The organism is Herpetosiphon llansteffanensis, assembly GCF_003205875.1.
Taxonomy (GTDB): Bacteria; Chloroflexota; Chloroflexia; order Chloroflexales; family Herpetosiphonaceae; genus Herpetosiphon; species Herpetosiphon llansteffanensis.
On record NZ_PUBZ01000109.1, the window covers coordinates 1 to 42,307 of the forward strand.

General features: G+C 51.8%; 32 protein-coding genes. 15 read left to right on the forward strand and 17 right to left on the reverse strand.

What is annotated here, in order from left to right:
- Positions 1–225 precede the first annotated feature (225 nt).
- The gene (locus C5S61_RS16790; protein ID WP_110516675.1) at positions 226–1,281 is read right to left on the reverse strand and encodes an NAD(P)-dependent alcohol dehydrogenase; all 1,056 of its coding nucleotides are present in this window, start codon (positions 1,279–1,281) and stop codon (positions 226–228) included.
- A gap of 156 nt (positions 1,282–1,437) precedes the next feature.
- Here C5S61_RS16790 and C5S61_RS16795 point away from each other — a divergent pair, with 156 nt between their 5' ends.
- Positions 1,438–2,352 (forward strand): AraC family transcriptional regulator, encoded by a 915-nt coding sequence (locus tag C5S61_RS16795; protein ID WP_110516677.1) that lies wholly within the window; start codon positions 1,438–1,440, stop codon positions 2,350–2,352.
- A 441-nt stretch (positions 2,353–2,793) separates the two neighbouring features.
- Here C5S61_RS16795 and C5S61_RS16800 read toward each other — a convergent pair whose 3' ends face one another.
- The 4 genes from C5S61_RS16800 to C5S61_RS16815 form a co-directional block, all read right to left on the reverse strand.
- Positions 2,794–3,240, reverse strand: a complete 447-nt coding sequence (locus C5S61_RS16800; RefSeq protein ID WP_110516679.1) for a tetratricopeptide repeat protein — start codon at positions 3,238–3,240, stop codon at positions 2,794–2,796.
- Between the two features lie 62 nt (positions 3,241–3,302).
- Entirely contained in the window at positions 3,303–4,247 is a 945-nt protein-coding gene (gene mdh / locus C5S61_RS16805; protein ID WP_110516681.1) for a malate dehydrogenase, read from the reverse strand.
- Positions 4,248–4,483: 236 nt separating this feature from the next.
- Positions 4,484–6,247, reverse strand: coding sequence for an acetyl-CoA carboxylase biotin carboxylase subunit (gene accC, locus C5S61_RS16810; RefSeq protein ID WP_110516683.1), 1,764 nt, complete (start codon positions 6,245–6,247; stop codon positions 4,484–4,486).
- A 57-nt stretch (positions 6,248–6,304) separates the two neighbouring features.
- A complete protein-coding gene (locus tag C5S61_RS16815; RefSeq protein WP_124033450.1) occupies positions 6,305–6,550 on the reverse strand; it encodes a hypothetical protein in 246 nt (81 codons plus the stop codon).
- 121 nt (positions 6,551–6,671) lie between these two features.
- Between C5S61_RS16815 and C5S61_RS16820 the strand changes: the two genes are divergently transcribed.
- Complete coding sequence (locus C5S61_RS16820) at positions 6,672–7,445, forward strand: TspO-related membrane protein (RefSeq protein WP_110516687.1); 774 nt, start codon at positions 6,672–6,674, stop codon at positions 7,443–7,445.
- Positions 7,446–7,524: 79 nt separating this feature from the next.
- On the opposite strand, the gene C5S61_RS16825 is transcribed toward C5S61_RS16820, so the two are convergent.
- The 7 genes from C5S61_RS16825 to C5S61_RS16855 all read right to left on the reverse strand — a co-directional run bounded on the left by C5S61_RS16825 (position 7,525) and on the right by C5S61_RS16855 (position 16,976).
- Positions 7,525–8,790, reverse strand: a complete 1,266-nt coding sequence (locus C5S61_RS16825; protein WP_110516689.1) for a vWA domain-containing protein — start codon at positions 8,788–8,790, stop codon at positions 7,525–7,527.
- A gap of 86 nt (positions 8,791–8,876) precedes the next feature.
- A complete protein-coding gene (locus C5S61_RS16830) occupies positions 8,877–10,124 on the reverse strand; it encodes a vWA domain-containing protein (protein ID WP_110516691.1) in 1,248 nt (415 codons plus the stop codon).
- Positions 10,125–10,140: 16 nt separating this feature from the next.
- Positions 10,141–11,787, reverse strand: coding sequence for a protein phosphatase 2C domain-containing protein (locus tag C5S61_RS16835; RefSeq protein WP_110516693.1), 1,647 nt, complete (start codon positions 11,785–11,787; stop codon positions 10,141–10,143).
- A gap of 80 nt (positions 11,788–11,867) precedes the next feature.
- Complete coding sequence (locus tag C5S61_RS16840) at positions 11,868–13,235, reverse strand: VWA domain-containing protein (protein ID WP_110516695.1); 1,368 nt, start codon at positions 13,233–13,235, stop codon at positions 11,868–11,870.
- 4 nt (positions 13,236–13,239) lie between these two features.
- Positions 13,240–14,004, reverse strand: coding sequence for a glutamate racemase (murI, locus tag C5S61_RS16845; protein ID WP_110516696.1), 765 nt, complete (start codon positions 14,002–14,004; stop codon positions 13,240–13,242).
- Complete coding sequence (locus C5S61_RS16850) at positions 14,001–14,762, reverse strand: gamma-glutamyl-gamma-aminobutyrate hydrolase family protein (RefSeq protein ID WP_110516698.1); 762 nt, start codon at positions 14,760–14,762, stop codon at positions 14,001–14,003. Before C5S61_RS16850 ends, murI begins: the two co-directional genes overlap by 4 nt.
- 60 nt (positions 14,763–14,822) lie before the next feature.
- Positions 14,823–16,976 carry a diguanylate cyclase gene (locus C5S61_RS16855; protein ID WP_110516700.1) on the reverse strand — a complete coding sequence of 718 codons (2,154 nt, stop codon included), beginning with the start codon at positions 16,974–16,976 and terminating at the stop codon, positions 14,823–14,825.
- Between the two features lie 515 nt (positions 16,977–17,491).
- Between C5S61_RS16855 and mgtE the strand changes: the two genes are divergently transcribed.
- Positions 17,492–18,850: a magnesium transporter gene (mgtE, locus tag C5S61_RS16860; protein ID WP_110516702.1), complete on the forward strand. Its 1,359-nt coding sequence runs from the start codon at positions 17,492–17,494 to the stop codon at positions 18,848–18,850.
- A gap of 93 nt (positions 18,851–18,943) precedes the next feature.
- On the opposite strand, the gene C5S61_RS16865 is transcribed toward mgtE, so the two are convergent.
- Entirely contained in the window at positions 18,944–19,588 is a 645-nt protein-coding gene (locus tag C5S61_RS16865) for an SH3 domain-containing protein (protein WP_164689568.1), read from the reverse strand.
- Positions 19,589–19,728: 140 nt separating this feature from the next.
- The gene (locus C5S61_RS26630) at positions 19,729–20,112 is read right to left on the reverse strand and encodes a hypothetical protein (RefSeq protein ID WP_124033451.1); all 384 of its coding nucleotides are present in this window, start codon (positions 20,110–20,112) and stop codon (positions 19,729–19,731) included.
- A 476-nt stretch (positions 20,113–20,588) separates the two neighbouring features.
- Between C5S61_RS26630 and C5S61_RS16875 the strand changes: the two genes are divergently transcribed.
- The 6 genes from C5S61_RS16875 (at position 20,589) to ndk (ending at position 29,284) form a co-directional block, all read left to right on the forward strand.
- A complete protein-coding gene (locus C5S61_RS16875) occupies positions 20,589–21,566 on the forward strand; it encodes an aldo/keto reductase (RefSeq protein WP_110516708.1) in 978 nt (325 codons plus the stop codon).
- Positions 21,567–21,701: 135 nt separating this feature from the next.
- Positions 21,702–22,235, forward strand: coding sequence for an HNH endonuclease (locus C5S61_RS16880; RefSeq protein ID WP_054534795.1), 534 nt, complete (start codon positions 21,702–21,704; stop codon positions 22,233–22,235).
- Between the two features lie 11 nt (positions 22,236–22,246).
- On the forward strand, positions 22,247–22,639 hold the full coding sequence (locus tag C5S61_RS16885; RefSeq protein WP_110516710.1) for a response regulator: 393 nt from the start codon (positions 22,247–22,249) through the stop codon (positions 22,637–22,639).
- Positions 22,640–22,847: 208 nt separating this feature from the next.
- Positions 22,848–28,307 (forward strand): tetratricopeptide repeat protein, encoded by a 5,460-nt coding sequence (locus C5S61_RS16890; RefSeq protein ID WP_164689570.1) that lies wholly within the window; start codon positions 22,848–22,850, stop codon positions 28,305–28,307.
- A 32-nt stretch (positions 28,308–28,339) separates the two neighbouring features.
- On the forward strand, positions 28,340–28,687 hold the full coding sequence (locus C5S61_RS16895) for a roadblock/LC7 domain-containing protein (RefSeq protein WP_054534792.1): 348 nt from the start codon (positions 28,340–28,342) through the stop codon (positions 28,685–28,687).
- 147 nt (positions 28,688–28,834) lie between these two features.
- On the forward strand, positions 28,835–29,284 hold the full coding sequence (gene ndk / locus C5S61_RS16900) for a nucleoside-diphosphate kinase (RefSeq protein ID WP_054534791.1): 450 nt from the start codon (positions 28,835–28,837) through the stop codon (positions 29,282–29,284).
- Positions 29,285–29,853: 569 nt separating this feature from the next.
- Here ndk and C5S61_RS16905 read toward each other — a convergent pair.
- Positions 29,854–32,055, reverse strand: a complete 2,202-nt coding sequence (locus C5S61_RS16905) for an ArnT family glycosyltransferase (protein ID WP_110516714.1) — start codon at positions 32,053–32,055, stop codon at positions 29,854–29,856.
- A 363-nt stretch (positions 32,056–32,418) separates the two neighbouring features.
- Here C5S61_RS16905 and C5S61_RS16910 point away from each other — a divergent pair, with 363 nt between their 5' ends.
- From C5S61_RS16910 to C5S61_RS16935, 6 genes are all read left to right on the forward strand, one after another.
- Positions 32,419–32,997, forward strand: a complete 579-nt coding sequence (locus C5S61_RS16910; protein ID WP_110516716.1) for a hypothetical protein — start codon at positions 32,419–32,421, stop codon at positions 32,995–32,997.
- Positions 32,998–33,049: 52 nt separating this feature from the next.
- On the forward strand, positions 33,050–33,634 hold the full coding sequence (locus C5S61_RS16915) for a single-stranded DNA-binding protein (protein ID WP_110516718.1): 585 nt from the start codon (positions 33,050–33,052) through the stop codon (positions 33,632–33,634).
- A 223-nt stretch (positions 33,635–33,857) separates the two neighbouring features.
- Positions 33,858–35,291 carry a helix-turn-helix domain-containing protein gene (locus C5S61_RS16920; protein ID WP_110516720.1) on the forward strand — a complete coding sequence of 478 codons (1,434 nt, stop codon included), beginning with the start codon at positions 33,858–33,860 and terminating at the stop codon, positions 35,289–35,291.
- 87 nt (positions 35,292–35,378) lie between these two features.
- Positions 35,379–35,810, forward strand: a complete 432-nt coding sequence (locus C5S61_RS16925; protein WP_110516722.1) for a hypothetical protein — start codon at positions 35,379–35,381, stop codon at positions 35,808–35,810.
- Between the two features lie 111 nt (positions 35,811–35,921).
- Positions 35,922–36,608 carry a dual OB domain-containing protein gene (locus C5S61_RS16930; protein ID WP_110516724.1) on the forward strand — a complete coding sequence of 229 codons (687 nt, stop codon included), beginning with the start codon at positions 35,922–35,924 and terminating at the stop codon, positions 36,606–36,608.
- A gap of 12 nt (positions 36,609–36,620) precedes the next feature.
- Complete coding sequence (locus C5S61_RS16935) at positions 36,621–38,441, forward strand: adenylate/guanylate cyclase domain-containing protein (RefSeq protein WP_164689571.1); 1,821 nt, start codon at positions 36,621–36,623, stop codon at positions 38,439–38,441.
- A 302-nt stretch (positions 38,442–38,743) separates the two neighbouring features.
- Here the strand turns inward: C5S61_RS16935 and C5S61_RS16940 are convergent, their stop codons facing one another.
- Together C5S61_RS16940 and C5S61_RS16945 are read right to left on the reverse strand one after the other, a co-directional pair.
- The gene (locus C5S61_RS16940; RefSeq protein ID WP_110516729.1) at positions 38,744–40,615 is read right to left on the reverse strand and encodes a serine/threonine-protein kinase; all 1,872 of its coding nucleotides are present in this window, start codon (positions 40,613–40,615) and stop codon (positions 38,744–38,746) included.
- 21 nt (positions 40,616–40,636) lie between these two features.
- A complete protein-coding gene (locus C5S61_RS16945) occupies positions 40,637–41,752 on the reverse strand; it encodes a glycosyltransferase family 4 protein (RefSeq protein ID WP_110516731.1) in 1,116 nt (371 codons plus the stop codon).
- Positions 41,753–42,307 lie beyond the last annotated feature (555 nt).

A 42,307-nucleotide genomic window follows, 5' to 3' on the forward strand; every position in this document is an offset into this window, starting at 1 on the left:
GGGGTCAGGGGCTGGGAATCAGGGGTCAGGTGAAATGGTTTATTGGATTGGTAATGAGGAGCATGCCCTCACCCCCCAACCCCCTCGCCCACTGGACGCGGGCGAGGGGGAGCACCCGTTTTTACCCACGTGTGGCAGAACCACAGCGTTAAAGCCCCTCGCCCGCTCCGTGGGAGAGGGGTTGGGGTGAGGGAACATGGTTGTCAATTCAATGAACCAGTATCCTTAGGATTTCAACGAAGCCATATCAATCACAAAGCGATATTTAACATCACTTTTGAGCATGCGCTCGTAGGCTTCGTTAATCGCTTGAATATCGATTACTTCTACATCGCAGCTAATCTGATGTTCGGCGCTGAAATCAAGCATAGCTTGGGTTTCGGCAATACCGCCAATTGCCGAGCCGCTAATCGATTTGCGACCCATCATCAAATCCCAGCCATTGATGCCTGGCTCAATTGGCTCGGGCTGCCCAACCACAACATAATTGCGATCGCGCTTGAGCGTTGCAATGTAGGGGTTGAAGTCATGCTTGTTAGGCACAGTATCGACAATCAGATCAAAATAATTGCGCACACTGCGCATTTGCTCAGCATCGGTTGAGAGCACCACTGCATCGGCACCCATGGCTTTGGCTTCTTCGATTTTACTGGTCGAGCGAGTAAAGAGAGTTACTTCTGCGCCCATAGCTGTGGCAAATTTAATTCCCATATGCCCCAAACCGCCTAAGCCCACGATCGCGACTTTATCGCCTTCTTTTACGTTCCAGTGGCGCAATGGCGAATACATCGTGATGCCAGCGCAAAGCAATGGTGCTGCTGATTGCAAATCAAGCCCTGCCGGAATTCGCACCACAAATTTATCCGAAACTACAATTTGCTGTGAATAGCCACCAAATGTTGGCGATTGATCAAGGCGATCCTTGCCGTTGTAGGTGAAGGTACAGCCTGCTTCGCAATATTGCTCTAGCCCAGCTTGGCAGGCCTCGCAGGTTTGGCACGAATCAACCATACAGCCAACCCCAACCAGATCGCCAGGCTGAAAGTTACCCACTTCAGCGCCGATTGCGCTAACCCGCCCAATAATTTCGTGGCCAGGCACAAGTGGATAGCTACTCGAATGCCATTCATTGCGCGCTTGATGCAAATCGGAGTGACACACGCCACAATAGAGGATTTCGATTGAAACATCATCGGGCCGCAAATCGCGCCGAGCAAATTCAAATGGGGCAACGGCGCTGGTGGCCGATTGGGCGGCATAACCTAAAACTGCTGTTGGCATTGTGTGATACTCCTCAGAACAAGATTTTGATGGGTTTAGTATGCCCAAATCTGGCTGATCTGCGGTAGACTAAAACTGGTAAATTCTTGCCTAATTCTGCATAGTTAGCTGTTGGCTAGCCTGTGGCTCTGATCATAAACACGCAAGGAGTTTGGTGTGATAGCAACCCAAATAGCAACCCAAAACCCAGTTTTGCAATTGCAACGCCAATTAATTGATTTGATCCAACAAGCTGTCCCTGGTGATGGCGAGTATGCCACGGCGATTGATTCATTGCAGATTTATCAGCGTTCGCAGCCTACCGAGCCGCTGCATTATCTCGATTGCGTGGCTTTTTGTATTATTGTGCAAGGTAGCAAGCAAGTTTTTTTGGCCGATCAAATTTATTATTACAACCCACTTGATTACATTGTGCTCTCGGTTGATTTGCCCATTATGAGCAACGTGACCCATGCTACGCCCGATGAGCCGTTTCTGGGCATGCGAATTTTGCTCCAGCCAGAGTTGATTCGCGATATGCTCTTGGAAGGCGAATTTGATCGGCCTGTTGCTACGCCAAAATCGGGTCTCTTGGTCAACCAATCGCCAAGCGATTTGCTTGATGCGGCGGTTCGGCTGCTGCGGCTTTTGCAAACGCCCGCCGACATCAAAGCCTTAGCTCCGTTGGCCTTGCGCGAAATAACGTATCGTTTGTTGCAGGGCAACGATGGTGCTCGCTTGCGCCAATTGGTTGGCACTTCAGCCAATATGAACGTTGTTTTGCAGGCAATCAATTGGCTAAAACACAACTATAGCCAAGCCATGCAGGTTGATGATTTAGCGCAATATCTGAATGTGAGCACATCGAGTTTGCATCATTTGTTCAAAACCGTTACCGCGATGAGTCCATTGCAATATCAAAAACGTTTGCGTTTGTATGAGGCTCGGCGCTTGATGCTCGAGGGTTTTGATGCTGCCAGCGCGAGTTTCGAAGTTGGCTATCAAAGCCCATCTCAATTTACCCGCGAATATCGGCGCATGTTCAACGCTCCGCCGCTCCGCGATTTGCAACGGCTCAAACCCAAAGTCTGAAAGCAAAAAAGTCAAAATAGGATATAGGGGTCAGGGGCTAGAGATCCTTTCAAGGGTAGGTTTTGAACGATTGGTCGGCTGTGGAGCATTCCCTCACCCCCCAGCCCCCTCTCCCACGAAAACGCGGGCGAGGGGGAGCCGACCGTTTTTTACCAAGGAATTGAGAGAGCACCACGCGGTGAAAGCCCCTCGCCCGCCACGTAGGAGAGGGGTTGGGGTGAGGGAATCAGGCCGTGGCTAACCTGATGAACCATTACACATAGCCCATAGCCAAGAACATTTTTTGCTACGAATGCTAATTTTTTGCCACAGATGAGCACAGATTTTTAGGATTATGTTCCGCTAGCCCATAGCACGATCCCCAATCTCCAACCCCCAATCTCCTTTCCCTCTGTTCTCTGCTCTTTGTTCTTTCATCCTTTGGATTTCTGACTTCTGACTTCATCCCTCATAATTCATTCTTCCGCTAGGTGTAGGCTGAATGAAGCGTTGCTGCACATTATTGCGGGTCAGGCCGATGCCTGCAATCGAGCAAAGTAAGCTGATTAAAACTAAAACGAGCACGAGGCGCAAAGCCCATGGGTTGGGCGGGGTTTTGGCTTCGATTGGCTGGCTGCGGCGTGGGGGAAACAGCACTTTGGGCGGCGCCAGCAAGCGCAATAATTCAGTGCGGGCTGCATCACCAAGCTCGCCATTGGTGTCGGCAAACGATACCTGCTCAAAATGAGCTTTGGCCTGTTCACGATCGTTTAATTCTGCATAAACCCGCCCACGCTCAACCAGCGCCGCCAGATTAGCCTGATCGGCAGCGAGTAATTGATGCAAAATTCGCATTGCGCTGGCATAATCGCCACGCAAACGGGCAGATTGGGCAGTTTCGAGGTTCATTGTGGTTTAAAAAAGCGCGCTGTGGCGAGAAACCACAGCGCTGCTGGTAAGCAAACGAACAATTAGAATTCGATCAAGGTGCGCAAGGTGTCGACCGAGCTGCGAACCAACTCTGCTGATTTGGACATCAAAGCCTTTTCGTCGTCGCTCAATGGCAATTCGAGAATCTTTTCTACGCCACCAGCGCCCAAGACCACAGGCACGCCGAAGTAGAGATCGTTGATGCCATATTCGCCTTCGAGGTAGGCTGCTGCTGGCAACACGCGCTTCTTATCCTTCAAGATTGCTTCAACCATTTGGACGGTTGCAGCGGCTGGCGCATAGTAGGCTGAGCCGGTTTTGAGCAATGAAACGATTTCGCCGCCGCCTTTTTTGGTGCGTTCGACAATTTCGTTCAAGCGTTCGGCGCTGATGAATTCGGTTACTGGAATGCCCGAAACCGTGGTGTAGCGTGGCAATGGAACCATTTCATCGCCGTGGCCGCCCATCAACATGGCTTGAATGTCTTCAACTGAAACATTCAATTCTTGCGCCAAGAAGGTGCGATAACGAGCTGCATCCAACACGCCGCCTTGACCCATCACGCGTTCCTTGGGGAAGCCTGAGGCAACGCGGGCGAGGTAGGTCATCGTGTCCATTGGGTTGTTGACCACAATGATGCAGGCGTTTGGCGAGGTTTTGGCAACTTTTTCGATGTTCGATTTGGTAATTTCGGCGTTGATTTTGAGCAAATCTTCGCGGGTCATGCCAGGCTTGCGGGGTGCACCTGAGGTCAAAATCACCACATCTGAATCGGTGGTTTCTTCATAGCTGTTGGTGCCGATTACGCTTACATCAAAGCCTTCGACTGGCCCTGATTGGAGTAAATCCAAGCCCTTGCCTTGAGGAATGCCCTCAACAATATCGACTAAAACAACATCGGCGAGTTCCTTGCTTGCCAACCAGTGTGCACAGGTTGAGCCAACGAACCCAGCGCCGATGATGGTTACTTTCTTACGATTAGCCACACATGCCTCCAAATATAAAGCTGTGGTTACGATTCAAGTGTCGGAGATGCGTCTACGACCCATCTCTCACGCTTGCTCCTTAACCGATTTTTATTTAACCACGAAGGACACGAAGAGCACGAAAATGTGTTTGTCACAGATTTTCAGCGTGATCATTTGAATTCAAGATCCCGATCCCTAACCCCCGACCCCTGATCCCTATTCGTGTCCTTCGCGCTCTTCGCGGTTATGGGTATTTATGCTTCAAGCGTGGCGAGCACGCTGCCTGCTTCGATGCTCTTACCGACCTCGCCATTCAGTGTAGCAATTGTACCAGCTCGTGGCGTTGCGATTTCGTTCTCCATCTTCATTGCTTCGACGACAAACACCACTTGGCCAGCCTCGACTGCCGCGCCAACGCTGGTTTTAATCGCCACAATTGTACCTTGAATTGGGCAAATGACCGCATTCGGATCGGTCGCAACTTCGCGCTTTTTGTTGGCGCTGCGCCGCGTTGGCGTAGCCGCCTTGGTGTTGGCAACAGGCGTGTTCAAGCCTTCGCCAGCAATCCGCACCGTAAAGCGCCGCCCGTTGACCTCGACCGCCAATTCGCGGCTTGGTTGCTCGGCAACAGGCTCGGCTGCGCTTGGTGTTGCGCTTGGCAATTGCTTGAGTTTTTCTTCCAAATAGCGCGGAATAAAGCTCACCGTCACATCGCCATGCTCAAAGGCTGGCTCGGCCAAGGCCAATTTATGAAACGGGATCACTGTGGTAATGCCTTCGATGGTGTAATCATTGAGGGCGCGGCGCATCCGTTGCAAGGCCTCGCTGCGGGTTGCTCCCCACGTTACCAATTTGGCCAACATCGAATCGTAGTATGGCGGAATGACAGTGCCTTGCTCAACCCCAGCATCAACCCGCACGCCATAGCCTTTTGGCTCGGTGTAGGCGCTGATGGTACCAAGCGCAGGCCGAAAGCCAGCCGCTGCATCCTCGGCATTGATTCGACATTGGATTGAGTGGCCACGCAACTGAATTTCTTCTTGGCTGAACCAGAGCTTTTCGCCTTGCGCAATGCGAATTTGGGCCTGCACCAAATCGATGCCAGTCACCATTTCGGTCACGGTATGCTCAACTTGAATCCGTGTGTTCATTTCGAGGAAATAAAATTGGCCATCGGGAGCAAGCAAAAACTCCAACGTGCCAGCGCCAACATACTTGGTTTCACGGCACAAACGCAAGGCACAGTCGCCCATGGCGCTGCGCAGTTCGGGCGAAACTGCTGGCGAAGGGGTTTCTTCAATCAATTTTTGGTGGCGGCGTTGCACCGAGCAATCACGCTCGCCCAAATACACCACATTGCCATATTGGTCGGCCAGCACTTGAATTTCAATGTGGCGTGGGTCGAGCACATATTTTTCAACAAATAATTCGCCATTTTTGAAGGCTGCTTCGGCCTCGCGGCGGGCACTTTCAAAGGCAAATTCAACTTCTTCGGCGCTATAGGCAACTTTCAAGCCGCGCCCGCCGCCACCTGCACTGGCCTTGATTGCAATCGGATAGCCATATTCTTCGCCAAGGCTTAGCGCTTCAGCGACACTCTCGACCGCTTCGGTTGTGCCTGGCACGAGCGGCACATTGGCGCGCAAAGCCACTTGACGAGCGTGAATCTTGCCACCCATCAAATCCATGGCATCAGCGGTTGGCCCAATAAAGGCAATCCCCGCCGCATCGCAGTTGCGCACAAAATCGGTATTTTCCGAGAGAAAGCCGTAGCCAGGGTGAATCGCGCCAGCACCGCTGCGCCGCGCCACATCGAGGATAGTTTCGGTTTGCAAATAACTTTGAACTGCTGGCGGGGGGCCGATCAAAAACGCATCGTCTGCATAACGAACGTGAAGCGCATCGCGATCCGCTTCTGAATAAACGGCGACGGTGCGTAAACCTAATTCCTTGCATGCCCGCATCACGCGCAGGGCAATCTCGCCACGATTGGCGATCAGCACTGTATCGAAACTCATATGCCGTTGCAACTCCATTGTGCTATGGCAAGTCTTTAATCATTGCCGTATGCGAAATTAGAGCCCCGTAATGCCGTAAAAACCGCCTGCTGCTCGGCGGCGTAGGCGTTCGATGGTGGCCCAGCGTGGTTGGATACCAGTGCGGGCTGGGCGTAGGCCTTGGCGTGAAAGTTTGGCTGAGGCGTGCCAAGTATTGGCCGCGACCGCAATCGCAGGCTCGGCTTCAGCAGCGGCCAAAACGCTCACGACGGCTACACTAAGTGCCGCTAGTTCTTCGTCGCTAGGCATTGTTGCGCTTGTCACAATCATCTTCATAGCGCTATTATACTGCACTCGGCGGACGCTGCCAATATACATCCAATGGCACAGGCTTTGCGTTGAAGTAATCAGAGCAAGTAGAAAATAGCTACATAAGGAGTCTCTAATGAACAGCAAAGTTTTGCGCTTTGCCAATGTTGCGGCAATTATTTCCACAATTATTGTCAACGCTTTGGCCAATATCCTGCCGTTTAATGGCCTTGATACTGGCTCGATCTCCGATGGCTTTCCGGTGCGTTTTGTGCCTGCTGGCTATGTGTTTAGCATTTGGGGCTTGATTTATTTGGGCCTCAGCGCGTTTGCCATCTACCAAGCCTTGCCCAAGCAGGCCAATAATCCTGCCGTAGCCAAAATTGGCTGGTGGTTTGTTGCTTCGTGTGCGTTTAATTGCAGTTGGCTTTTTGCCTGGCACTATTTGCAATTCCCACTTACAATCGTGTTAATCGTTGGCTTGCTGGTGTCGTTGATTATGATTTATCGCCGTTTGAGCAGCCTGCGCGCCAATGCGAGCACTGCTGATCGCTGGCTGATTCATACGCCGTTTTCAATCTATTTGGGTTGGGCAACGGTGGCAACCATTGCCAATGCCACGATTGCGCTCTATGATGCTGGCTGGCGCGGCGGCCCGCTCAGCGATTCAGTTTGGACGGTGATTTTGCTGGTAATTGGGGTCTGTTTGGCGGCCTTCATTACCTTGCGCCAACGCGATATTGCCTACGATGCAGTGCTGTTGTGGGCATTCATCGGGATTGCGGTCAAACAAGCGGCGTTTCCGGTGGTGATGGGTGCTGCAATCGTCGCGGCTGTAGCAATTGCTGTGTTGATTGTGCTGGCTGTGATTCGTAAATTGCCAACGCAAGGTCGTAAAGCGCTGGCGTAATTGAAACCACGAAGAACACGAAGAGCACGAAGAAATCTTTGAATCAAGATCCTTCGTGCTCTTCGCGATCTTAGCGGTTTTAGCTTTTTGGTAGGTCTAAATCGCTGAGCCGCACGGTTTTGCGGGTGCCAAATTTGATTGTTTTTTGGCCTGCTGAGGTCATTTGACCATTCTGTTGCAGATTTTCGATCTCTTGTTGCATGGTTTGGGCGAGGTCGGTTTCGCCTTGGTTGAGCAAGCGGGTAACCGCACCTTGCAGCTTTTGGGTGGCCGCGCCAATGTTGCCCTCGGCCAAATCTTCTAAGGCGCGAGTTTGCAGCTTGTGGGCACTGACTTTTTCGACAATGTTCATCACTTGCGGCACGACGGCGGTTGCTTGGGTTGGGTCAGCCACAAAATTCAACATCACATCGTAACGAGCCTTTTCGCCCACAACTTGCATTTGGGGAATGTCGTAGTTAACCTCAATTTGTCCCAACCGATATTGGCCAGCCTGCTTGGGATCAACCAACATTTCGATTAGCACCATGCGATGTTCGTCTTTGGAAACGTCGCCAAGGCTCACGCCAACCGCACGATCACTAATTGGGCGATAGGCTAATTGCTGAATTAATGGCGTTACTTGCCAGAGTGCCCGTGGCTCAACACCCTGCACGAAGCGCAAGGTCAGGGCTGCGTTTTGCACTACTGCCGATTGGGCTTGCTGCACCGCACCTTGGAAGAACGAAGCAATATCGTTGGGATTGCTGAAATACTCGGCGACCCCGCCAGAACGATTGGCCATTTCAATTAATAAATCTTCGTTCCAATCGTCACCAACCCCAAGCGCGGTTAATGGCACGTTGGCCTTGCCAATTTCCTCGGCCAAGCGCAAACAATCGCGTTCGCCCTCGGTTTGGCCGTCGGTTAGCAAAATGATGCGGCTAATTGTGTTGGCATTTTGGCTGCGGCGCACTTCGTTTAAGGCAGCTTCAAGCGCAGGGGCGATTTTCGTGCCGCCTGCATCCTTGATTTTGCCAACTTCTGCTTGGAGCGCTGCCACGTTATGCACTGGCTGAGCACTGATAATCGTTTCGCGCCGATGATCGAAAATCACGACCGAAACAATATCTTGTGGTCCCATCAGCCCCAAGGCGCGTTGGGTGGCTTCGCGCACACAACGCATTTTATCGCCCTTCATCGAGCCGCTATGGTCGAGTACGAAGCCCACATTGACCGGCATTTGAACGTGGGCAACCGCTGGCGTTGCCGTAATATCCAGCAGCAAATACACAACCTGCTGGGTTGGGAGAGCTGGCAACGCCGGACGAGCCAACGTACCAGTCAATTGAACTTCACCAGCCATGGTGATCTCCTAATTATATAGAACATAGAGCATAGAGCATAGAACATATTCGTGTATGCTCTATGTTCTATGCTCTATGCTCTGCTTTAATCTTCGAGTTTTTGGGTTAGTTTGCGGGTGGCGTAGCGCAGAGCTTTTTGATCGGCGGCATCAATTTGGCCACCAGCCTCAAGCTGCTGGGCGCTTTGTTCCATGGTTTGGGCCAACTCAGTTTCGCCCAAATCGAGTAGGCGCGTTGCAGCAGCCCGTAGTTTTTGGGTTGCGCTGCCAATATTGCCCGCCTCGGCCTCGGAAAGCGCCCGCGTTTGCAATTTGAAGGCGGTCACTTTTTCGACCGTATTCATAATTGGCGGATTAACCACGCTGGCCTTGGGATCAACGCTAAAGCTCAACGGAATGTCGATTTTGAGCTTAGCTTCTTTGATGCCTAGCACTGGCGCGTCGTATTGCAATTCTGCTTGGGCGATGCGAAATGTGCCTGCTTCACGCTCTGGCAGCATCAAATCGACCAAAACACTTGCGCCATCGCCAGCGATTTCGCCAATGCTAACGGTGACTTCGCGCTCGCCAATTGGCTTGTAGCCAAGGTTCGAGATGCTTGGCTGCACGCGATAGACCGCTCGTGGCGTAACTCCGGGCAATAAGCGCAGCAACAAGCGTGCATTGACCACGGTGGTGGTTTGGGCGCTGTGCAAGGTTTGTTGAAAATACTTGCCAATTTGGCTGGGGTCGGCAATATAATCCGATTCGCCGTTGGATGCGGCGGCCAAATCGTCGAGCAAGGCTTCGTTCCATTCGGTGCCCAAGCCCAGCGCCGTGATTGAAACACCAAGGTCGCCAATTTGCTTGGCGAGGTTGCGGCAAGTATCTTCATCGCCCCAAGTTTGGCCGTCGGTCAAGAGCAAAACCCGACCAACTCGATCGGCAGCTTGGAATTTTTGTAATTCGGCGAGGCCTGCTTGCAAACCCAACGACATGGCAGTGCCGCCTTGTTCGCTGATCGATTCGATGGCGTTTTGCAAGGCTGGCACGTCGTCGGCCAAACGGGCTGGCACCAACACTTCGAGCGTATCATCGAACAATACAATGCTGACGGCATCGATTGGCCGCAAATTAGCGACGATTTCGCGTACAGCTTCGCGCAAATGTTGAATTTTATCGCCAGCCATCGAGCCAGAGCGATCGAGCACCAAACAGAAATTGAGTGGCGGAGCCGCTTGGACAGTCGGCACATGCTCGGGCTTGGCCTGAATCAAAACATAATTAACTTGGCTTGTGCCGCTTGGCAATGGTTCGCGGCTCCAAACTGCTGAAAGTGCTACAGGTTCAGTCATTCTGTGATCCTCAAACTTAGTGTTCTACGCTTGGAATGCTATCAAAACGCACCACCACCACGCTAATGTTATCCTCGCCGCCGCCAGCATTGCCCGCTTCAATTAGGGCATCGCAAAGGTCGGCAGGGTTGGTGTGTTCAGCGAATAGCTCGGCCATTTTGGGGTCGCGCACCATCTCCCACATGCCGTCGGAGCAGAGAAACAGCGCATCGTTTGGCTGCAATTGCACCTCAAAGGTGTCGGTGCCAGGGTCGCCGCTATCGCCAAGCGATTTGAGAATCGCGTTGCGTTGCGGGTGATTGTAAATATCATCAGGATCAAGCTGGCCAATATCGATTAAGCGTTGCACCAACGAGTGATCTTTGCTGATGCGCTGCAATTTGCCATCGCGATAGAGATAGGTGCGGCTATCGCCAACATTGCCCACAATCGCCCGATCGCCGACTACGATGGCCATGGTTAGGGTTGTGCCCATATCGTTTTTGCGGCGCACACTTTCTTCATAAACTGCTTGATTGGCTTGAAAAGCAGCTTGTTTGACCAATTCGGCCAAGTGTTTGCTCGAAACTGGGCCATTGTGCAGTTGCGGATCAAGCAAGGTTGGCACAAGCGTTTGCGCGGTGGTTGTGATTGCCAGACCGCTGGCAACCTCGCCGCCTTCGTGGCCGCCCATGCCGTCAGCCACCACATACAAGCCAACATTGACTGGCTTGGCATCCCAGTTCAGGCGCAAATCCCACGTTAGCACGCTATCTTCGTTGTGGTCGCGAATCATGCCAACATCGGTGGCATAGCCAGTGCGCACCCGCAAGCTAATGGGCGTTGCTTGTTCGTTCAACAAGGTTTCGAGGGTTTGGGCCAAAATGCTGGCATCGTTGATCCGTTTGGCCCGCAGATCGCTCAAAATGGTGGCAAAACCACTATCAAGCGGCGAGGGATTGTTGGAATCGTCGAGGCGGCGGGTATGGCGTTGGATGCCAGCCATTTTTTCGAGCACCAAGCCCAATTGTTCAACATCATCAATCTGATCTTCTTTGCCGTGCGAGCGGCGAATTGCGCCAGCATCAGCCAGCTTAATTTCGCGTTTGTTGGTCAGGGCCAGGTCAGCTAAGGTTACTTGGCCGAGTGCCAAGCCATTGCGGTGCAAATAGGCCAACGCGCGCGAAACCTGAATCCCAATCTCAATGGCATCGGTTTGATCAACAAAGGTATTTGGCTCGCTGAGCAAGCTATCGAAGCGCACAAGGCTGGTGCCATCGGGCAGCACCGCGAAGCGTGAATCTTCGCCCACAAAGACCTCGCGCACCGTTGGCAACACCGAGCGCGCAGGATCGTCTGGTAAATCATCGAGTAAGGCTGCGCCTATTGGCTGCGCGGCGGGAGTTTCTTGCAACAGAGCAGTTTGTTCTTCGACCTGCGATCCGCACTCCTCGCAAAACTGATCGTTCGCTTGCAGGGCTGCCCCACAGCGAGCGCAATGATCCCATGGTTCCAGCAGCGCAACCCGATAAACGCGCAGGGTTGGCGTATCGGTCAACAAGGCGGTTACCCGATACACATCCTTCAAAATCGTGCCAATTGCAAAAGGTTCATGCTCCTCAGACAGGTTGGCAGGATTGAGGGGTTGGGTTCCACCAGTCATTGGTTCAGTCGGCTCAGACACAGGTCAACTCCTCTGAATAGGTCTAGAACAACAAAAAATTCCTTGTTCTTGGACGAATAAGCTTATCCGAATGTTTCTGATTATCGTTCTTCTGTCAATCTTCTGGTTGCATAGCGCAAGCTTTTGGTTTGCTCAGGGTCAATTTGGCCAGTTTCTTGGAGTGTTTGTTGGGCTGCTGCTGCTTGTTCGGCCAATTCATGCTCACCCAAATCGACCAAACGCGTTACTGCCGCTTGCAATTGACGTGTTGCTCCCGCTTGATCACCTTGGGCTGCTTGCTCAAGGGCTTTGTTTTGCAAGCGCCATGCCGTCACCCGTTCCAAAATTGCCACAATCTCTGGGTTGAGCGCTTGGTCAGCCCGTGGATGATATTCGATCACAACATCGCGATTGATTGGCTCCAAGCCTTGGCCTTGCGGATCGTCGGCCTGCAACGAAAGCCGCAGCAAGCGATAGATATTTGGCACATGGTCGGGAATGCGCAGTTCGAGCAGCCAAGCTGCTTTGGCTCGTTGTTCGATTGAGCCTAAACTTAAACTCCCCGAACCAGCCTCGAACTCAGGAATTGGCACTTCGCCCAAGGCTGGCCGAATGCGCAAAATCCGTCTGATTTGCACATCGTGAGCCAAACGCAAATCAAGCCGCGCCTTTTGAGCAATAATCGCATGCGCACGGCCAAATTCAAGGTCAAGCAAGTTGGGCAAGTCGCTGGGGTCGGTGATAAAGCTCGATTGACCGCCGCTCTGATCAGCAAAACTCATCAGCAATTGCTCTTGAAACTCAACCCCCAAGCCAATTGTCGAGACTGGAATTGAACGGGCGGCCAGATGGCGGGCATAGGCCAACGCTTGCTCATCATCTTCAACAAAGCCATCGGTGAGCAACACAATCCGTTGTGAAAGGCCAGTGCTTGGCATGCTATCGAGCAGATCAATCGTGTTGCGCAAGCCTGGGGCAAGCCGCGTGCTGCGCCCAAGGTCGCCGCGTTCAAGGATTGCCACCGCGCCTTCAAGCCGTACCACATCGCTTGGCGATTTGGCTTTGAGCACAGCATGAGCTTTTTCAGCAAAGCCAATGATTGAAAGCTGATCATCTGCATTCAAGCGCTCAGCGGCTCCGCGCACTGCCTGGCCAAGCCAACGACTAGGGCTTTGTGCTCGTCGTCGCACTTCATCCATCAAATCGTCGCGAATTTTCCAAACTGGCACGCCATCGAGCATCACTTCGTGAGCGGCTCCACGGCGCATTAATTCGCGAAACAGCGTGCTATCGGCGATTGGCACGCGCATCGAAGGCGAACAATCGACCAACAAGACACAGTGCACCGGAATACGTTGATTGGCCTTGCCTTGGCCAAGCACTTCGGCCAACACATACAACACTTGCTCGCCGTTGTTGGCGGGTACGCTACTGCGCGAAAGGGTGAGCCTGAGATCTAAGCTCGTCATAGGCTTACTCGATTTCTAAACATTGCCGAAGCTTGGCAAAATCTGCTGGATCGCCACTGGTCAGCCATTCGATGCTGCCTGGTTCGCTTTGTGGATTAAGCAGATCATCGGTGGCAAGCAGGCGTTGGGTCTGGCGTGCCACTGCTGCGCCAGTATCAAGCAAGGCAATGTTTGGCCCAGCAACATCGGCAATTAAGGGTCGTAAAAATGGATAATGGGTGCAGCCCAAGACAATCGTATCAGCGCCTGCCTTGAGCAATGGCTCAACATAGCGCTTCACAGCTTCGCGGGTTGTGGCACTTTGCAATTCGCCAGCCTCAATTAATTCGACCAAACCTGGGCATGCTTGTGGCACAACCTGAACATCGCCTGCATAACGAGCGATCAAGCGCTGAAATCGTTCACCTGCGACGGTGGCTTGGGTGGCCATCACGCCAACTACGCCTGTTTTGGTTTGGGCGATTGCTGGTTTGATGCCTGGCTCCATGCCCACAAAGCGAATGCTAAAATGTTCGCGTAAGTAATCAACGGCATGCAGGGTTGCAGTGTTGCAGGCCACGACAATAATTTTAACCCCGCGTTCGAGCAAAACATGGGTAACTCGCTCGGCCAAGGCTACAATTTCTTCGTGCGAACGCCCGCCATATGGGCAATTGCCAGTGTCAGCGTAATAGATAATATGTTCATTTGGTAAGAGTGCTCGTACATCACGCAAGGTCGATAAGCCGCCAACCCCTGAATCGAACATGCCAATTGGTCGCTGTTTCATGCCTGAATCGCCTCGTTGCGGTTTACACGGGCTGCCTCAACAAAGGCCGCAAAAATCGCTTGCCAGCGCCGATCTTCGCCGAGCACTAGTTCTTCTGGGTGGCATTGTACGCCGACAACCCAAGGCCGTTGCGGATCTTCGACCGCTTCGATCAAGCCATCATCCGACCAACCAACTGCTTGTAGCTCAGCACCCAAATCTTTGACTCCTTGGTGGTGCATGGTGTTGACGGCAAATGGCGTTGTGCCGAGCAATTCAGCCAATTTTGAATCGTCGCTGAGGCGCAGTTCGTGGGCTGGCAAATCGCGTTGTTGGCGCGTAAATGACTCATCGTGGTTAAGTTCGGGCTGGTACTGCGAGGGTAAATCTTGATAGAGCGTGCCGCCATAGGCCACATTCAACAACTGAAAGCCACGGCAAATCGCAAAAACTGGCTTGTGATAGTGCTTGGCCCAAGCCAAAAGCTGCATCTCAACTCGATCTTGCTCGCGGTTGACTGTGCCCAGCGCAGGGTGTGGCTCCTCGCTATAATAAGCAGGGTCAAGATCCGCACCGCCAGCGAATAATAACCCATCGACAGCCTGAAATGCCGCAAATAATGCCGCCTCGTGCTCCACCAAGGGAATCAAAAGCGGCACGCCACCTGCGACCTCAACTGCGCGAATATAGGTTTGATTATTGCCATGAGCGAGAGGGTAGGGATGCGGACGGGCATAGGTTGCGCACGGTATCCCAATAATCGGCAAGCGTGATGGCATAGGACACTCCTTGATTGTGTTGCTCTTGCCATTCTAGCACGACCGCAAAAAAGCTGACGATTATGGGACGCTGATAACCAGATTACGCCCGGAGTTTTTTGCCCGATACAAGGCTTGATCTGCTTGGTCGTGCAGCGTGTGCGCATCCCAATTGTTGTTGAGGGTGGCCACGCCGATGCTCACCGTAATGTGGCCTTGACCAAAAAGATGCTCGGCAGTGCAGGTGCGCAGCCGTTCGGCTAACAATACTGCGCCTTCTTGGTCGGTTTTCGGCAGGATAATCGTAAATTCTTCGCCTCCATTGCGTGAAACAATATCAACATCGCGCACATTATCGCAAACCAAGCGCGCAAAATCACGCAATAGCACATTGCCAACTAAGTGGCCATATTTATCGTTATATTGCTTGAAATAATCAATATCTAAGGCTAATAATGATAATGGATACTCATAACGATAGGCTAAGGCAACTTCACGATCAAGCATTGTTATAAAATGGCGTTGATTAAATAAACCAGTTAATCCATCGGTTATTGCTAATTGCTGCGTAATTGTATACAGATGGGCATTTTCAATTGCAATTGCCGCTTGGGTTGCAAAAATTTCGAGCACTTGCACCGATTCAAACGAAGGCTTACGCCGATCGCGGGGATCGTCAACAGAGAGAATGCTAATTAAATTATTATCTGAATCGTACAATGGCACAAACAATGCATCATCTTGATGCCATTCATGCGGTCGTCGCTCGCCCAAGTCAGCGCGATAGGTATCATCGCTGTTACCCCAAATTGCTGTATAGCTGGTATGGCTGTGGGGAATATAATATGAGCGACTGATGCGAAATTCCTCGCGCATGACGCTCCGATACCAATTAATTTCTACTAATTGATCGCGTAATTCAAACCAGCGCTCATCAGGCACGCCAGCTACTGCACGCCGCCGCATAAAGCTTGGTCGTTCTTGATCGACTAAACTGAGCAAGGCAATATTAAAACCTAAGCTGGCTTGAATCGCACGTACAATTTCTGGCAGCAAATCATTTAAATTGAGGTTTGCGCTTAATGCTTGGCTAATGCGTAACACTTCATTGAGTTGTTGTGATCGTTGAGCCAACAAAGCTTGTTGTTCAACCGCCTGTTGATGAATATGCGCATTATGAATCGAAAGCGCCGCATGATCAGCAATTTGGCTAACGAAACGGGTTGTATCCTGATTAAATGTACCAACCCGATCACTTTCCAAAATCATCACGCCTAAAACCTTGCCACTATGGACAATTGGCACCGTCATTTGACTTAATGTGGTTGGTCGCGAATTAACATAATAGCCAGAATCACGAATATCAGCAGTCCAATCTGGCTGGCCAGTGCGCGCAACCAAGCCAGCAATCCCGCGATCAATCGGCCAGCCCTCAAATTGAAAGCGCCGAATTTCAGCAGGATAGCCCTGAATCGCCCGAATATACAAGCGTTGCTGCTCGGGATCGAGCAAACACACCATACCTGCATCAGCATGCATAATTGGCTGAATGCGGTCGAGCAAGCGATTGAGAATCGTATCAACATCAAGGGTTTCGTTTAAATCGCGGATAGTTGCTTCGAGGGTTTCGAGTTGGGCCACCCGAACTTGGAGCTGTTGATCAACCGCTGCAAAGCGTTTGGCGTGGGCAATTGCGACTGCTGCTTGATCAGCGATCATGCTCAAAATTTGTTCGTCGTGAGAAGAATAGGCCTCAACCCGTTCGACCGATTGAACGCTAATCACCCCAAGTACCTGCTCACCAAGCACAATTGGAACCCCTAAAAATGATTGCACCGGCTGGCCAACAATAATGGGGGCAACCGTTGCATTGTGGTCATGGTCGTTGATGCGGAGAGGCCGCCGATGCTGCAAAATCCATTCGGTTAAGCCATCGGCATAGGGTCGTGAGGGCCACGAAACCCGTTGGCCGTTTTCGACCGCCAAGGCAAACTCGATCAATTGCAACTCAGGCGAATATAACGCCAAATAAAACTGGCGGGTATCCATTAATCGCGATGTTTGACTATAAATCTCCTCAAGCACCGTATCCAATTCCAAGGCTTGATTAATCGCATGGCGAATCTCGTGGAGCGCATGCAACTCGGTAATCATGCGTCGAATTCGCAAAGGATTGGCTTGAAAGTGAGTTCGTTGCCGCGAAGAAAGCCGTAGCACGGGTCGTCGCTTGGTCATGTCGCGTCCAGGTCGTTTTGTGCGATTAGTAAACACCGTTGTGGCCTATTATAACAGGTTGATTTTCGGCTTGTCTATGAATATCCGTCGGCGATCGCAGCTCTTCTCATGGCTGTATTGTAGCCTAGCATGCAAGTGCCCAAGCAGCTTGGCTTGGCGGCTTCACTTGGCTTAAGCAGGCTTCATACCACTGGTTGCGGCCTAAAAATCGGCATAGATAGGCTTTTAGCCCAACATTGGTTAACACTTTTAATTACTATGGGCTATTGTACACTATGTCACGTAGTACATTCGCGTACTTAAGACAGTACCAAAGTCATAACCCATGTGGTGAGTTTGCTGGCTGGCAGAGGCGCGCTCTAGCAGCCAAATAAATCGTGGTATACTGCCCGACGTATGAGTACTGATGGTTCTACAACCGAAGATAACACAAAGCAAGCGGAATTACCTCTGATTGGCTAGACCAGTGAGCGGGAATTCCCGCTCGTTGTGTGTTTGCCACATGGAGGTGTCCGATGACCAAAATCCTCGATATTCGGCCAACCTTAGATGACGTGCGGGCTGCGCTCGATGCTGGCGCAATCGACCAAGCAAGTCAACTGGTTGCCAACCTACACGCTGCCGATGCAGCAGCGATCCTCGATGAACTCGAATCCGATGAGCTTTACGAAGTTTTTGCTCGCCTCAACCTTGAGCATGGCGCAGATGTTTTAATTGAGCTTGATACCGATTCGCAAGTGGAACTGGCCGAAACCCTCACCAGCGATCAGCTTTCTGATTTGCTTGAGCAAATGGAGCCGGATGATGCAGCTGATGTGTTGGTCGAGTTAGAGCCAGCCCAAATCGCTGCCACGCTTGCCGCCATGGACCCAGAAGATTCCGACGATGTTCGCCAATTGATGCAGCACGACGAGGAGAGCGCTGGCGGCTTGATGACCTCGCATGTCGTGACCTTGCGTGATCGATTAAGCACCCAACAGGCAATCGAATTGCTGCGCGGTTTGCAGCCAGAAGATGAATCGGTCTACTATTTGTATGTGGTTGATGCCAACGATGCGCTGGTTGGCGTGGTAAGTTTGCGCTCATTGGTCATGGCTCCTGCCCAAACTCAGCTCAGCGACATTATGGATCGCAACGTGATTACCGCCAGTGTTGAAACCGACCAAGAAGAATGTGCGCGCTTGCTTGCTCGTTACGACTTGTTGGCCTTGCCCGTGGTTGATGCGCAACGGCGGATTGTCGGCGCGGTTACTGCCGACGATATTATCGACGTAATCGCAGAAGAAGCTACCGAGGATATGTATCGCCTCGCCAACTTGCCACAAGACGAAGATGTTGAAGATTCATTGTTTCGCTCATCGCGACGGCGCTTATTTTGGCTGTTTGTCAATTTGCCCACAGCCATTTTGGCGGCTTGGGTGGTGAGCAACTTCGATGGTACGGTCGAAAAAGTGACGGCGCTAGTGCCATTTATGCCAATTATTGCAGGCATGGGCGGCAATGCAGGCATTCAAACCCTGACCTTGATTGTACGTTCGATTGCTTTGGGTGAAGTGGCAACTGGCCAAGGATTCCGCGCCTTAGGTCGCGAAGTTGGCATTGGGGCGATCAATGGCGTAGCATTTGGCAGCGCAATTGGTGTGCTTGGCTGGTTGTGGCAGGGCAATCCAATGTTGGGATTGGTTGCAGGCTGTGCGATGTTGCTAAATTTGGTATCAGCGGCAATTGCTGGCACGGTTGTGCCGCTCACGCTCAAGTTGTTTCGGGTTGACCCAGCGTTGGCCTCAGGCGTGATTGTGACCACCGTGACCGATGTAACTGGCTATAGCTGCCTGCTTGGTTTAGCTACGATCTTAATTCGCTATTTAATCTAGGAGCGTCTATGCCTACTGATAACGACCCGCCAGACCAGTAGAACGGCACGAGTTGCAAGATCAATTGCCTCGTGCCGTTCGTGTTTTTAGGGCCTATTGGGTTGGCACTAAGAATTGCGCCGAACACCACCCCTCAACTTGGGTCTGAACCTCGCGGACTTGGAACCACAACGTCCCATCAATATTTTGCTCGGAGAGCTTGGTTAATTGCGTTCCCTCAGGCATCGTTTTGACAATATTGCCACCAGGCTGATCGCGTAAGAACAAGCCATCGCTGCCAGTGCCAGTGACCGCAAAAACAGGGCCTTCGCTAGGAATCGTCCCGTTATCGGTAGGAACCAAGCCCTCTAGTGTGGGTGATGGCCCAACGACAATTTGCGAAGTTGGTTGGTTGGGCAGATTCAAGCCTTGGTTGTTATTGGGATCTTCAGTTTTACCAGGCCGATTCGAATATAAGATGAAGATAATCAGTACAATCACCACGACTGTGGCAATTACAACATAGCGATAGCCACCTTTGCTGAGCCACGAGGCGACACCTTGGGTATTGAATGTGTCGATTGGGCTGGTGCGGCTGGTGTTGGCGCGGCGGCGCTCTGAGCGCCAATCATTATTAACCATGCCTTGCCACGACTGATCATCTTTGCGTAACTCGGCTGGGTCAATCCGACGGGTAGGGGCGGTTGGGCTGGTTTCGTCATCTGGACGGTCATAGGGACGAAAGCGGTTTTGGCTCATCGCCGTCATCCTTTCATCGCTGCAACTACTCTAGGTCGCTTTACTAGTGCCTATTATCAATGAAGTTTGGTGTTTGGGCAAGAAGAATCCTACAAGCCCAGAATTATTCGCACTCAAAATTTGCTCAGCCTGCTGATAGATTAAGGGTTGATCTCCAAAAAACGTAGCGGCCCTGGCGATGTTGAGCGAGCGTGATAACCATAATCGATGAAATATAGCCCACGGCTATCTGCTTCCCATGCATTGCCACACAATCTGGCAACAGAATTTTCAACCGAAACGATTGTTGGAGTTAGCGGTGATGCGCCTGGGGTTGGCACAAACCAGACGGTTCCTTGTCCGATGTTATAGAGGCCATTGGGTGAGACACTGTTATCAATGAAACGCGGCCCTGTACTCCACCATGGGCTTGTCTTATGTGGATCAGTCTTTCGAGTATCTGTCACAGTTGCCGTCGATAGATCAATCAGCCAATGCGGCATGACAATCAACACATCATTGCTTGCCCCAAGCATCCAATCCATTGGATCTCCATAGGCATGCTTATCGGCCTCAGGAAGGACGATAGGCTGTTTCGTGATTAGGGAATATATTTGATACTGCTCAGCGGCAGGGCGATTCATCTGTACAATTAGCGCATATTCTCGGCTTGGGGAAATACTACAATCATCAATCTCTAGATCCAACACTCTGGGCGCAATCGCATCGCGCTCGTCGTGGTTCAGCGTTGTGTTACAGGCCGCAAGAAAAACCAGGAGACTAAGGCTACCAACCAAGCGTTTCCATCTCATCAGCTACTCCTTATCAATTAAGTACAGACCACCCATCCAAAATATAACATTCATGGTTCGTTTAATGATAGTACACTGAATAGCGAAGAATGAAGGCTCAAAGCTCGAGGCTAAAAAAGCAACCTTTGCGATCTTCGCGATCTTCGCGGTTGCAAGCTTCGTGTCCTTCGTGTTCTTCGTGGATCAATAGTTTGTTTGGAGGAAGCAGCATGCGTTATCGCAAACTAGGCCGAACTGGACTTAAAGTTTCTGAATTGTGTTTGGGCACAATGACTTTTGGCTGGAGTGTCGAGGAGCCAGAGTCGTTTGCCATTATGAGCCAAGCGCTTGATGCAGGCATCAATTTTTTTGATACTGCTGATGTCTATTCGCGCTGGGACCCGCGTTCGTATGCAGGCAAAACCGAAGAAATTATCGGGCGTTGGTTGGCCGAAGATGCAAGTCGGCGCGATAAAGTTGTGCTCGCAACCAAAGTGCGCGGCCAAATGGGCGACCAACCAAACGATCAAGGGCTTTCGCGCAAACACATCATCGCGGCGGTCGATGCCAGCTTGCGGCGCTTGCAAACCGATTACATCGACCTCTATCAAACCCACTTTCCCGATGGCGAAGTGCCAATTGAAGAAACCCTACGCGCGCTTGACGATTTGGTGCGAGCTGGCAAAGTGCGCTACATCGGCTGCTCGAATTATCGCGCATGGCAATTGATGGAAGCCCTGTGGACGAGCGACAAGCTGAATCTAGCCCGCTACGATTCGTTGCAACCGCATTACCATTTGCTCAATCGCGAAGAATTTGAGCGCGAACTGCAACCAGTGTGTTTGAAATATGGCGTTGGCGTGATTGTTTATAGCCCACTTGCTGGCGGCTTGTTGACTGGCAAGTTTCGGCGTGGGCAGCCAATTCCTGAGGGCACGCGGGTTGCTGAACGTGGCCGTGACGATAAACGCTTGGGCGAGCCATTGTGGCAATTGATCGATCAGCTGGAAGTGTTAGCAGAAAAGCATCACAAAACCATTCCCCAACTGGCAGTTGCTTGGGTCACTGGCGCACCAGCAATTACCTCGGCAATTATTGGTGCAACCAGCAGCGCGCAATTGCAAGACACCTTGGGCGCTGCCGAATTTGAACTGAGTGCCGAAGATCGGGCAACTTTAGACAACCTAAGTGCTTGGGAGAACGTCTAAACATCATTCGGATGGCCGACGAAGCTCCATCGTAAGATTGGTTTTTGCTGAGAAACGTTGCCAAGGCGTAGGGGCAATGATACAATACCACGGGCAACTACATCGCATCTTCCATTTCGAAGGAGTCTGATCGCGATGAACTCTCCCGTACTCGTCCTCAACCATAATTACGAGCCACTCAATATCTGCTCTGCACGCCGTGCCTTGATGCTTGTGTTGGGTGGTAAAGCCGAAGTGTTGGAACACAACCACGCCGTGTTGCACACGACCAACGACACGATTGCTTGTCCGTCGGTCATCCGATTGGGCCATATGATTCGTCGTCCCTTGCCAAACGTCAAGCTTTCTCGCCGTGAAATTTTCCGTCGCGATCACTACACCTGCCAATACTGCAATCGGATCAGTGCTGATCTCACGCTTGACCATGTGTTGCCCCGTCACCGCGGCGGTGCACATAGCTGGGAAAATCTGGTAAGCGCCTGTCGCACTTGCAATCATCGCAAGGGTGGGCGTACTCCTGAGGAGGCACGAATGCGCTTAATTCGGCCACCCTTTCGCCCGTTTGCAAGCCCATACTATTTAATCGAACGCCGGATGCATGGGCTTGGTCTTGAAGAATGGCGTAAATTTCTGCCTGCGTCCTTTCAAACAGTGGAGGACGATCAATAAGGAGTTTGGGTATGTTACAGCGCATTGCGGTGGTCGATGATTCGAGTGAATTTCAACAGTTAATTGATGTGATGTTGCAATATATTGGCATTCGGGAAATTCACCACTGGGCTTCGAGCCTCGAAGCGTTGCCAAAGTTGATCCAAAATCCGCCAGAACTGCTGATTCTTGATGTGATGATGTCGGGGATGGATGGCTTGAATGTGTGGCGTGAATTACGGGCGCAGCCCAACACCAAAAGCTTGCCAGTGATCGTCTGCACTGCCGCAATTAATAGTATCGTGCATCAAGAAGCCCAGCTTAATGCAGACCCATTAACCGTGATTTTACCCAAACCATTTACGCTTGATGAATTGCGACAGGCGATGAGTCGGGTCGCTCCACTTTGGCAAGTGGCGGTCTAACGACAAAAAGCCGTAGTTAATTTGGCCTAAAAATGCGAATTAGCGCACTGTAATGCTGTTTCTGCTTGCATAGCATCGGTGGGTACGCTATAATACTTTCGCATTTTACGCCATTATTCTTTAGCAATTCGCCCAAATCCACGATCGTCATTCAGTGATCGACACGGATTATCAGATGCGCTGGATGCACAGCGCAGGGAGGAGCGGCATGGCTCTCACCACGATCCAAGCACTCTACGATGAAGCACGGTCTGCTCTCGAAACAGGGAAGGAGGAGCGTGCCATAGGTGCGAGTGAGCATCTGCTTGAATCGTTTCCCTATTATCTTGAAGCGTACCGTATCCTCGGCGAATCGTATCTCAACCGCCAAGATTTAGCCAAAGCCGTCGAAGCCTTTGAACGGGTCTTACGTTCCGACCCCGAAAATATCCCTGTCCACGTTGGCTTGGGGGTAACCTACGAGCGCCAAGGCAATCTCGCAGCGGCTATCCGCGAATTTGAACAAGCTTTTGAAATTAAGCCCGATTTGCCTGAGTTGCGTTCGCAAGTCTTGCGTTTGTATACCGAAGCATGGGGTAGCGAAAACGCCCGCATTTTGCTGAAAAAAGCAGGCCTTGGTCGCATGTATGTGCGCGGACGACGCTTCGATAAGGCGATTCAAGAATTTAACGATGTGCTCGCCGACGATCCCAAACGGGTCGATATTGCGGTTGCCCTCGCCGAAGCACTTTGGCGCAATGGCCAAGAGGCCGAGGCCGCCGAAGTTGCCAGCGATATTCTGCGCGACTATCCCGATATGCTCAAGGCCAATCTGATTTTGGGCTATCACTTGTTGTCTGCTGGCGATCCCAAGGGGCGTACGTTGTGGCAACATGCCCAGCAACTCGACCCTAGCCAAGGCGTGGCCTATGCCTTGTTCGATGGAATGCTCCCCCCAGTCGAAGCCCCCGATACCAAAATTGAAGCCTTTGATGAAGCTGCTTGGAAGGCCAAAAAGGCCGATAAAGAACGGCTTGCCCGCGAAGCAGTCGAACAAGCTGAACGCGCTGAACGCGAGCGCATCGCCGCTGAACAAGCAAGCAAAGCACCTGCCGCCTCATGGCTGGCCGAAGTCGAAGCCGAACCGGTCGCGGTTGGGGTGGCTGCCCACGGCGATGACGATTTCTTGCGCAGTTTGTTGTTTGGCGATTTTGGGGCCGCGCCTGCTAGCCCACCCGCCCAAACCACCAGCGCCGAACCAGCCTACGATGTCGATTTCAATCTCGACGACTTGGGCTTGGATATTCAGCCCTTCTCGCTTGATGAGGTCGATGAATCTGACCCATTCAGCAACAAATCCTCAACTCCTGCCGCCGAACCAGTGCTTACACCAGTAATGCCTGAACCAGAACCCGTGGTGGCAAATACTGTTGATCCTGATGATTTTGAGTTGCCAAGCGATCTTACGCCATTCAGTTTTGGCGATTGGGACGAAAGCGACATCGATGATATTCCAGGCATTGGCTCGGATACTGGCAAATTGCCAGAACAATTGCAGCCATTCTCGTTGGAAAATTTTGATGATGTGCAACCTGAAACCAACACCAAGGCCCAAGATGATGATGTTGTATTGCCGAATACCTTAAAGCCGTTCTCACTCGATGAACTGAGCTTCGACGAAATCGACACGCCATCAGAGCCAAGCATGCCATTTAGCCGCGATTTACCGCGATATCCCGATAGCGAGGAAGAATCAACCGGCTTTAGCTGGCAACAACCACGCTCGCGCTCACGCTCGATCTTTGGCGCACAACCTGAGCCAGAGTTCAACCAAGACGAAGAAGATGATGCTGGGATCTTCAATCGCATGGTGATCAAGAAGCAAACCCAAACCTTGCCACCATTGGTTGAGCCAGTCTACGATCCAAGCGATTCTGACGAAGAAGCGATGAACTTCTTCTCCAATGATAACGTCGATTTGCGCAATTATGATGAGCATGATTTGCACACGGCAGATACCGAGCCTGCAATCACGCCATTCTCATTAACTGATTTGGGCTTAGATGCAGCCGAAATTGCCGATTACAACGCAATGGGTAACCTCGACCAACCGCAAACCCAAGCCGATGAAGAATTGGAAATCAAACCATTCTCATTGGCCGAGCTTGGGCTGAGCGACGATGAGATTGCGCTGTTGCAAGCCAGCGACGATAGCGCCTTGCCAACCGATCCTACCAACGATGAATCAGGCTTAACGCCGTTCTCGTTGAATGAATTTGGCTTCGATGCTCCCGCCGCTAGCGATGAGCAAGCATTTAGCTTTGATGAGCCAAATATTACCCCCTTCTCGCTCGACGATTTGGGGCTTGATGCTGATGAGCAAGCGCTCTACTCAGGCGAGTTCAAGGCAACCCCAGCAGCTGAACCCACACCCAAGGTCGAAGAAGAGCCAAATATGACTCCCTTCTCGTTGACCGATTTGGGCCTCGATGCTGATGAAATCGCTCAATTCGAAGCCATGAATCAAGCACCAGCCGCCGATGATGAATTCAATTTCGATGGTGGTTTGCAGCCGTTCTCACTCGATGATTTGGGCTTCGATCAAGAGCCACAAGCCTACGAGGAGCCAGTGCGCGAGCTAAGCGATAGCTCACAACCGTTCTCCTTAAATGATATTGGCTTGTCTGCTGAAGAAATTGCCGCAATCGAACAAGCTGGCCAAAATCAAAGTGATGACCCAATTTTTGATAACTTGTTGGGCATTGGCCAACACCAAGGCTATGTCGATTTGACCGACATCATCAATCAATTTGATGATCCAGAATCGCAAACCGAGGAAATCGACCGCATCGCTTTGGCTTTGCACGATAATGGCATCCAAATTCGCGATGGCGATGAGGTTATCAATATGGACGAGGAGTTCTCTGGTGATGAGGCCGATGCCTACGAAACCGAAGAACCACTTGCCAACTTCATTGCTGGCGATTTCGATCAGCCTGTGAGCTACAATCAACAATCAACTGATTTGGAGCCAGCAATGACTCCGTTCTCGTTGACTGACCTTGGCTTGAGCGCTGAAGAAATTGCGGAACTCAATGGCGAAAGCAGCGAAACCACCGCAGAAGAACCAGCGCCATTCTCGTTCGATAATTTCGAATTGGATGCGCCGGCAACGAACGAAGCCGAGCCAGCAATGACTCCGTTCTCGTTGACGGATTTGGGCTTGAGTGCTGAAGAAATTGCCATGTTGAATGGCGATACGGTAGAAACCACTGCTGAAGAGCCAGCACCATTCTCATTCGACAATTTCGAACTGGATACGCCAACAACGAACGAAGCCGAGCCAGAAATGACTCCCTTCTCGTTGACGGATTTGGGTTTGAGCGCCGAAGAAATTGCAATGCTCAATGGCGACACGGCAGAAACCACTGCTGAAGAGCCAGCCCCATTCTCATTCGATAATTTCGAATTGGATACGCCAACGACCAACGAAGCCGAGCCAGAAATGACTCCGTTCTCGTTGACTGATTTGGGTTTGAGCGCGGAAGAAATTGCGCTGCTCAACGGCGACACAGCAGAAACCACTGCTGAAGAACCAGCGCCATTCTCATTCGATAATTTCGAACTGGATACGCCAACGACGAACGAAGCAGAGCCAGCAATGACTCCGTTCTCGTTGACGGATTTGGGCTTGAGCGCCGAAGAAATTGCGCTGCTCAACGGCGACACGGCAGAAACGCCCGCCGCAGAGCCAGCACCATTCTCATTCGACAACTTCGAACTGGATACGCCAACGACGAACGAAGCAGAGCCAGCAATGACTCCGTTCTCGTTGACGGATTTGGGCTTGAGCGCCGAAGAAATTGCGCTGCTCAACGGCGACACGGCAGAAACGCCCGCCGCAGAGCCAGCCCCATTCTCATTCGATAATTTCGAATTGGATACGCCAACGACCAACGAAGCCGAGCCAGAAATGACTCCGTTCTCGTTGACGGATTTAGGCTTGAGCGCCGAAGAAATTGCGCTGCTCAACGGCGACACGGCAGAAACGCCAGCTGAAGAGCCAGCACCATTCTCATTCGATAACTTCGAACTGGATACGCCAACGACCAATGAAGCAGAGCCAGAAATGACTCCGTTCTCGTTGACGGATTTAGGCTTGAGCGCCGAAGAAATTGCCATGCTCAATGGCGACACGGCAGAAACGCCAGCTGAAGAACCAGCGCCATTCTCATTCGATAATTTCGAACTGGATACGCCAACGACCAATGAAGCTGAGCCAGCAATGACTCCGTTCTCGTTGACGGATTTAGGCTTGAGCGCGGAAGAAATTGCGCTGCTCAACGGCGAAAGCAGCGAAACCACCGCAGAACCAGCGCCATTCTCATTCGATAATTTCGAATTGGATGCGCCGGCAACGAACGAAGCCGAGCCAGAGATGACTCCGTTCTCGTTGAGTGATTTGGGCTTGAGCGACGACGAAATCGCCATGTTGAATGGTGAAAGCAGCCAACCAGCTGCCGAAGAGCCATCGCGCTTTGGGTTTGATAACTTTGAGTTTGAAACCCCAAGCAACACGCCGAACGAAGCAGAGCCAGAAATGACACCGTTCTCGTTGAGCGATTTGGGCTTGAGCGACGACGAAATCGCAAGCTTGGAAGGCACTCCGAGCGAGCCTACAACTGAAATCGAAGCCGACGAGCCAGATATGTCGCCGTTTAACTTCGACCAATTGGGGCTAACCGCTGAAGAAATTGCCGCATTGGAAGGCACCGAAGCACCAGCAACTGAAACGACGAATGAGCTAGAGCCAGATCTCACGCCATTCTCGTTGGCCGACCTTGGCTTGAACGAAGAAGAAATTGCTTCGTTGCAACAAGGCGACGATGATCGCAGCTTGAAGCTTAGCGAAGAAGAATTGATGGGCATCGATTTTGCCTTGCCAAGCGCCGAGCCAGAACCAGAGCCAATCGTTGCTGAAGCATCGGCTGAGCCAGAGATGACCCCATTCTCGTGGGAAGATCTGGGCTTGAGCGATGATGAAATTGCTTCGATTGAAGCCCCGGTCGAGCCAATCGTTGAGGCTGCGCCAGCGGTCATTGCGCCAGTTATTGTGCCAACTCAGCCAATTATTGCTGAAACGCCTGCACCAAAAGCTGAGCCAGAACCAGAGACCAAACGCGCACCGTTGTATCCGGTTTCGCCGCGACCACGCGAAGAAGATCAACGGCCACGCGATCGCTTATACAATGTTTCGCCACGGCCTGAGCCAAAACCAGTGACGGAAACGCCAGCGGTCGAAGCCCAGCCAGTGGTTGCCCAAACACCACAGCCTAGCGCCAGCCCAGCTGTAACCAGCGGCGCGAGTGGCGATGGTCCCGACTTTAGCGAATACTATCAACAACTCGAAGCTGATCCCAGCAACCATGGCTTGCGAATGGCCTTGGCGCGCATGATCAGCCAAACCGCATCGGTCGACCAAGCATTGACCGAATACAAACGGCTGATTAAACAAAATCAACTGATGGATCAAGTAGTTGATGATTTGCAAGATCTGATTGAGTCGCACGATGACCCAGGCTTGCTCCAACGGCTGCACCGTGCCTTAGGTGATGCCTATTCTAAGCAAGGACGCTGGCGTGAAGCGATGGATGAGTATGGCTGGGTGCTAAATAAACCACGTCGTTAATGCACCAAGCGACTGAAGAAAGGCTAAACCGTATGCGTCATATCGTTGAGGACTTAATTCGGGTTGAAGGGGTTATCGGCAGCCTATTGGTAGGCCGCGATGGCTTGGTTATCGCCAGCACCTTGATCGAAGATGAAGATGCTGAAGTATTGGGCGCGATGTCGGCAGCAGTGTTCGGCGAAATTGATAAAGCAACCAAGCGCATTGGCATTGGCACGCTGGTTGATGCAATTATTGATGCAAAAGATGGTTCAATTCTGTTGCTCGAAGCGCGCGACGTGATCTTGGCAGTTGTAACTCAGCGCATGGTCAATCTTGGCTTAGTCAAGATTGAAATGCGCCGCGCTGCCAAAAACATTAGCAAGGCTGTGCCAATCTAGGCCGAATTGCTTAATTATTGCTCAGCGAGTCACCGTAACTGGTGGCTCGCTTTTTTATGCCGAGCTGGCAAGTATGCTACAATGCCCACGATTGAATTAACGATCCCTATTTTTTTGATTAACAAAGCATAATGGAGGCATTTCTCTGTGGAAAAGTCATTGATCATCTTAAAGCCTGATGCAGTTCAACGTGGCTTGATTGGCCCAATTTTGACCCGCTTGGAAGCTCGTGGCTTGAAATTCATCGGCATCAAGTTGTCGCAAATCAGCGGCGATTTGGCTCACAAGCACTACGGCGTTCACGAAGGCAAGCCTTTCTTCGCTGGCTTGGTTTCGTACATTACCTCAGGCCCAGTGCTCATTGTGGCTGTTGAAGGCAAAGATGTGATCGAAATTGTGCGCTCAACCGTTGGCGCGACCAATCCCGTTAAGGCTGCTCCTGGCACCATCCGCGGCGATTTTGGCGTAAACATCGGGCGCAACTTGATCCACGCCTCAGATTCACCTGAAAATGGCGAAAACGAAGTGGCGCTGTTCTTCAACAGCGAAGAATTGATTCGCTCAGAGCGCTCAGTCGATCAATGGATTACCGAGTAATCTGATTTGCTCGACTGGCCTTGGGATGTTTCGGCATTCCAAGGCTTTTTTATGTTAATCAGGCCTCGCTTGGTGTTTGGGTAGGTTTAAACCAATCATTGGCCAACAGCATGCCTCATCCCTCAATTTAGCCACAGATTGGCTATGGGGTAGGTTTTAAGATCCCCTCACCCCAACCCCTCTCCCGTGCGCGGGCGAGGGGCTTTTTCACCCAGATCGCTGGGAAACCAGCGTTGACTCCCCCTCGCCCGCGTTCAGTGGGAGAGAGGGTCGGCTTCCAAGGGTAGGTTTTAAGATCCTCTCACCCCCAACCCCTCTCCCGTGCGCGGGCGAGGGGGCTTTTTCACCCAGATCGCTGGGAAACCAGCGTTGACTCCCCCTCGCCCGCGTTCAGTGGGAGAGGGGGCTGGGGGTGAGGGAATGCTCTACAATCGCTCAAAACCTACCCTTGAAAGGATCTAAGCCCCGACCCCTGATCCCTCAATTTAGCCATAGATGGACACAGATTTTTAGGATTAGGTTCGCGCCAACCCATAGCCAATCCCCTTCATCCCTTATCCCTCATCCTTCTATTTAATCTCGACTCGATCAAGCTGAAAACCAAGTAGGCGCAAGGGATCGGAAGCCCGCGAACTAACTCGCGTTGCTAAATCCTCGGGGCCGCTGACGAAGGTGCTGCTGGCAAATTCGATCAAGAGGTCACTGCCTTGGGGCTGGGCTGGCAGCGTAATTTCCAGCCACTGCCAAGCTGGGATAAGTTGGTAATTGTCGATTAATTTGCCATTCACGCTCACGCTGATGCGGGTTGGTTGCCAATCGTTGGTGAAGCCATTCAGGTGCAGACGCAAGGTTTGGGTTTGGCCAGTTGCTGCTTGCGGGAAGCGCAACGCTGATGCTTGGCTGCTCCAACGAAAATCTGGCGAATTATGCTCGCTTTGATAAAACCCGCGCACATAGCCATAATCCAAGCCGCTGCCAAGATCGATCGTCGTGGTCGGCACGACGGTCAAATAGTCCCAAGCCCAATCCAAATCGTTGATAATTTCGACATCGCGGAAGTTGAAACGGGCCAGCGCTTGCGAAATTTGGCCTTGGCGTTGCAGCAAATTGCCTTCGAGCATCAAAATGCGCGCCGATTGAATCGGGTTGTTTTTGGGATTTGCCTGTTGGTAGAAAGCCAGTGCTTCTGCTGGTTTGCCCTCGGCTTCGAGCAATTGACCGTTGATCAACGCCAAACAGCGTCGTCCGGTATAGGCGCTGATGCTGGTGTTTTCGCTGCGACCTTCAGCATCGATGTGGTCGTGCAATCTTCGCGCTGCTGCTAAATCTCCAGCTTGCAGCAAACCTCGAATTTCTTGGCATTGGTTGGCTTGCTGCACTCCAGCAAAGCCCAAGCGCACATCTTGCCACACGCTGCGCACGCCCACCGCTTCGGGCAAATAGAGATATGATGGCAATACGATGAGCCAGATCAAACCTGCGCTGGCCCAAGCATAGCGCTGTTGGCGAATGCTGGCCCAAGTTTCGCGCCATTGCACCACGCCACAAACAGCATAAATCATGATAAACGGCAGTAGTGGTTGGCGAAAACGAGCAATCGCAAAAATCAGCGAACCAACAATAATGTTATAGCCCAGCCAACCAAGCACCAATCCCTTGCCTGCACCAGATTGTTTGCGCCACAAACCAAGCACCGCCAAGCCAACAATCACAACATACAGCGTATCGTCGAGCAACAACCCAAGCAGATGCGGCAGGGGCACGCGGCCATCAACATAGCCATCGGTCAGGTGCTCGGCGCTATCAAAACGCACCTGCAAAATATCCAATAATTCGAGCGTTGTTTTGCTGATAAAGCGTTGTGGATACTCGCCCAGCCATGTAAAGCCTTGGGCATAGGCCTGATTTTGGCGGGCTGCCTGCGAGCCTTGGCAAACTAAACCATTGCCGCCACATAAGATTTCGGCCAGGCGCGTGCCATTGCGGCCTTCAGGCGTGGCAATTTGCGCACCGAGGGCAAAATTATAGCCACCTGTTGTATCGACCAAAATTAAGCCATCGCCATTGCTCCAACGGTTGGTTGCGAAGGCCGTCCATGGCAAGACAATCATGCAAACGCTGAGCGTAAAGCCAAGCACTGGTTTGATCATTGCCTGCCAGCGTGGGCGTTGGTTCTGCCAAATTTGCCAAGCAATCCAGAGGGCTGGCAGCGGCAGCCAAGTTAAAATGATAGCTCGGGTTAGTGCAGCCAAGCCAAAGCCAACCCCGGCCAACAGCAAATCACGCCAATGGCGGGTGCTGGCCCAACGCAGCAGCAACAAATTAGCCGCCAAGAAAATACTCAAAAACAGGGTTTCTGAAAGCATAAAATAGCTAAATGCAGCGAACGAATAGCCGAGCGCCATCATCCAGCCTGCAATCAAACTCACTCGTGCTTGTTGTTCTGCTGGAGCTAGGCGTTTGGCGATGCGCATCGTCAGCCAAACGCTTAAAACACTGAGCAACGCTTGGCTGAGCCGTGGTGCCCAGAGCGCACTATTGCCAAATAGCTTGATATGTGCCGCCAAAAAACTAACGTAGAGTGGTGGTCGCGTCCAGATCCAGCCATCAAAAAACTGGAATTCGCGACCTTGGGCCAGCCAAATCGCCGCGCCCCAGTATTCGCCTTCGTCGCTAATCCAATCTTTATAAGGCAGCAGCCACCACGTTGCGAGGCGCAAACCAAGAGCTGCCAGCAAAATGATAAGCGTATGCAGAGTATATCGTTTCATCGTGTGAGATAGACCATCGAAGATCGTCTATGGCTAAATTGCATTTCAAGGCTGCAAGCGTAGACGAGATGGCCAAAATATGCAAATTATTTAACCACGAAGAGCACGAAGAGCACAAAGTGTAGATTTTTCTTCGATAGCAAATAAGCGTAATTCAGGCATCGACCAAATAATCTATTAGCGTTCTTCGTGTTCTTCGCGGTTAACACGTTTCTACAGCATGTCATAGGGTAGCCTAGTGCTTTTGGGGGTCAGCAAACCTTACCATGCAAGCGCTTGACATCTGCGTAGGCTATGCTATTCTGTTTAGAACAAATGTACTACAGCGCTGATGAACGATATATTACGAATGGGGAACCGAGTATGCAAGCAAGACAACAGCTAAAATATGCCTTAGTCGAATACACCACCAACAAAAATTTTTGCAATGTTTACGATGCTATGGGCATTGAACGGCTTGAGTGGGAAGTTGTGAGCTACGATCGTACGCGGCGCGTGCATCTTGATCGGGCGAATGCCTACTTGCCGATTTTGCGTTGCAAATTGTTGGTGCACCATACCTTAACTGGCAAGGCATTTGAGCCAGGTTGGAAGCTTGAGGTATTTGGTGGCTCAGTTCGCGATGATGGCATCGAAAGTCGTTTGTTCAAGGTCGAATGCGATCCTGGAGCCGATCACAAGTTTGCGCGCTTTCCAATTCGCTTATCGATTACAATCGGGCCTGGCAAACAAACCGCCACCGGCGGGATTGCGCCCGATGGCAAGCCAACAACCCAACTGGCAATGCGCTTTCCTGCCGACGATTGGCTCGGCATTTGCCTCGAAATTCGCGACTTTTTGCAGCAGCATCAAGCCCAACTCGAAAGCTACCGCAAAAATCTGCAACGCGAGCGCCAAGAACAACGCCGCAAAGATATTCCTGCTCACAGCGCAGCTGCTTGAGCATCGATATAAATATGACGAGTTTTTACGTTAAAACGGAGGATCTACCACAATGGCCAAGGATTTAAACAAAGTTCAATTGACCGGACGCTTGGGCGCAGACCCTGAAATGCGTTTTACCCCCCAAGGTACCGCTGTCACAACCTTTCGAGTTGCCTCAAACCGCACATGGAAAACAGCCGAGGGCGAACAACGCGAAGATACCGAATGGTTTTCAATTGTGGCTTGGAACAAGCTAGCCGAAATTTGTAATCAATATTTGAATAAAGGCACGCGGGTGTATGTTGAAGGCCGTTCGCAAACCCGCTCATGGGTTGAAGAACAAAGCGGCCAGACGCGCTACAAAACCGAAATCGTTGCCAACGATATGATTATTCTCGATGGCCGCCGCGAAGGTGTTGCTTATAATTCCGAAGACCCAGAAGAAGAATGGGCTAGTGCAGCACCCGAGCCAGCTCCTGTTGCCCGCCAAGCAGCTCGTCCGGCGCAACCAGCACGCACCAACGGCAATGGCAATGGTAATGGCGCAAGCAGCCCTGCCAAAGCCCCAGCGCGCAGTGCTGCTCCAGCTGCAACCCAAACGCGGCCAGCTTCACGCAAACCAGTTGTCACCGACGAAGACGATTTGCCATTCTAAATTGGCTCGTAGGGTATAACGATAAACACCACCATTCGTTGTGAATGGTGGTGTTTGTTTAAGCTCTATACAATCTGCACAAAGCTATTCACATATTTAACAATTGACAGCCATGCTAGCGCTTGCATGAGTTGCTACACTATGCCATAATTCAGCATAAGATTGTGCAAATTGCTAGTGAGACGATTTTTAATCGAATCGTCGCCAAGTTTAGGTATCGATTGTGGCAACCCTCTATGAAATTTGGCGGCTGGCCTTACCGCCAACAACTAGCCTGCGGGCTGGCGAGGCCAACACTCTTGCAGTCCGTGCGGTTGTGCTGGCTCGACCAACCCAACCAGCCCTGCCCGATCTTGCTGGCTCCGAAGTTGTGCTGGTTAGTACAACTGTCTTAGATTCGTTGCGACTTTCGTTAGCACGCTTGATTGAGCGTTTGCATGGGACTTCAGTTTTGGCTGTCGGACTCACCGGCATGGTCGATGAGCGAGCTGTGGCAGCGGCAGAGATTGCCAACATCACCTTATTTGAATTGCCGCATAACGCCGATTTGCGTATGGTACAGCGCGAAAGTGAACGTTTGCTCTCCGACCCCGAAGCGCAATACGAGCGTCGCGCCGCTCAATTGTATAGTGCCTTAACTATGAATGGCCTGAACGAGGGTCGAACCCCGCTTTTGCGCATGCTTGAGCTTTGGACTGGCCATAGCGTGGTTTTTCCGGCGGATGCTGGCATGCCAACCACCGTGCCTGTGCTGCTTGATGGGCATCGGGTTGGCTTTCTTGGCAGTATCGGTAGTCATCCTTGGGATGCTGGCGCGCTGGAACAAGGCTCTGCTGCCTTATCATTATTGCTCGATAAAGAACGGGCCATTGAAGCCACCGAGGATCGGTTGCGTGGCAGCGTGCTTGAAGCCTTGCTCGCTGGCATTCCCTTGGATCTGCCTGGCCAACGCCGCGCTGCTGAACAGGGCATTTTGCTCGATTCGGCCTATGCCTTGGCTGCGTTACGCCCCCAAGATGTAGCCCAAATCGAGCGCGTAATGGCATCGGTACGGCGGGCTTGCGACCGTTTGCGCTACCCAGCCTTTATTGCCGATCACGATGGCGTGATTGTCTTGGCCATGCCGATCGATAGCCTCGACAACCCCGAACAGCGCTTGCGCGAGGTGCATACGGCCTTGCACGAAGCCAGTTGGGTGCTTGATGGCGGCTTTGGTATCGCCTCGGAAAATGGCGCATGGTCGGGAGCTTGGGCCGAAGCGATTGGCGCATTACGGCTTGGCCGCGAGCTTTTAGGCTCTGGGGTGCTTGCTGGTGGAGCCGAATTGGGCGTTTATCGGCTACTACTGAGCGTGGCAGACTCTGCTCGTGCTAGAATGTTTTATGATCGGACGATTGGCCCATTAGCTGCTCACGATGCCAAACAAGATGGCGATTTGTTGTATACCCTACAAATGTTTTTTGCCTATCTTGGCAACCATAGTCAGGCGGCGGCAGCTTTGCATATTCACCGCAATACCCTACTCTATCGGCTTGGTCGAATCGAAAATATTGCATCGCATCATCTCGACCGCGCCCCAGATCGGCTGGCGCTCCAGTTGGGCTTGGCCCTGCATCGGATCTATCAGAGCCAAAAGCCTGATCTAAAAAAAGCGTAGAATAGAGGACAATCGAAGGAGCAGACGCTATCGTGGCGATAGCGTCCAACATTGTTGTACTCGACACACGATTGTTCGGAGGATTGTATGCGGCTCTGGCGTAAAACAGTGGTACGGGCAACGCTCTTATTCAGCGAATCTGGCGTGATGGTTGAAGCCTATGATGAATTTATGTTTAGCGAAACCTCACCGCCGCTTGTGGTTGGCAAATATCGTGAAATTGCTGCGCCGCGTGGTGCCGCCGTCTTTGCGATTCAATTTACCCATGTGATTACCGACATTTTTCAGGCACTCCAAACGTTTAAACTGCAATACTACATGCCCCAACAGCCCAATTCATTTCTCGAAGATTATTTGAGCGGGCCGGGTGCTGATGCCGATTTATCGTTGCGCGCAGTTGCTACCGGAGCCGATTCGCTCAATCGCGATCAAAAACGGGTTATTTGTACCTTGCTATCGAAAAGTGATCCCCAAGCATGGGAACGTTCACGCGAGTTTCGCCAACTGTTAGAAAAGTAGGTGTCTGATGCCTTTTGATTGTGCTGGCCTGCGCCCAAGCCAAATTGACAATGGCTCAAGATTTCACCATAATGGTGCAAGATTCACTCATTGGACAATGGTTTAAACGTTATGGCGCAACCAATAGATTTGCTGGTTTTGGCAGTATCACGGGTGAAAAAAGGCGTAGCCCTCGCAGGTATGAGCACCGAAGCCCATCCCGTCACTGGTCGGGTGTGGCTCGATATTGTGCGTGCTGATGGCCCGCTGCAACTCAGTGATATTACGTTTGCTGATGGTTCGTTGATTAAGCCTGGTGATGTGGTGCGTTGGGAAGGCCTTGAGCCACATCCGCAACCGCCATTCGTTGAGCAATGGGCGATTACTGCTGCAAGTAGCAAAAGCTTGCTGCGGCATATTACGCCTGAGCGCTACGCCAAATTTTTGCCTGAACATCTTGACCAAGATCCAGCCGCTGTCTTCGAACGTCGCGAACGCTCGTTGTGCTTGATTCAAGCTCACGAAGTGCATGCGATGTTTGAGCGCGAAGAAAAACGCTTCAAAAGCTATATCCTGTTTGATTTGGCTGGCTTGGAAAGCGTCGATGAAACGCCAGTAACCGATGTGGCTTGGCGGGCCTTTGGTCAGCAGTGGATGCAATCGGAAGATGTTGATGAACTCGCGTTCGATCCCGATGATTTGCAGGCACGCTTTGGGCCAATTTATCTGGTGATTGGGATTCATGGCAATAGTTTATTGGTGCGTGGCGTGCACACCGTGCCAGCGTATGCGGCGAGGATCGACTCAAATCGGCTCTAAGGGAGGGGCATGATGGCGCTCAAGCCGTTTCGCCTAGGTCAATCGACTATCGTGCCATTGCCATTGGCTGATGTTTGGGAAATTGCCGCCCAAACCAGCCACATTAATCACGCTGTTGGCTTGCCCCCCATCACCTATAGCGAACGCACCCGCAGCGATGGTGTGCGCGAGATGGTCGGCAAAGCCCACCAATATGGCCTGCCAGTCCAATGGGTCGAGCATCCGTTTGAATGGGTCTATCAGCAGCAACTTTGGGTCGAACGGGTTTTTGAGCATTTCCCACCACTCGATCGCTTTATTGGCGGCACGATTCTCACACCGCATACCTCAATTAGTACTGAAGTCGAAACGTTTGTCCAAGTTTTTCCAAAAAATTTGTTGGGCTATCCAATTGGTTGGTTTATTGCTAACCAGATGATTGTTGGTCAAGCGGCTTTTTTTCGTTCAGTCGCCAAAAAGCCCAACGCCAGCAATTATTTTCCTCCAGCCCGCAAAGTTCGAGTCAATCGCACCGTGCTGCAAGAATTGCGCAACCGCATGCGCGATTTGCCCTGCGATCAGCAATTAATCGATCGTTTGTTTCAATTAATTCAGACCCAACGCGATGAAGATGTAGCAACCATGCGGCCTTTTGTCTTGGCTGATGCCTGGGGCGCTGAACGCTTGAGTGTGCTGCGGGTCTTTTTATATGCCACCTGGACGGGCTTGCTCGATATGAATTGGGATGTTTTGTGTCCTAATTGTCGAGTTGCGCGCGAACCCACGCCGCACTTGCGCGATCTGACCGCGAGCGCTCATTGCGAAGTCTGCAATATTAACTACGATGTGAATTTCGATGAGTATGTTGAATTGCGCTTCTCGGTTAGCCCCAAAGTGCGCAGCGCCAGCGGCACAACCTTCTGTGCACTTGGCTCGCCGGCCTTGAATGAGCATATTGTGGCTCAAGCACGGCTCAAGCCCAACCAACAACGCGAGGTCACGGTTCAGCTTAGCGCTGGCGGCTATCGCATGCGCATGTTGGGGATTGAACAACGCTGCACAATTCAGGCTCAGCCTGCTGGCGCAACCAGTGCCACTATCGCCCTAACTAACAACGGCCCCGACCAAACTGAGCTACATTTAGCAACAGAAGCCGTTATTTTGAACCTGCATAACACGACTGAGCACGAGCAATTGCTGATTATCGAGCATGATGCTTGGGGCTTTGGCCGAGTTAGCGCCTCCTTGGTTTCGACCTTGGCTGAGTTTCGTTCATTGTTCTCATCGGAAGTGTTGGCTCCTGGCTTGGGCTTGGGGATTAAAAATCTGACAATTTTATTTAGCGATATTAAAAACTCAACCCCAATGTATGAAGAACATGGCGATTCGCTGGCCTATGCGATGGTGCGCGACCATTTTAGCGTGCTGTTTCAGGCAATCGAGCAGCATAATGGCTCGATTGTCAAAACGATTGGCGATGCAGTAATGGCGGTGTTTGCGAATCCCGCCGATGGGGTTGCCGCAGCCTTGGCGATTCACCAGAATATGCAACAAGCCAACCAAGCGCGGCCTGATCGTCCGCCAATTGTGATTAAGATTGGCTTGCATACAGGCACATGCATCGCGGTTAATGCCAACGAAGTGCTCGATTATTTTGGTACAACTGTGAATGCTGCGGCACGTGCCCAAGGGCTAAGCGTTGGCGATGATGTAATTTTAACTGCCGATGTGATGGAATCTGCTGGTGTGCGCGCCATGCTCAGCCAAAACGATGTGTTGAGCGAGCACTTTACCCATAATCTTAAAGGTATCTCGCACATTTTTACGCTCTATCGGCTTACACCCAATCGATGATACCGTTTTGATCCACGAAGGACACGAAGAGCACGAAGGACGGAAAGCACGAAGGACGGAAACCGCGAAGAACGCGAAGGGCACGAAGGATGAGTTTTAAGCCACAGATTGCACAGATTTGTAGGATTGGGTTCTTGCTAGCCCAACGCCTCCAGCCTGACCCCTGAACCCTCATCCTTCATCCCTCATCCTTCAATTTAGCCACAGATTGCACAGATTGTTTTTGATTATCGTCCCAAAGCCAATAGCCAACAGCCTATAGCCACGTATCCTATGTTCTATGCTCTGTGCTCTATGCTCTGTTAACTATTCGGATCGGTGTAGCGGCTCCATGTGCCGTCGTTGGTCATGACCCAAATGCGGGCGGGGCGACCTTCGAGGGCTGGCGAGTGGAGCATGAGCCCATTGGGGAAATATTGCACCACCCCAGTAATTGGGTATTCGGGGCTATTGGCCCAACCAAGCGTCTCGCGAATGCCGCTCAGCGTATGCCAAAGCGTACCAAAACCACGAATTGGCTCCAATTTGCCTGCTGGTGCGGTTTCGCGTGGCTCGTCATAGGAAGGATCGTTGGGATTGGCAAAGCCTTGCCACGAGCCGCTGGCGGTCGCGTTATAGTACACATAAATTTGGTCGCTCGTGCCGACCCAATACATCATGCCGCCATCAAAATATTGAATTGAGGCCGTGCTGGCTGCTTCGCCATTGGTTGGGCAGCCCAAGGCTTCGGCAACGCTTGGGTTATTGCGCCAGAGATTGCCAAATCCACCTTGTAATGGCCCAAGACATGCGCTAATCGTCGTTGGCGCAGGCGTTGCGGTTGGCGGATTATTGGTTGGGGCGCTGGTTGGAGTTGGTGCTACTGGCAGCGCTTGGGTTACAACTGGGCGGTTTGTGACTTGAGCAACTTGGCTTGGCGCTGCGCTGACTGTGGTTGGGCTGGTTGTGGTTGGGCTGGGTGCGTTAGCCTCAATGGTGGCGGTGCTGCTGATCACAAGTGTCGGCGTAGCAGTTTGATTCATCTGCCCAGCCATGGCAGTTTGGGTTACGCCCATTTGCGCAACTTGGGTTCGATATTGCTCGCGTTCGGCGGCTTCGGTGGCCAAGGTTTGGCGCGCCTCTTGGCGATTATCCAAAACGGTATCGGTAACAAACATCAGCACGCCAGTGATGATCGCGCCAATGAGCAACAGAATTGGCCATGTTGATGGACGTTTGCGCCGCGTAATGACTGGCGTTTGCACTGAACCTTGGGCTTTGGCCACAATTTGATCGGCAGCAACGCTTGGAATAACGACAGCCTGCTTGGCTCCAGGTGGCGGCGTGGTGGCAACGCCAGTTGGCGCACCAATTGCTTCATTCAAAGAGCGGGCAAATAAGCCAGCTGATTTGGTGCGCTCGGCGGGATTTTTGGCCAGCGCCGCACTCAAAACTGCATCGATCGATGGCGGCACATGCGGGTTGCGCAACGAAGCCGCTTGGGGAGCCTGTGAAAGATGGGCCAGCAAAATATCGGTCGTCGAGCCATCGAAAGGTCGCACGCCAGTGAGCATGCGATAGGCCATGACCGCCAGCGAGTAAATATCGGCGCGGGCATCAACTGGGCCAATTTTGCTATCGATTTGCTCTGGAGCCATATAATCGGGCGTGCCAATCATCACGCCAGTTGAGGTAAGCCCCGGCGTATCAAGCGATTTGGCAATCCCAAAGTCGGTCAAAATAACTTGATTGTTATCATCGAGCATCACATTGCCCGGCTTAATATCACGATGCACCACCCCGCGACCGTGAGCGTAATCCAAGGCGCTGGCAACTTGGCGCACAATCTCGCCCACTTGTTCAGGCGACATAGCGCTATCGATTAATAATGTATCTTGGAGCGAGCGCCCGCTGAGCAACTTCATGGCGATATAAACTACGCCATCGGATTCGCCAACATCATAAATTGGCACAATGTTGGTATGCTCCAAACGGGCCGCCAAAATCGCTTCGCGCCGAAAACGCTCAACCAAGTTGGCATCGGCAACATATTGGGCATACAACACTTTGAGCGCAATCGGGCGACGTAAAATGGTATCGTCGGCCTCAAATACTGCGGCCATGCCGCCGCGCCCAAGAATGCGCGTAATTTTATAGCGCCCAAGTTGCTTGCCAATTAAATCTTCGATGCGCATGCTTCCTCCTGCCACCGATGTTTAGAATGAGCCATTGTTGCCAACCGTTGTGAGAACTGCCAATGTTTGTTCAGCGCAGCGTTGCCATGTCCATTGTTTCGCCCACGCTAGGCCACGCTCACGCAAATCGTGGCGTTGGGCTGAATTTTGCCATAGCGCCACAATCGCTGCCGCAATCGCTTCAGTTTGGGTTGGCTCGACCAATAATGCTGCATCGCCAGCAACTTCGGGCAAACTGCTGACATTACTGGTGATGACCGGCACGCCGCTAGCCATTGCTTCCAACACCGTCATGCCAAAGCCCTCGTACAACGATGGCAACAGATAGATTGTCGCACCACTGAGCAGCGTTGGTAAATCGTGATCATCCACATAGCCTAAAAAGGCCACATGCTCACTGATTCCTAACTGTTGGGCTTGTTGGGTGATTTGCTCGGTTAGCCAGCCGGTTTTGCCGCCCAGCGCCAAGATCGGCAAATCGGGGCAGCGTTGGCGGGCTTGAGCATAGGCTTCGATCAAGCGCACTAGATTTTTGCGTGGCTGAATGGTGCTGATAAATAACAGATATTCGCCATGCAAGCCATATTTGGCAGCAATGGCCTTGCTTTGCTCAGCTGGATGCTGGTAAAAACGCTCGTGCACGCCGTGGTAGACCACACTAATTTTTGCTGCGGGAATTCCTGTGTAGTGCAATAAATCGCGTTTGGTGGCCTCGGAGATCGCGATAATCTGGCTGGCCATGCGGGCGCTCCACAAGGTTGAGTAGCGCAAATATAGCCGCTGGCGGGCTGGGTGTGATTCTGGATGATGTTCGTAGCCCAAATCGTGAATTGTTACGACGCTGCGGCGTGGTGGCAGGCTTGGCAACACATGGGCTGGCACAAACGCCACATCAGGGCGATCGATTTGCCATGTCGGGCCAAGCCGCAGGTGCGTCCACAAGCGTGGCGTGGGAATTGGCTTAATGCGCCAATTGCGGCCCAGTGCTGGCAACGCCGCGGGGAGTTGATTGAAATATAAACAATAATCGTTAGTGCTGTCGGTTTGCGCCAACGCCCGCACCAACTCGGTGGTATATGATTCGGTGCCAGTGCGCTGCCCAACCGCCAAACGACTAGCATCAATTGCAATCTGCATACAGCCCTATTTCTCGCCAAAACTAGCTTAGGCATTGTAGCATATCGCATCTGTGCCTGTTCTGTTAAATAGATCAAAAGCGATTAATGCTTGCACAGCGTTAATCGCTTGATCCACGAAGAATACGAAGGAAATGAGGCTATAGGCTATTGGCTTCGATCTGGGTTGAAATTGATCCATGAAGGGCACGAAGGTTAAATTTTTAGCCACAGATTCCACAGATTGTTTGGATTATACTTCCGCTAGCCCATAGCCATAGCTTCTCTGCGCCTCTGCGTTAAAACTCCGATCCACGAAGGATGGGATCCACGAAGAGCACGAAGTTTAGAAACCGCGAAGGGCGCGAAGGGCTATTGGCTACAGGCTATTGGCTACATGTACTGGTACATTGGATTGGCAACCTGATCCCCTCACCCCCCACCCCCCTCCTTTCAAGGGTAGGTAGTTCGGGGAGGAAACGACAAACGGCAGAGAATTCGCGTATACTGGACGTGTCAGCACCCATGTCTACGAGGAATTCTATGCCGTTCCATGCTAGTTTAGCCGATTGGGAAG

What these genes read in the sequence shown, in the direction of transcription:
- C5S61_RS16820 (WP_110516687.1), top strand. Translation starts at nt 6,672, where the DNA reads ATGAACAGCAAAGTTTTGCGCTTTGCCAATGTTGCGGCAATTATTTCC.
- murI (WP_110516696.1), bottom strand. Translation starts at nt 14,004, where the DNA reads ATGAAACAGCGACCAATTGGCATGTTCGATTCAGGGGTTGGCGGCTTA.
- C5S61_RS16915 (WP_110516718.1), top strand. Translation starts at nt 33,050, where the DNA reads ATGGCCAAGGATTTAAACAAAGTTCAATTGACCGGACGCTTGGGCGCA.
- C5S61_RS16935 (WP_164689571.1), top strand. Translation starts at nt 36,621, where the DNA reads ATGGCGCTCAAGCCGTTTCGCCTAGGTCAATCGACTATCGTGCCATTG.
- mgtE (WP_110516702.1), top strand. Translation starts at nt 17,492, where the DNA reads ATGACCAAAATCCTCGATATTCGGCCAACCTTAGATGACGTGCGGGCT.
- C5S61_RS26630 (WP_124033451.1), bottom strand. Translation starts at nt 20,112, where the DNA reads ATGGATTGGATGCTTGGGGCAAGCAATGATGTGTTGATTGTCATGCCG.
- C5S61_RS16890 (WP_164689570.1), top strand. Translation starts at nt 22,848, where the DNA reads ATGGCTCTCACCACGATCCAAGCACTCTACGATGAAGCACGGTCTGCT.
- C5S61_RS16910 (WP_110516716.1), top strand. Translation starts at nt 32,419, where the DNA reads ATGCAAGCAAGACAACAGCTAAAATATGCCTTAGTCGAATACACCACC.
- C5S61_RS16865 (WP_164689568.1), bottom strand. Translation starts at nt 19,588, where the DNA reads ATGAGCCAAAACCGCTTTCGTCCCTATGACCGTCCAGATGACGAAACC.
- C5S61_RS16930 (WP_110516724.1), top strand. Translation starts at nt 35,922, where the DNA reads ATGGCGCAACCAATAGATTTGCTGGTTTTGGCAGTATCACGGGTGAAA.
- C5S61_RS16825 (WP_110516689.1), bottom strand. Translation starts at nt 8,790, where the DNA reads ATGGCTGGTGAAGTTCAATTGACTGGTACGTTGGCTCGTCCGGCGTTG.
- C5S61_RS16940 (WP_110516729.1), bottom strand. Translation starts at nt 40,615, where the DNA reads ATGCGCATCGAAGATTTAATTGGCAAGCAACTTGGGCGCTATAAAATT.
- C5S61_RS16885 (WP_110516710.1), top strand. Translation starts at nt 22,247, where the DNA reads ATGTTACAGCGCATTGCGGTGGTCGATGATTCGAGTGAATTTCAACAG.
- C5S61_RS16905 (WP_110516714.1), bottom strand. Translation starts at nt 32,055, where the DNA reads ATGAAACGATATACTCTGCATACGCTTATCATTTTGCTGGCAGCTCTT.
- C5S61_RS16925 (WP_110516722.1), top strand. Translation starts at nt 35,379, where the DNA reads ATGCGGCTCTGGCGTAAAACAGTGGTACGGGCAACGCTCTTATTCAGC.
- C5S61_RS16840 (WP_110516695.1), bottom strand. Translation starts at nt 13,235, where the DNA reads ATGACGAGCTTAGATCTCAGGCTCACCCTTTCGCGCAGTAGCGTACCC.
- C5S61_RS16850 (WP_110516698.1), bottom strand. Translation starts at nt 14,762, where the DNA reads ATGCCATCACGCTTGCCGATTATTGGGATACCGTGCGCAACCTATGCC.
- C5S61_RS16875 (WP_110516708.1), top strand. Translation starts at nt 20,589, where the DNA reads ATGCGTTATCGCAAACTAGGCCGAACTGGACTTAAAGTTTCTGAATTG.
- C5S61_RS16855 (WP_110516700.1), bottom strand. Translation starts at nt 16,976, where the DNA reads ATGACCAAGCGACGACCCGTGCTACGGCTTTCTTCGCGGCAACGAACT.
- C5S61_RS16880 (WP_054534795.1), top strand. Translation starts at nt 21,702, where the DNA reads ATGAACTCTCCCGTACTCGTCCTCAACCATAATTACGAGCCACTCAAT.
- C5S61_RS16790 (WP_110516675.1), bottom strand. Translation starts at nt 1,281, where the DNA reads ATGCCAACAGCAGTTTTAGGTTATGCCGCCCAATCGGCCACCAGCGCC.
- C5S61_RS16800 (WP_110516679.1), bottom strand. Translation starts at nt 3,240, where the DNA reads ATGAACCTCGAAACTGCCCAATCTGCCCGTTTGCGTGGCGATTATGCC.
- accC (WP_110516683.1), bottom strand. Translation starts at nt 6,247, where the DNA reads ATGAGTTTCGATACAGTGCTGATCGCCAATCGTGGCGAGATTGCCCTG.
- C5S61_RS16895 (WP_054534792.1), top strand. Translation starts at nt 28,340, where the DNA reads ATGCGTCATATCGTTGAGGACTTAATTCGGGTTGAAGGGGTTATCGGC.
- C5S61_RS16830 (WP_110516691.1), bottom strand. Translation starts at nt 10,124, where the DNA reads ATGACTGAACCTGTAGCACTTTCAGCAGTTTGGAGCCGCGAACCATTG.
- C5S61_RS16945 (WP_110516731.1), bottom strand. Translation starts at nt 41,752, where the DNA reads ATGCAGATTGCAATTGATGCTAGTCGTTTGGCGGTTGGGCAGCGCACT.